This window comes from Pseudomonas sp. HMSC066A08, from assembly GCF_001813025.1.
Taxonomy (GTDB): Bacteria; Pseudomonadota; Gammaproteobacteria; order Pseudomonadales; family Pseudomonadaceae; genus Pseudomonas; species Pseudomonas aeruginosa.
Genome location: NZ_KV811269.1, coordinates 1 through 55359 on the forward strand (window position 1 = coordinate 1; position 55359 = coordinate 55359).

Sequence of the window (55359 nt, forward strand, 5' to 3'; positions counted from 1 at the left end):
CCTGGCGCAGGACTTCGCGGGGGTCGGCGAAGAAGGGATCACCTTCCAGCTCATGCATGGTCATCAGCAGCTGCGCGGTCGGGCGCTTCTGCCAGGGTTCCATGGAGAGGGTGCCGGGGATCGGGTAGCAGATCCGGTCGGCGTCGCCGATGTCGAGACCCAGGCCGGTACTCTCTACGGTGGAGCCGGTGATATCGAGGGCGAACAGGGAAGCGGGAAGGTTGATACCTTTTTCGAAGACTTTGGGCAGACTGTTGCGTTCGATTCGCTTGCCGCGAACCACGCCATTCATGTCTGAAATCAGAAGGTCGACGAACTGGACCTCGGGATGTTCCTGAAGGAACAGGCTCGGCTCAGTGAGCTGAACGGCACGCAGGGGTACCGACATGATGCAACACCTTTTTTGTTAAAAATTTCAATCATGCGGGGGCTGGAGCCAGAGTCAATCGGAAAGCCAATTTGTTGTCAATAGCCCTCTCGTCGCCCTCGCGGACGGCGGAATGGCCGTAGACAGGGCCTTCCAGCGCATCGCGAAATCGGCCAAAGCCAGGCCGGGCAAGGTGTTCAACCTGGTGCAGCGGATATTTTACAGGCTCCGTTGTACGAAAAATTGAACAAGGCTAAGCTGTGCCAACCCTACAACAGCAATAAACCGGGTGTTCCATGTCCTATCAGCCGTCTCTCGGCGCCAGGTTCCGCGGCCACAAGATCGGTCAGCATCCGCGTTAGCTCCGCTCCGGTTCTTCTCTCCCTCGATTCTTCACGGCGCCCTCGAGTAGCCCTCGCTCGTCCGCCGCCTGCCCTGCCCGTCATCCTTATATAAGGAAGGACACCGGCCGCTTTCGCCTGCGTAGATAACGGACACGAAGAGCAAGATCGTTCAAGCCAGCCCGATGCGCCTGCTGGCATGCTGGACCGACGTTCACCACCGCCATGCCCCCATGACTGCCAACGACCTGCCCCGCCAAGCCTTTCTCCGCGGCGCCGTCGCCATCCTCCCGTTGTCCCTGGCCGTCGCGCCCTAGGGGCTGCTGGCAGGATCGATGGCCATCGAAGCCAACCTCACCCCGGCCGAGGGCCAGGGCCTGTCCGCCATCGTCTTCGCCGGCGCCGCGCAACTGGTGGCGATCGGCATGCTCAAGGGCGGTGCCGGGTTCTTTTCGATCATCTTCACCACCCTCCTCCTGACCTCGCAGCACCTGCTCTACGGCATGAGCTTGCGGCCGGTCCTGTCGCCTCTGCCGGGGCGCTGGCGGATCGGCCTGGGCTTCCTGCTCACCGACGAGTTCTTCGCCCTCGCCAGCCAGCACGACCGGCGCAACTTCAACCGCTGGTACGCCCTCGGCGTCGGCCTGACCTTCTATATCGCCTGGAACCTGTTCACCCTCGCCGGCATCCTGCTTGGCCGCAGCATTCCCGGTCTCGAACACCTGGGCCTGGATTTCTCCATCGCCGCCACCTTCATCGCGCTGGTCGCGCCGCTGGTGCGCAACGTACCGACGCTGGTCTGCGTGGCCACCTCGCTGTTCTGCTCGGTGCTGTTCAGCCATTGGCAATGGAGTTCGGCGCTGGTCCTCGCCGGTCTCGCCGGGATGGCCGCCGGCTTCGTCTGCAACAAGCTGTATCGGGAGGCGCCATGGTCTGGGCAGTGATCTTCGGGATGGGCGCGATCGTCTTCCTCAACCGCTACCTGTTCCTCGAACCGCGCCTGCCGATCCGCCTCGGCAGTAACCTGCGGCAGTTCCTCGGTTTCGCCGTGCCCGGCATGCTCACCGCTATCTGCGGCCCTATCGTGTTCATGCCCGAGGGGCGCATCGACCTCGGCTACGACAATCCCTACCTGGTCAGCGGCGCAGTTACCGTGGCGCTGGTGCTCTATACCCGCAATACCCTGGCGAGCATGTTGCTGGGCATGGCGTTCTTCTTCCTGTTCAAGTGGTTGGTCTGAGTGAAGTCCATAGCAGCCACGACAGTCGGCAGGAATCCATATAGAAAAAAAAGCTCGCAGCGACGAGTGCGGCAGGCGAAAGCTCCCACAGCCTCGCCTGGCTGCCGAACTTCCTGCATGCTTTCGCAACCGGGGAACGCCAGGTTCATGCGCCACGGGAATGAACTCGCGAAGAAAGGTCGCTTGGCGCTGGCGCGCTTTGGGCCGAAGATCGGGGCAATCACAACGTGCGCAGCGAGGCCCTCATGACCGACTCCCTTCCCCAGCGCAACGGCGGGCAGATCCTGGTGGAGGCGCTGCGGCGCAATGCCGTCGATACCGTCTACTGCATCCCCGGGGAAAGCTACCTGCCGGTGCTCGACGCACTGCACGACGCCGATGGCATCCGCACCATCGTCACCCGCCACGAAGGTGCCGCCTCGAACATGGCCGATGCCTACGGCAAGCTGACCGGCCGACCAGGCATCTGCTTCGTCACCCGCGGCCCCGGTGCCACCCATGCGGCGAATGGCGTGCACACGGCGCAGCAGGACTCGACGCCGATGATCCTGTTCGTTGGCCAGGTGGAAAGTGCCTTCAAGGGCCGCGAGGCGTTCCAGGAAGTCGACTACGTGCAGATGTTCTCGGGACTGGCCAAGTGGGCCGTGGAAATCGACCGTATCGAACGCATCCCGGAGATCGTCGGCCGTGCCTTCAGCGTCGCCACCTCGGGCCGGCCGGGACCGGTCGTGGTCGCCCTGCCCGAGGAAATCCTCTTCGGTTCCGCGCAGGTCGCCGATGCGCCGGTACCAAGGGTGCTTCCGGGGCGGCCGGGCGCCTCGGCGATGGCGGAACTGCGCGAGCTGCTGGCGAACGCCAGGCGCCCCCTGCTGGTACTTGGCGGCAGCGGCTGGGATGGCGCCGCCAGGAAACGGCTGGGCGCCTTCGTCGAGGCCAATGGCTTGCCGGTGGCCACCTCGTTCCGTCGCCAGGACCTGTTCGACAACCGCGACCCGCACTACGCCGGGCAACTGGGCTTCGGCGCGGCGCCGGCGTTATTGGAGCGGCTGCGCCAGGCCGACCTGCTGCTGGTGGTCGGGGCGCGCCTGGGCGAAACGCCGAGCGCCGGCTACAGCCTGGTGCGTAGTCCGGCCCCCGCTCAGACGCTGGTCCACGTGCATCCGGACAGCGCGGAACTGAACCGCGTGTACCTGGCGCAACTGCCGATCCAGGCCACCCCGTGTGCCTTCGCCGAGGCCCTGGCCGACCTCGCGCCGTTGCCCTCGAGCACCTGGCAGGACTGGCGCGAAGCCGCCCATGCCGATTACCTGGCCTACTCGACCCCGGCCGCGAGCGACCCCGCCATCCAGGGCGTCGACCTGGCGTCCGTGGTCGCGTACCTCAGCGAAAACCTGCCGGACGACGCGGTGATCGCCAACGGTGCCGGCAACTATGCCGTCTGGGTGCATCGCTTCTACCGCTATCGCCAGGCCCGCACGCAGTTGGCGCCGACCAACGGCGCCATGGGCTACGGCCTGCCCGCCGCGATCGCCGCCAGCCTGCGCGATCCGCAGCGCAGCGTGGTGTGCTTCGCCGGCGACGGCTGTTTCATGATGTATCCGCAGGAGCTGGCGACCGCCGCGCAGTTCGGCGCGACGCCGGTGGTGATCGTGGTCAACAACGGCATGCTCGGCACCATCCGCATGCATCAGGAGCGCGAATATCCCGGGCGGGTATCCGCCACCCGCCTGGACAACCCCGACTTCGTCGCCCTGGCGCGGGCCTTCGGCGCCCACGCCGAACGAGTGGAATGCAGCGCCGACTTCCCCGCCGCGTTCCGGCGTGCCCGCGAAAGCGGACGCCCGGCGCTGCTGGAGCTGCTGACCGACCCGCGCCAGGTCACGCCGCAGGCGCGCCTCGCCTGAGGCATCCTCAGCCGGCGCGGAAGGCGATCCAGGCCTGGTAGCCCACGGCCTGGAAATAGCGGCTGGGCAGGACGAAGCCGGTGTCTTCCAGCAGTTCGCCGAGGCGCTGCTCGGACAACGGATCGAAATCCTCGCGCAAGCGTTGCAGCATGCCGTCGCTGTCCTCCGGGGAAAGCCCGGCCAAGCGGCAGGCCTCGGCCTGCACCGGGCGTTCGAAGGCGTCCCGGGCTTCCATCAGGCTAGCCAGCAGCAACGGTGCCGCTGGCGCCAGACGCTCGGCGACCGCCTCGAGGAAGCACCGCTTGGCCTGGTCGCCGCGCAGGAAATGCAGCACCAGCAGGACCAGCGCCGCATCGCAAGGCGGCGCAGGCGGTAGCCCGGCGACATCGCCGCAGTGCAGCTCGATCCGCTCCAGCAGGCCGAGCCTGGCGCAGCGCTGGCGGGCCAGGGCGAGCATATCGGCCGACAGGTCCGCCGCGACGAAACGCCAGCCCGGACGCAACCCGGCCAGCTCCGCCAGCTCGCCGCCGGCGCCGCAGCCGACGCTGAGCAGGCGCGCCCGTTCCGGCAGACGGGCCAGCAACTGCGCGCGACTGAGCAGGTGCAGCAACTCGTAGCCCGGCAACAGGCGGCCGATCCGCGTCTCGTAGCCGTCCGCCTGTTTCCCGACGAAGCGGCCCATCAGTCGAACACCTTGCCCAGGCGCCAATAGCCCATCAGGGTCAGATGACGCTTGTCGATACCGCGCTCCTGCACCAGGTAGCGCCGGATCGCCATCACCGCCGCCGACTCACCGGCGACCCAGGCGTAGAAACTGCCGCTCTCGGGGCTCGCCAGTTCCCAGAGGATCTCCTCGTCGATATCGATGTCCTCCAGTTCCTGGGCCGCACCACCCGCCACCTCGCGCTCCGGCAGCCGCGCCTGGCGCGCCGCCTCGATCATCCGCTCGCCGTTGCGCGAATGGATGCCGGCCTGGTGGCGCGGCAACCAGTGCAGGCGTGCACCGGGAATCGCCGGCAGGTCGAGGATGTCGGCTTCTCCCGGCACTTCGAGAAAGGCCTCGACCACCGGCGGCTCGGCTTCGCCGGCCAGCGCCTCGAGAATTCCCGCCACCGCGGGCAAGGCGGTTTCGTCGGCGATCAGCAGGATATGGCGGACGCCAGCCGGCGGCTTCCATTCGTAGCCGCCCGGGTCATCGCCGTATTGCCGATTGGGCGCGGCCAGTTGCAGGCGGTCGCCGATCCGCGCGTGGGTCGCCCAGGCCGAGGCCGGGCCGTTCTCGCCGTGGAGGACGAACTCCACGTCGACCTCTTCCTGCTCGGCGCGCAGCGCACGGATGGTGTAGGTACGCATCGGCGGCCGGCGGGCCGGCTCGACGCTGCGATAGGCCTGGTACCACTCGCTGCCGCCGGGCAGGCTGGGCGGCTGGCCACTGGCATCGGGGAAAAAGATCTTGATCCGCTGGTCGGCGGCCAGGGTCTTCATCTCGGCGACCTCCGGGCCGCCGAAGACGAAGCGGGTCAGCGCCGGGCTGAGCTGCTCGCGACGCTTGAGTTCGACATTGAACAGACGATAGGCGGGTTGCGACATGACGATGGTCTCCTGGTGACCGGCGTCCAGTGGCGCCGGCGGATGCATGCGTCAGGCAACTCTAGCAAAAAATGCGAATGATTAGCATTTGCCATTTGCGCAATCGTCGACTGCGTCGAAAGCACGACTGTCGCTCAGGCCTCGCAAGGCTCCAGCAGCTCGCAAGCGCTCTCCCCTACCCGCCTGACCGCCTGCTCGATGGCCGGGGTCGGCAATGCCGCGTAGTTCATCCGCAGGCAGTTCCGGTACTTGCCGGAAGCGGAGAAGATACAGCCCACCGCGACTTGTACGCCGCGGTTGCGCAAGGCCTTGTCCAGGCGCAGGGTGTCGAACGCCTCGTCCAGCTCGACCCAGAGCAGGAAACCGCCCTGGGGCCGGCTGGCGCGGGTGCCTTCCGGGAAGTAGCGCGCCACCCAGTCGATCATCAGGTCGCGTCCGCGCTGGTACTGGGCGCGCATGCGCCGCAAATGCGGCTCGTAGTGGCCGTTGCCGATGAATTCGGCGATCGCCAGTTGCGGTTGCAGGGCGCTGGCGCCGGTACTGATGTACTTCATGTGCAGCACGCGGTCGGCGTAGCGCCCGGGTACCATCCAGCCGATCCGCAGGCCCGGCGCCAGGACCTTGGAGAACGACCCGCAGAGCAGCACCCGGCCATCGTCGTCGTACGACTTGATGGTGCGCGGGCGCGGATAGGTGTAGGCCAGGTCGCCGTAGACATCGTCCTCGATGATCGCCACGTCGTAGCGCTGGGCCAGGGCCAGCAACGCCCGCTTGCGCGACTCGGGCATGATGTAGCCGAGCGGGTTGTTGCAGTTCGGGGTCACCTGGATGGCCTTGATCGGCCACTGTTCCAGCGCCAGTTCCAGGGCTTCCAGGCTGATGCCGTTGACCGGATCGGTGGGGATCTCCAGGGCCTTCATGCCGAGGCCTTTCAGCGATTGCATGGCGCCATGGAAGCTCGGCGACTCCACCGCGACGATATCGCCCGGCTCGCACACCGCGCGGATGCTCACCGACAGGGCCTCGTGGCAGCCGGTGGTGATCACCACGTCGCTGGCGGTGGCCCGACAGCCGGAGTCCACCAACAGGCGGGCGACTTCCTCGCGCAGCAACGGCGAGCCGTGGATCCCGTCGTAGGCCAGCGCACGGGCGTCGGCGTGACGGTTGAGCCGGGCCAGGCTGCGGGTCAGCGGTTTCAGCGAAGGGCTGGAGATGTCCGGCATGCCGCGGCCGAGCTGGACCACGTCCGGCCGCGGCACCGTGCTGACCAGGGCCAGCACCTGCTCCCATTGCGAGATTTCCACCGGCCGCTGGGCCAGGCGGGCGATCGCCGGCAGCGGCGGCATCTGTCGCGCGGCCGGTACGAAATAGCCGGACTTCGGCCGCGGTTCGGCCAGCCCGCGATCTTCCAGCAGCCTGTATGCCTGTTGCACGGTGCTCAGGCTGACGCCGTGCTCGATGCTCATGGCCCGCACCGAGGGCAGCCGGTCGCCCGGACGGTAGAGGCCCTGTTCGATGCGCGAACCGAGGGTCTCGGCGAGTTGCAGATAAAGGGTCATGAGCGGGACTCCAGGGTGAGCGAAAGCGGGACCGGTACAGATGGTGGCGAAATCCACCATTCAGGCCGGGGAGCGCTTGATCTGTATGCAGTCAACCCACCTTTTCTGGACCTGTACGGAACAGCGCGCGATGGCCATTCTATCTCCGTCGTCCAGCCGATCAATATGGAGTACGCAGCATGACGCGACTCAGTGCGAAATCCGAGCGCCGCCAACGCCTCGATGGCCCCTTCCCACTCGCCGCAATGGACAACCTGGCGCAGGCCCTGCGTCGTGGCTATCGCCTGGCCCGGCAACGCCAGCTGACCCGGCGCGCGCTGCTGGACCTGGAAGCGGCGGAACTGAAGGATATCGGCCTGAGCGCCGAGCAGGCCCGCGAGGAAGCCTCGCTGGCGTTCTGGCAGGCGGGAAAATCCGGCGGGAGGAAGGCATGATCCGCTGTCGCAACTGCGCTGAATACCCGGCCACCGAAGAGCAGATCTGTATGGTCTGCAAGCGTCGATCCGACATCGATCCATACAAGGCACTGATCGCCATGGCCCTGCTGGTGTATTGCGGCGTCAGCCTGGCGGCCTATCTGAAACCCCGACTGCCGCCCGCTCCCGCCGCCCAGATCGAACGCTACCAGGAGAGCAGCGCAGGGCGGACGGCCATCGGTCAGGGGGGCGGCTGAAGCACGGAACGCATGTTAGGGAGGGGAGGCAAGCTGAGCCCCTCCCGTTTTTGTCTCCCTGCCAACCTGGATTCGTCTGCCACAGCCCTGCCCATGCCTTTGTCGCGTTTTTGCGAACCACCGCGACCTTTGCCGATTTTCCCTTCGCCACCCGCTTCCACGGCCGCCCCGCTGCCTAGTATCCCGCCCACCGGCTGTTCGCAACCGGCGACAGGCCGAAGGCGCCGCATCGGGCGGCGCCTCGCATACGAGGATGGAACATGAGGCACTTCAGTTCGCTGTGGCTGGCAACAACCCTGGCGGCCATCTCAGGCTACGCCCAGGCAGATTACTTTTCCGATACGCTGACCAAGGCACTCCACTACCACGCAGTCAAGACCGACAACTCGATCGACTTCGACGAACAAACGTTGAAGAACACCTTCCTGGTCGAGCCTGAATCGATCTACTCCGACACCGTATCCAACCCGCCCATTCTCAACAGCATCGGCTGGGCGAGCGCTGTCGGCGATTTCAATCGCGACCAGGGCACGGCATTCGATCCCGAGGAGACGCTCGGCATCTTCCTTCGCGAGACCGGACTGACCAAGGCGCGCCCGCATAGCGACATCGCCGTCGACCGGGTGCCGGAGGGCTATGTCAGCTTCGAACGCGACGACCCGTTGATCCTCGCCAATGTGCTCAAGGCCGGGGTGGATGCCGACCTCTACTATCATGCCTACGAACTCTTCGGCTGGCGCTACGGCACCATTGCCGCCAAGTTCGCTCTTGCCGCGCAATACCTGCGTGACTCGATGAGCGCCATTCCGCTAGCGCAGCACCGGGCCAACGGCATAGACACCGGGGTCCTGACCCGCTTCAAGGCGGCCCAGAGCTATACGCAGCTCAGTCACGGCGACCAGAACTATCTGATGGGCATCCTCGACTACCAGTTGAGGAGCCCGGACTATCGCGACGGCCAGGGCGGCTTCCATTTGCCTCCACAGTACCGACTGGCTCGCCTGGCCGCAGCCTACCGCTATCGCAACGGTTTCATTTCCAGCACCCCGATCTGTACCGCGGACGGCCGCTACAGCGGCACCGACGGCGCCGAGCCATGCCTCAACGACATGACCGACAAGGCGCTGTTCGACTGGTACAAGGAAAAGTACCGCGACCAGATGAAGCCTCGCTCCCCCGAGGAGCCCCAGAGCAGTTTCCTCGCCAAGCTGCTGGAGGTGATCGTACCGATCGCCACGCTGTTCGATGGCCTGGCATTGTTCGAATCCTTCGAAGCCGCCGAGGCTAGCGAGCTGGGTGCCGAAGGCGCGTTCAGCGAAGAAGAGGCGGAAGGCATTTCCGCTGCATCCCTAGGCAAGATCTGTCGTATCTGAGGCTCGTCATGACTATCGTCAAAGGTATTTCCCGGTTTTTCCTCGCTTTCGGCCTCAGCCTTGCCAGTGGATTCTCCCAGGCCGGCCCGGTGGTCACGGTGGAAGCGGTCAGCTCCGTGAACGAACAGGTCTCCTCGCGGCTACTCAAATCCGTGCGCTACCACGTCGACATGGCGGGACGCGCTGTCGCCGAAGAGCAATTGAACCCGTCCAACGCGGCGAAAAAGGAACTGGTCTCGAAATGGCGCTCCAGTACCACCGCGCGCTTCGAATACAGCTACGTCCAGGAAGGCGTCGAACATCTGCGCGTCTATAACGCGATGTCCGGGCAAGACCTGCGCGACCTGCTCAAGGTGCCGCAGGACCATCCGCTCTATTCGGGGTTCGACGAACGCTTCGCCGCAAGAGGCGCCAATGCCGAGCGCTACGTGAAGAACATCGAGGTTCCCGATTCACGCTTCAGCGCATCGCTGGACATTCGCCAGGCCGACGCCGAGCTGAAAGCGCTGCGCAACCTGGAGAGCGATATCCGCAGTGGTCTCGTCCCCAGCGGTGGGCGCCTGACCGGTTTCATTTCCCAGGCTCCTTGCGAATCGTGCAAGCCCATGCTGGAAAACGTACTGCCGGAAACCGGCTACGTCAGCGAGGCCCACATTTCCTACCTGCCGAACGCCAGGGAAGCGGCCTCGGACCTGGAGCGGCAGATCGCCAACAAGTTCTATGGAGTCAAGAAGAACCTGGTGAGCAAGGATGTTCTGGAAAAAGCCGCGGCGGCCAACGCCTCGGCGGAAGGTGGTGCGCTGGAAGCCTGTCTATGACGATCCTGGCCGTCTCCAGCGAGACGGCCTTCCTTGTTCGCGCGGGCTCGGCTCAGGCGGGTAACGCCGGATATTCCAACGCCTCGGCGAGCTTCGCGTGATGTCGCGTCACCCATTCCCGCCGAACCGCGCCCCAGTCGCGGATCACATAGCTACCCTGGTGGTTACGCGCGCCTTCCTGCTGCTCGAACTCGCAGACGATATCCAGTTCCTCCAGCGCGGCGATGGTGTCCTGGGCGGTGCGCCGGGGCATGCCGGTGGCGGCCATGATCTCCGGCACGCTGGCAACGCCGCTGTCGATCAGGTGGGCGACATAGAGGCGGCGATAGAAGCTGGACTTGGTCTTGCTGATGGTCATGGGCAGGCGTTCTCCGGGAAGGCTCAGGGGGCGAGCAGGGGCAAGGTAGTGGTGGATTTGATTTCCGACAAGGCGACGATGGAGTTCACTTCCTGGATGCCCGGCACCGCCGACAGCTTCTCGAAGAAAAAGCGTTCGTAGGATTCGATATCGCGGGTGACGATACGCAGCATGAAGTCCACCGCGCCCATCAGTACGTGGCACTCCAGCACCTCGGGAAACTGGTGCATCGCCTCGGCGAAATCGGTGAGGTTCTTGCGCCCATGGGCGTTGAGCTTGATCTGGGCGAATACCTGGGTATTCAGGCCGATCTTCTTGCGGTCGAGCAGGGTCACCTGTTTGCGGATCACCCCCTCCTCCTTCAGGCGCTGGATGCGCCGCCAGCAGGGCGACTGGGAAAGTCCGATGCGCTCGGCGATCTCGGCGGTGGACAGCGAGGATTCCTCCTGCAGCAACGCAAGAATACGCTGATCGTACATATCCAATGGAATGGACATAAATATTCCCTACAAAGAAAAATACAGGAATCAAGTATGCACATATAGCGCAAAATCACGCAAAAACAGGAGAAAAAATCCGGCACGCCTCTGGGAGAATTTCTCTCGTCGAAACACTGCCTGGAGCGTCACATGTCAACCCTCGCCCCCCTTTTCCTGGCCAAACACCCTGACGGCGAAGAACGCCAGGTGATCCGCCCGAACGTCTGGGAAACCTCCTGTGCAGATGCCGAGACCCTGTCGATCTTCCATATCGAGGGCATGGCCGATCCGGACCTGCTGTGCCGGGTGCTGAACCTGTTCGCCGTGCAATCCTTCACCCCGGAGCGGGTTCGCGCCGACCGCGAGGACCACAAGATCCGCCTGCTGCTGACCTTCCCCGGCCTCAGCCAGCACCGCGCCAGCGTGATCGCGGAGAAGCTGCGCTCGCTGGTCACCGTGCTCGCCGTCCGCCTGGAGTTCTCTCCCCATGCCGGCAAGGTCCGTCCCAGCCTCAGCGAGCCGCTGCTGGCCAGCGTCGTCTGAGCCCCGGGGCGGCGCGGAGGCCGCCCTGTCCATTCGGCGTCATCGGCTGGCCTTCTGGCGTTAGCCGGTCGCCCAGCCCATGGCTACAGTGCAGGTTCGCCAGGCAGCCAGAAGACTGCCGTGTGTTCCCCCGATCCTGCAGAGCGTGCCCATGACCCGACCGCGTTTCCTTCCGGATAACTTCACCCTGGCGCTGATCGCCACCGTCCTTCTCGCCACTTTCCTGCCCTGCAGCGGCCAGACCGCCGTGGTCTTCGAATGGGTGACCAACGTCGGCATCGGCCTGCTGTTCTTCCTCCACGGCGCCAAGCTGTCGCGCCAGGCGATCATCGCCGGCATGACCCACTGGCGCCTGCACCTGCTGGTGTTCGCCTGCACCTTCGTGATGTTCCCGCTGCTCGGCCTGGCGCTGAAACCGGCGCTGTCGCCGATGGTCACCCCGGAGCTGTACCTCGGCATCCTGTTCCTCTGCGCCCTGCCGGCCACGGTGCAATCCTCCATCGCCTTCACCTCGCTGGCGCGCGGCAACGTGCCGGCCGCGGTATGCAGCGCTTCCGTGTCGAGCCTGCTCGGCGTGTTCCTTACCCCGCTGCTGGGCAAGCTGCTGCTCGGCGCCGAAGGCGAGACCGGCAACGCGCTGGACGCCATCGGCAAGATCACCCTGCAACTGCTGGTACCGTTCATCGCCGGCCAGGTCCTGCGGCGCTGGATCGGCGCCTGGGTGGAGCGCAACAAGCCGGTGCTGCGCTATGTCGACCAGGGCTCGATCCTGCTGGTGGTCTACACCGCCTTCAGCGCCGCGGTGATCCAGGGCCTGTGGCACGAAGTACCCTGGCTGGCGCTGCTCGGCCTGACCGTCGCCTGCTGCGTGATCCTCGCCCTGGCCCTGGTGCTGACCACGGTGCTGGCGCGGCGCCTGGGCTTCAGCAAGGAAGACGAGATCACCATCGTCTTCTGCGGTTCGAAGAAGAGCCTGGCCACCGGTGTACCCATGGCCAAGGTGCTGTTCGCCACCAGTGCGGTGGGACCGATGGTGTTGCCGCTGATGCTGTTCCACCAGATCCAGCTGATGGTCTGCGCGGTGCTCGCGCAGCGCTATGCCAGGCGCCGCGATGACGCAGCGGCGGCGCTGGCGGAGGCATCCTCGCGCTGAGCGCGAAAATGAAAGAAGCCGGCCCAGGGGCCGGCTTCTTCGTTCAGACGCGGCTCAGCGCGTCGGCGTGCGCAGGGTGACGAACTCTTCCGCCGCGGTCGGGTGGATGCCGATGGTCTCGTCGAACACCTGCTTGGTCGCCCCGGCCTTCATCGCCACCGCGATGCCCTGGAGGATCTCGCCGGCCTCGGCGCCGACCATGTGGCAGCCCAGTACCCTGTCGTCGTGGGCATCCACGACCAGCTTCATCAGGGTCCTTTCCTGGTCGTCGGTAAGGGTCAGCTTCATCGGCCGGAAGCGGCTCTCGAAGATCTTCACCTTGTGCCCGGCGCTCAGCGCCTCCTCCTCGGTCAGGCCGACGGTGCCGATGTTGGGCAGGCTGAACACCGCGGTGGGAATCAACTTGTAGTCCACCGGACGGTACTCCTCCGGCTTGAACAGCCGCCGCGCCACCGCCATGCCCTCGGCCAGCGCCACGGGGGTCAACTGGACGCGACCGATCACGTCGCCGAGGGCGAAGATCGACGGCTCGCTGGTCTGGTAGTGCTCGTCGACCGCGATGAAGCCCTTGTCGGTCAGCTTCACAGCTGTGTTTTCCAGGCCCAGGTCGTCCAGCATCGGCCGCCGCCCGGTGGCGTAGAACACGCAGTCCGCCTCCAGCACCCGGCCGTCCTTGAGGGTCGCGGCCAGGCTGCCATCGGCCTGTTTGTCGATACGGGCGATGTCGCTGTTGAACTGCAGGTCCAGGCCCTTCTTGCCCAATTCGTCGCGCAGGTGCTCGCGGACGCTGCGGTCGAAGCCGCGCAGGAACAGGTCGCGACGGTAGAGCAAGGTGGTCTCGGCGCCGAGCCCGTTGAAGATCGAGGCGAACTCGACGGCGATGTAGCCGCCGCCGACCACCAGCACGCGGCGCGGCAGGCGCTCGAGGAAGAACGCTTCGTTGGAGGTGATCGCGTGTTCCTTGCCGGGAATGTCCGGCACCTGCGGCCAGCCGCCGGTGGCGACGAGTATGTGCTTGGCGCTGAAGCGCTGGCCGTCCACCTCGACGCTGTGCGCATCGAGCAGACGGGCGTGACCTTCGAGCAAGGTCACCCCGCTGTTCACCAGCAGGTTGCGGTAGATCCCGTTGAGCCGCTGGATCTCGCGGTTCTTGTTGCCGATCAGGGTCGCCCAGTCGAACTGCGCCTCGCCGGCGCTCCAGCCATAGGCCCGGGCCTGCTCGAAGTCCTCGCTGAAATGCGCGCCATAGACCAGCAGCTTCTTCGGCACGCAGCCGACGTTGACGCAGGTGCCACCCAGGTAGCGGCTCTCCGCCACCGCGACACGGGCACCGAAGCCGGCGGCGAAGCGGGCGGCGCGAACGCCCCCGGAGCCGGCGCCGATGACGAACAGATCGAAATCGAAAGACATGTTCCTACTCCTGGATCAGATGCGTTCCAGCATAACCCATTCGCCAGCGACGGCTCCCGCCGGATCGACGCAAAAACCTGTCGCAACGGCTCAGCGCAGGGCCCGGCAGGCGATGGGCTATGCTTGTCCGTGGAGGTAAGCGCGATGTCCCCCACCCTCACTCACCTGGCGCTGCACGTCCCCGACCTCGACGCCTGCATCGCCTTCTACGAAACCTTCTGCGGCATGCGGGTGATCCACCGGCGCCCCGGCAAAGGCTCGCAGATCGTCTGGATGGCCGAACCCGGCCAGGAACAGCGCTTCATCTTCGTCATCATGCCCGGCGGCCAGCCGCGCAACCTGGCCAGCGACGACTACAGTCATTTCGGCTTCGCCCTCTCCAGCCGCGCAGCGGTGGACGATCTGGCGCGCCGCGCCGAGGCCGCCGGCTGCCTGGTCTGGGCGCCGCGCGACGAGCCCTATCCGGTCGGCTACTACTGCGGCCTGCGCGACCCCGCGGGCAACTACGTGGAGTTCAGCTACGGCCAGCCGCTGGGCCCGGGCTCCGAGGCACTGCCGATTCCTTGACCGGGCGCGGAGGCGCCGCGTGGCCAGGCCAGGCTGGCGGATAACCACCCATGGCCGTTCGCCCCATACGAAAAAACGCCGCGCCCCATCGGGGACGCGGCGTTTTCCTCGGGAACGGCGAGGCTCAGTGAGCCTTGCCGGTCTTGTAGAGGTTTTCGTAGCAGAAGTTGGTCGCCTCGATGTAGCCCTCGGCGCTGCCGCAGTCGAAACGCTTGCCCTTGAACTTGTAGGCCAGCACGCAGCCGTCCTGGGCCTGCTTCATCAGGGCATCGGTGATCTGGATCTCGCCGCCCTTGCCCGGTTCGGTCTGCTCGATCAGGTCGAAGATGTCCGGGGTCAGGATGTAGCGGCCGATGATCGCCAGGTTCGACGGAGCCTCTTCCGGCTTCGGCTTCTCGACCATGGTGTTCACCCGGAAGATATCGTCGCGGATCATCTCGCCGGCGATCACGCCGTACTTGTTGGTCTCTTCCGGCGGCACTTCCTGGATCGCCACGATGGAACAGCGGAACTGGTTGTACAGCTTGACCATCTGCTTCAGCACGCTGTCGCCTTCGAGGTTCAGGCACAGGTCGTCGGCCAGGACCACGGCGAACGGCTCGTCGCCGATCAGCGGACGACCGGTGAGGATGGCGTGGCCGAGGCCCTTCATCTCCACCTGGCGGGTGTAGGCGAAGGTGCACTCGTCGATCAGCCGACGGATGCCGACCAGGTACTTTTCCTTGTCGGTGTTGCGGATCTGGTGTTCCAGTTCGTAGCTGATGTCGAAGTGGTCTTCCAGCGAACGCTTGCCGCGGCCGGTGACGATGCCGATCTCGGAAAGGCCGGCTTCCAGCGCCTCCTCCACCGCGTACTGGATCAGCGGCTTGTTCACCACCGGCAGCATTTCCTTGGGCATGGCCTTGGTGGCCGGGAGGAAACGGGTGCCGTAACCGGCGGCCGGGAAAAGACATTTCTTGATCATGAGAATCCTTCGACATGGACGAAGTATGCGGATGGCGCGCAGTCTAATCAGGCTGCGCTCGCCTTACAATGCCCGGCCCTTGGACGTCCTATGCCCTGGTAGATGAAGCCCAGTTCCGCCATCCGCGCCGGCGCGTAGAGATTCCGACCGTCGACCAACAGGGGAGTTCGCATGGACCCACGGATTTTCTGGAAGTCCGGCTGGCGGAACTGCTTCCACTCGGTCACCAGCACCAGGGCGTCGGCACCCTCGACGGCGGCGTAGGGCGAGTCGTGGAGCGTCAATCGGGCGCAGGCCACGGCTTCCGGATAGCGTGCCGCGACCCCGGCGTTGGCCACCGGGTCATGGGCCCTGACCCGCACCCCGTGGTGCAGCAGCGCCTCCAGCAGGACCAGGCTCGGCGCCTCGCGCAGGTCGTCGGTACCCGGCTTGAAGGCCAGCCCCCAGAGCGCCACCGTACGCCCCTGCCAGCGGCCCTGGAACAGCTCGCCGAGGGTCTCGAAGAGCAGTTCCTTCTGCCGCGCGTTGCGCGCTTCCACCGCGCGCAGTATCTGGCTGTCGTAGCCCTGCTGCTCGGCGCTGCGGATCAGCGCGCGGACGTCCTTGGGAAAGCACGAGCCGCCGTAGCCGCAGCCGGCGTAGATGAAATGGGTGCCGATGCGCTTGTCGCTGCCCATGCCGCGGCGCACGTCCTCGACATCGACCCCGGTGAGGGCGCATAGCCCGGCCATCTCGTTCATGAAGGAAATCTTGGTGGCGAGGAAGGCATTGGCCGCGTACTTGCTGAACTCGGCCTCGCGACGCCCCATCAGCAGGACCCGCTCGTGATTGCGCAGGAACGGCGCGTAGAGCTGGCGCAGGGTTTCCCCGGCCTGCGCCTCGGCGCTGCCGATGATGACCCGGTCCGGGCGCCTGAAATCGTCCACCGCCGAGCCTTCCTTGAGGAACTCCGGATTGCTCGCCACCGCCACCCGGAAGCGCTTGCGCCGGCGCGCCAGGCCCAGGCGGATGATCTCTTCGACGCGTTCGGCGGTGCCTACCGGCACGGTCGACTTGTTGACCACGATGCACGCCTGGCGCAGTTGCGCGCCAAGTTGTTCGGCGACCGCCATCACGTGGCTGAGGTCGGCCGAGCCGTCCTCGCCGCACGGCGTGCCGACGGCGATGAACACCACCTCGGCGTCGGCCAGGCCTTCCGCCAGGCTGGCGGTGAAGGTCAGGCGGGTGGCGTCCAGCTGATCGCGCAGGATGCTTTCCAGGCCCGGTTCGTAGATCGGCATCTCGCCGCGTCTCAGCCGCGCGACCCGCTCGCGGTCGCGCTCCACGCAACGCACCTGGTTGCCCATCTCGGCGAAACAGGCCGCCGTCACCAGTCCCACATAGCCCGCACCAATCACGCATAGCCGCATGGCGTCGTCCTCCGCTGGCCTCGCCCTCTCTCTGCGGACGATTGCAGCCAAGCGCGGTGGCAGGCGCATGACGCTGGCGTGAAGCTACCGTGACAGAACCCGCGCGGATGCCCGGGGTCCACCCAAGGTAGGCGAAAAAACAGGAGGCTCCCATGGCCATCGAAATCGATTCGGAACAAGGCGTCTGCAGCGTGGAAATCGAAGGCAGCCGGCATCGCGCGCCGGTCGACAGCCTGCGTATCGGTACCGACGCCGAGGCGCGCCTGTCAGTGCTCTACATCGACGGCAAGCGCCTGCACATCAGCGAGGAGGACGCCCAGCGGCTGGTGGTCGCCGGCGCCGAGGACCAGCGCAGGCACCTGATGGCGGACGGTTGACGCCCTCAGGCGTCCGCCAGCAAGAGGTAGGGAGAGCTGCGCAGGCTGTCGATACCGGCGCGGAACATGCGTTCGGCGCGGTTCCAGGGATCGTCGCGCAGGCGCTCGGTCCAGGCCAGGGTGCCGCAGATACCGTCCCAGAGCGATTGCAGATAGATGCTGGCCAACTCGACGTCCAGCCGCGCCGGCAGTTCGCCGCGCTCCACCGCCCGGCGGATCTGCCGTCGGCCGAAGCGTTGCCCCTGCTTCTCGAGCAGCTCGCGGCGGCGCAGCAGCGGCTCGTTCTCGTCGCTGCGTTCGCACTTGAGGTAGAGGATCTCCAGCACCCGCTGCACCGAACCGGGCTCGCAGCACTGGCGGAGAAAGCCCATGCCGGCGCGCAGGAGGATGTCCAGCGCCGGCACCCTGGCGTTTTCGTCGGGTACCTCGATCTGGCCGAAGGCGCGGTCGCACATCGCCAGGCAGACCTCGATCTTGTTCTTGTAGTGGCCGTAGACCGCACCGCGAGAAACCCCGGCGGCGTCCGCCAGGTCGGCCATGGCAGTGGTGCCCACGCCCTTTTCCAGGAAAACCCGTTCGGCGGCATCGAGTATGCCGTCGCGGGTTTTCTGGGATTCCTCTTTGGTTTTCCTGGCCACTGAACGTCCTCACAAGGGAAAGGCGCCGCAGATCATAAGGATATGTTACAGAAACGCCAATTAATTAATCACTCATGACTGATTATATGCTACTGTCGCGCCGCTCGTGAGTTGCGCCGCCCTTTCCCGGGCAAGCTCGCGAGTTCACGAATCGAGGGACACCCATGCACATCCAATGGACCGGCTCGCTGCGCGGGCCGCTGGCGGCCCTGGTCGCCCTATTCCTGCTGGGCTGCGAAGAAGCAGCGGACACCGGGAAGACTGCGGAGGCCCCCGCCGAGGTCGGCGTGATCGTCGCCAGACCGGCGCCTATCGGCATCACCAGCGAGCTGCCCGGACGCCTGGAAGCGTACCGCCAGGCTGAAGTGCGGGCGCGCGTCGCCGGCATCGTCACCCGTCGCCTGTACGAGGAAGGCCAGGACGTCCGCGCCGGCACCGTGCTGTTCCAGATCGACCCTGCGCCCTTGAAGGCGGCCCTGGACATCAGCCGCGGCGCCCTGGCCCGGGCCGAGGCCAGCCACGCGGCGGCGGCCGACAAGCTCAAGCGCTACGCCGACCTGATCAAGGACCGCGCCATCAGCGAACGCGAGTACACCGAAGCGCAGACCGACGCGCGCCAGGCCCTGGCGCAGATCGCCTCGGCCAAGGCCGAACTGGAGCAGGCCCGCCTGCGTCTGGGCTACGCCACGGTCACCGCGCCGATCGACGGCCGCGCGCGGCGCGCGCTGGTCACCGAAGGCGCGCTGGTCGGCGAGGACTCACCGACACCGCTGACCCGCGTCGAGCAGATCGATCCGATCTACGTGAACTTCTCGCAGCCGGCCGGCGAAGTCGCCGCCATGCAGCGGGCGATCCGCGAAGGCCAGGTGAAGGGTGTCGCCGACAAGGACATCGCCGTGCGCCTGGTCCTGGCCGACGGCAGCGAGTACCCGCTGGCCGGCGAGCTGCTGTTCTCCGACCTGGCGGTCGACCCCGGCACCGACACCATCGCCATGCGTGCCCTGTTCCGCAATCCGCATCGCGAATTGCTCCCCGGCGGCTACGTGCAGGTGCGCTTGCAACGCGCGGTGAACCCGCAGGCGATCACCGTCCCGCGCGACGCGCTGATCCGTACCGCCCAGTCCGCGCTGGTCAAGGTGGTCAACCCACAGGGCGTGGTGGAAGACGTGGAGGTCCGCGCCGACACCCTGCAGGGCCGCGACTGGATCATCAGCCGCGGGCTCAAGGGCGGCGAGCGGGTGATCGTCGAGAACGCCGCCCAGCATGCCGCCGGCTCCAGCGTCCAGGCGGTGGTCCGCCAGCCGGCCAGCGCCGACGCCCCCTCACCGCTGGCCGCCTCGCCGGCGGGCCAGTGACGGAGAACGCTACGAATGGCTCGTTTCTTCATTGACCGGCCGGTCTTCGCCTGGGTGATCTCCCTGCTGATCGTGCTCGCCGGGGTCCTGGCGATCCGCTTCCTGCCGGTGGCCCAGTACCCGGACATCGCGCCGCCGGTGGTCAACGTCAGCGCCAGCTATCCCGGCGCCTCGGCCAAGGTGGTCGAGGAAGCGGTGACCGCGATCATCGAGCGCGAGATGAACGGCGCGCCCGGCCTGCTCTACACCAAGGCCACCAGCAGCACCGGCCAGGCTTCGCTGACCCTGACCTTCCGCCAGGGCGTGAACGCCGACCTCGCCGCGGTGGAAGTGCAGAACCGCCTGAAGATCGTCGAGTCGCGCCTGCCCGAGTCGGTGCGGCGCGACGGTATCTACGTGGAGAAGGCGGCGGACAGCATCCAGCTGATCGTTACCCTCACCTCCTCCAGCGGCCGCTACGACGCCATGGAGCTGGGCGAGATCGCCTCGTCCAACGTGTTGCAGGCGCTGCGCCGGGTGGAGGGCGTGGGCAAGGTCGAGACCTGGGGCGCCGAGTACGCCATGCGCATCTGGCCCGACCCGGCCAAGCTGACCTCGATGAACCTCAGCGCCAGCGACCTGGTCAACGCCGTGCGCCGGCACAACGCCCGCCTCACCGTGGGCGACATCGGCAACCTCGGGGTCCCCGACTCGGCGCCGATCAGTGCCACGGTGAAGGTCGACGACACCCTGGTGACGCCCGAGCAGTTCGGCGAGATTCCGCTGCGCATCCGCGCCGATGGCGGCGCGATCCGCCTGCGCGACGTGGCCCGCGTCGAATTCGGCCAGAGCGAGTACGGCTTCGTCTCGCGGGTCAACCAGATGACCGCCACCGGCCTGGCGGTGAAGATGGCGCCCGGCTCCAACGCGGTGGCCACCGCCAAGCGCATCCGCGCCACCCTCGACGAGCTGTCGCGCTACTTCCCGGAGGGCGTGAGCTACAACATCCCCTACGACACCTCGGCGTTCGTCGAGATCTCGATCAGGAAGGTGGTCAGCACCCTGCTCGAGGCGATGCTGCTGGTGTTCGCCGTGATGTACCTGTTCATGCAGAACTTCCGCGCCACCCTGATCCCGACGCTGGTGGTGCCGGTGGCCCTGCTCGGCACCTTCACGGTTATGCTCGGCCTGGGCTTCTCGATCAACGTGCTGACCATGTTCGGCATGGTCCTGGCGATCGGCATCCTGGTGGACGACGCGATCATCGTGGTGGAGAACGTCGAGCGGCTGATGGCCGAGGAAGGCCTGTCGCCGCACGACGCCACGGTCAAGGCGATGCGCCAGATCAGCGGGGCCATCGTCGGCATCACCGTGGTGCTGGTCTCGGTGTTCGTGCCGATGGCGTTCTTCAGCGGCGCGGTGGGCAACATCTACCGCCAGTTCGCGGTGACCCTGGCGGTGTCCATCGGCTTCTCGGCGTTCCTCGCGCTGTCGCTGACCCCGGCCCTGTGCGCCACCCTGCTGCGCCCGATCGACGCCGACCATCATGAGAAGCGCGGCTTCTTCGGCTGGTTCAACCGCGCCTTCCTGCGCCTGACCGGACGCTACCGCAACGCGGTAGCCGGCATTCTCGCCCGGCCGATCCGCTGGATGCTGGTCTACGCCCTGGTCATCGGCGTGGTCGCCCTGCTCTTCGTGCGCCTGCCGCAGGCGTTCCTGCCGGAAGAGGACCAGGGCGACTTCATGATCATGGTGATGCAGCCCGAAGGTACGCCGATGGCGGAGACCATGGCCAATGTCGGCGACGTCGAGCGCTACCTGGCGGAGCACGAACCGGTGGCCTACGCCTATGCGGTCGGCGGCTTCAGCCTGTACGGCGACGGCACCAGCTCGGCGATGATCTTCGCCACCCTGAAGGACTGGTCGGAACGCCGGGAGGCCAGCCAGCACGTTGGCGCCATCGTCGAGCGCATCAACCAGCGCTTCGCCGACCTGCCCAACCGTACGGTGTATGCGATGAACTCGCCGCCACTGCCGGACCTGGGTTCCACCAGCGGCTTCGACTTCCGCCTGCAGGACCGTGGCGGGGTCGGCTACGAGGCCCTGGTCAAGGCCCGCGACCAGTTGCTGGCGCGCGCCGCCGAGGACCCACGCCTGGCCAACGTGATGTTCGCCGGCCAGGGCGAGGCGCCGCAGATCCGCCTGGACATCGACCGGCGCAAGGCGGAGACCCTCGGCGTGAGCATGGACGAGATCAACACCACCCTGGCGGTGATGTTCGGCTCGGACTACATCGGCGACTTCATGCACGGCAGCCAGGTGCGCAAGGTGGTGGTCCAGGCCGACGGCGCCAAGCGCCTGGGCATCGACGACATCGGCCGGCTTCACGTGCGCAACGAGCAGGGCGAGATGGTCCCGCTGGCGACGTTCGCCAAGGCCGCCTGGACCCTCGGCCCGCCGCAACTGACCCGTTACAACGGCTATCCCTCGTTCAATCTCGAGGGCCAGGCCGCGCCGGGCTACAGCAGCGGCGAAGCCATGCAGGCGATGGAGGAATTGATGCAGGGCCTGCCCGAGGGCATCGCCCACGAGTGGTCCGGCCAGTCCTTCGAAGAACGCCTGTCCGGCGCCCAGGCGCCGGCGCTGTTCGCCCTCTCGGTGCTGATCGTGTTCCTCGCCCTGGCCGCCCTCTACGAAAGCTGGTCGATCCCGCTGGCGGTGATCCTCGTGGTGCCGCTGGGCGTGCTCGGCGCACTGCTCGGGGTGAGCCTGCGCGGCCTGCCCAACGACATCTACTTCAAGGTCGGCCTGATCACCATCATCGGCCTCTCGGCGAAGAACGCCATCCTCATCATCGAGGTGGCCAAGGACCATTACCAGGAGGGCATGAGCCTGCTGCAGGCGACCCTGGAAGCCGCGCGCCTGCGCCTGCGACCGATCGTCATGACCTCGCTGGCGTTCGGTTTCGGCGTGGTCCCGCTGGCGCTCTCCAGCGGCGCCGGTTCCGGCGCCCAGGTCGCCATCGGCACCGGGGTGCTCGGCGGGATCGTCACCGCCACGGTACTCGCGGTGTTCCTGGTACCGCTGTTCTTCCTGGTGGTCGGGCGCCTGTTCCGGTTGCGCAAGGCGCCGCGCACCGACACCTCGCCCCGGACCCCGACGGAGCAAGCCTGATGCCCCTAGCGAAACTCTCGCTCCCCACCCTGGCACTGTGCGTCGGGCTGCTCGGCGCCTGCCCGACGACGCCTCGCCAGCCGCGCGCGGCCCCCATCGTTCCGGCCAACGGCCCCGACCTTCGGGGCAAGCTGGACGACTGGCAACAGCAGTTCACCGACCCGCTGCTGCGACAGATGATCGGCTACGCGCCGGCGCTATCCGGCGCGCAAGCCTGAGTTCCGCCGTCCTTTTCCCACCCTAGTCGGCCGCTGGCAGCTGCCGGCTGAAGCGGTAGAACAGGTTCGGCTCGCTGACCACGTACAGGCTGCCCCGGTCGTCCATCGCCAACCCTTCGGCCTGCGGCACGTCGTCCGTCAGGCCATGGTTGCCGCCACGCAGGGTCAGGCTGCCGAGCGGATCCCCGGCGCGATCCAGTTCGATGACCACCCGCGACTCGTCGGAAAGCACCAGCAGGTGATCGCTGGCCTTGTCGTAGTAGAGGCTCGACAGGTCGGTGAGGAACAACCCGCGATCGCGCTGCGGGTCGCCGCCGACGCTCAGGTCGAGCGCCTCGCCGCGGTCGTTGAAGAAGCCGTTTACCTCGATGATGCCCACCGGCGCCTTTTCCCGCGCCACGAACAGGCGCTCGCGCAGCGGGTCGTAGGCCAACCCCTCGAAGCCCTTGTTGCGCTTGCTTGCACTGCCCAGGGAGAACTTCCGGGCATTGCGCGGATCGTCGATGTCGATCACCCGGGTGTCGGCGTCGACATGGATCTCCACCAGGCGTTGGCGACGCTCCTCGGCGACCACGTAGACGCCGGGCCGGATGTACTCGATAGCCTCCGGGTCCTGGAAACCGCGCAGGGGGATGCGTCGCAGCAATTCGCCGTCCAGCGACAGCTCGAGGAAATGCGGATCCTGGTTGGTCACGCTGACCAGGCTGCGCCGGCTGGGGTCGAAGGACAGCGCCGAGACGTTGGACTCCGCGCCCAGCACGCGGGCTTCGATGTCGACCCGATAGTCGGCCAGGCGCAGGGCGTTCTCGCGCGCGACATCGCCGCCGTAGCGCTGCTCCAGCTTGAACCAGATGCGCTCGAACGCGCGCTGCTGCTGGCCCGCCACCAGCAGCGCAAGCAACGCGGCGAGCAGGCAAGCCAGCAGCGTCCTGTAGGTCATCAGCCGACTCATCGTTACGACTCCTCCGAGAAACACAGTGTTCGGCGAAGCAGAACAGAGCCATCCGCGCTCTTTCATGAGGCGCCGATTAAATCTTTCTGACAAGCATCTTTCACGGCTGTCATTTTTCCCCCATTCCAGGCGTTGACAGGATTTCGGTGCAGCTTTACGTTAACGTAAAGGTAAACAAGCAGGTGCCTGCGCATGTCCACCACCTACACCATCTCCGATCTCGCCCGCGAACTGGACATCACCACCCGCGCCATCCGCTTCTACGAGGAGCAAGGCATGCTCTCCCCTGAGCGACGCGGCCAGGAACGCATCTATTCGCCGCGCGACAAGGTCAGCCTGAAGCTGATCCTGCGCGGCAAGCGCATCGGTTTTTCCCTCGCCGAATGCCGCGAACTGATCGAGCTCTACGACCCGGACCCGAGCAGCGGCAACCAGAAGCAGTTGAATACCATGCTGGAGAAGATCGCCGAGCGCCGCGCCCAGCTGGAACAACAGTTGCTGGACATCGAACAGATGCAGCTGGAACTGGATACTGCCGAGGAGCGCTGTCGAGCGGCGCTGATCAAAAGCTATAACAAACAATCAGTTGCGACATAAACCTCATTAGAAGCTTTAAACCGGACAAGCACAATTACAGGTGAAAGCATGACCTATCCCAGCCTCAACTTCGCCCTCGGCGAAACCATCGACATGCTCCGCGACCAGGTCCGCGGCTTCGTCGCCGCCGAACTGCAGCCGCGCGCCGCGCAGATCGACCAGGACAACCAGTTCCCCATGGACATGTGGCGCAAGTTCGGCGAGATGGGCCTGCTCGGCATCACCGTCGACGAGGAGTACGGCGGTTCGGCGCTGGGCTACCTGGCCCACGCCGTGGTCATGGAAGAGATCAGCCGGGCCTCGGCCTCGGTGGCGCTCTCCTATGGCGCGCATTCCAACCTCTGCGTCAACCAGATCAAGCGCAACGGCAACGCCGAACAGAAGGCCCGCTACCTGCCGGCCCTGGTGTCCGGCGAACACATCGGCGCGCTGGCGATGAGCGAACCCAACGCCGGTTCCGACGTGGTCTCGATGAAGCTGCGCGCGGACCGGGTCGGCGACCGCTTCGTTCTCAACGGCAGCAAGATGTGGATCACCAACGGTCCCGACGCCCATACCTATGTGATCTACGCCAAGACCGACATGGACAAGGGCGCACACGGGATCACCGCGTTCATCGTCGAGCGCGACTGGAAAGGTTTCAGTCGCGGACCGAAGCTGGACAAGCTGGGCATGCGCGGCTCGAACACCTGCGAACTGATCTTCCAGGACGTCGAGGTACCCGAGGAGAACGTCCTCGGCGCGGTCAACGGCGGGGTCAAGGTACTGATGAGCGGCCTCGACTACGAGCGCGTGGTGCTTTCCGGCGGCCCGGTGGGAATCATGCAGGCATGCATGGACGTGGTGGTGCCGTACATCCATGACCGCCGCCAGTTCGGCCAGAGCATCGGCGAATTCCAGTTGGTCCAGGGCAAGGTGGCCGACATGTACACCGCCCTCAACGCCAGCCGCGCCTACCTGTACGCCGTGGCCGCCGCCTGCGACCGCGGCGAGACGACCCGCAAGGACGCCGCCGGGGTGATCCTCTACAGCGCCGAGCGCGCCACCCAGATGGCCCTGGACGCGATCCAGATCCTCGGCGGCAACGGCTACATCAACGAGTTTCCCACCGGCCGCCTGTTGCGCGACGCCAAGCTCTACGAGATCGGCGCCGGCACCAGCGAGATCCGCCGCATGCTGATCGGCCGCGAGCTGTTCAACGAAACCCGCTGAAGCCTCGCTCTTCCCGGCCCTTTTCCGCCAGGGAGAGGGCATTCCATTGCATCGACAGGCGCATCGCCAGGTCGGGAGCGGGCGCCAACCGCTTCCGCCCACCTCGACACGGAGCCACCGCCATGGCCATCCTGCACACCCAGATCAATCCACGCTCCGCCGAGTTCGCGGCCAACGCCGCGACCATGCTGGAACAGGTCAACGCCCTGCGCACCCTCCTCGGCCGCATCCACGAAGGCGGCGGTAGCGCCGCCCAGGCCCGGCACAGCGCGCGCGGCAAGCTGCTGGTGCGCGAACGCATCAACCGCCTGCTCGACCCCGGCTCGCCGTTCCTCGAGCTTGCCGCCCTCGCCGCCCACGAAGTCTACGGCGAAGAGGTCGCCGCCGCCGGCATCGTCGCCGGGATCGGCCGGGTCGAAGGGGTGGAATGCATGATCGTCGGCAACGATGCCACGGTGAAGGGCGGCACCTACTATCCGCTGACCGTGAAGAAGCACCTGCGGGCCCAGGCCATCGCCCTGGAGAACCGCCTGCCATGCATCTACCTGGTGGACTCCGGCGGCGCCAACCTGCCGCGCCAGGACGAGGTGTTCCCCGACCGCGAGCACTTCGGCCGGATCTTCTTCAACCAGGCCAACATGAGTGCCCGCGGCATCCCGCAGATCGCCGTGGTGATGGGCTCCTGCACCGCCGGCGGGGCCTACGTGCCGGCGATGTCCGACGAAACCGTGATGGTGCGCGAACAGGCCACCATCTTCCTCGCCGGGCCGCCGCTGGTGAAGGCCGCCACCGGCGAGGTGGTCAGCGCCGAGGAGCTTGGCGGCGCCGACGTGCACTGCAAGGTCTCCGGGGTCGCCGACCACTATGCCGAGGACGATGACCATGCCCTGGCCATCGCCCGCCGCTGCGTCGCCAACCTCAACTGGCGCAAGCAGGGCCAGCTGCAATGCCGTGCGCCGCGCGCACCGCTGTACCCCGCCGAGGAGCTGTACGGGGTGATTCCCGCCGACAGCAAGCAGCCCTACGACGTGCGCGAAGTGATCGCACGGCTGGTGGACGGCTCCGAGTTCGACGAGTTCAAGGCGCTGTTCGGCACCACCCTGGTCTGCGGCTTCGCCCACCTGCACGGCTATCCGATCGCCATCCTGGCCAACAACGGGATCCTCTTCGCCGAGGCCGCGCAGAAAGGCGCGCACTTCATCGAACTGGCCTGCCAGCGCGGCATCCCGCTGCTGTTCCTGCAGAACATCACCGGTTTCATGGTCGGCCAGAAGTACGAGGCTGGCGGCATCGCCAAGCACGGCGCCAAGCTGGTGACCGCGGTGGCCTGCGCGCGGGTGCCGAAGTTCACCGTGCTGATCGGCGGCAGCTTCGGCGCCGGCAACTACGGCATGTGCGGGCGCGCCTACGACCCGCGCTTCCTGTGGATGTGGCCGAACGCAAGGATCGGCGTGATGGGCGGCGAACAGGCCGCCGGGGTGCTCGCCCAGGTCAAGCGCGAGCAGGCCGAGCGCGCCGGCCAGCAGCTCGGCGTCGAAGAGGAGGCGAAGATCAAGGCGCCGATCCTCGAGCAGTACGAGCACCAGGGCCATCCCTACTACTCCAGCGCGCGACTGTGGGACGACGGCGTGATCGATCCGGCGCAGACCCGCGAGGTGCTCGCGCTGGCGCTTTCCGCCGCCCTCAACGCCCCCATCGAGCCGACCGCCTTCGGCGTGTTCCGCATGTGACGAGCAGACCAGCATGAGCGAATTCCAGACCATCCAGCTTGAGATCGACCCGCGCGGCGTAGCCACCCTGTGGCTGGACCGGGCGGAAAAGAACAACGCCTTCAATGCCGTCGTGATCGACGAACTGTTGCAGGCCATCGATCGCGTCGGCAGCGACCCGCAGGTCCGCCTGCTGGTGCTGCGCGGCCGTGGCCGGCACTTCTGCGGCGGTGCCGACCTGGCCTGGATGCAGCAGTCGGTGGACCTCGACTACCAGGGCAACCTGGCGGACGCCCAGCGCATCGCCGAACTCATGACCCATCTCTACAACCTGCCCAAGCCGACCCTGGCGGTGGTCCAGGGCGCGGTGTTCGGCGGCGGGGTCGGCCTGGTCAGTTGCTGCGACATGGCCATCGGCAGCGACGACGCGACCTTCTGCCTGTCCGAGGTACGCATCGGCCTGATCCCGGCGACCATCGCCCCGTTCGTGGTCAAGGCCATCGGCCAGCGCGCCGCGCGACGCTATTCGCTGACCGCCGAGCGCTTCGACGGACGCCGCGCCAGCGAACTTGGCCTGCTCAGCGAAAGCTGTCCCGCCGCCGAACTGGAAAGCCAGGCCGAGGCCTGGATCGCCAACCTGCTGCAAAACAGCCCGCGCGCCCTGGTGGCCTGCAAGGCGCTCTACCATGAGGTCGAGGCCGCCGAACTGAGTCCGGCGCTACGCCGCTACACCGAGGCGGCCATCGCCCGCATCCGCATCAGCCCGGAAGGCCAGGAAGGCCTGCGCGCCTTCCTGGAGAAACGTACGCCCGCCTGGAGAAACGACGCATGAGCCCGGACTACCGCAGCATCCAGCGCATCCTGGTCGCCAACCGCGGCGAGATCGCCTGCCGGGTGATGCGCAGCGCGCGCGCCCTCGGCATCGGCAGCGTCGCCGTGCACAGCGACATCGACCGCCACGCCCGCCACGTCGCCGAAGCCGACATCGCCGTCGACCTGGGCGGCGCCAAGCCCGCCGACAGCTACCTGCGCGGCGACAGGATCATCGCCGCCGCCCTCGCCAGCGGGGCCCAGGCGATCCACCCCGGCTACGGCTTCCTCTCGGAGAACGCCGACTTCGCCCGCGCCTGCGAGGAAGCCGGCCTGCTCTTCCTCGGACCGCCGGCGGCGGCCATCGACGCCATGGGCAGCAAGTCGGCGGCCAAGGCGCTGATGGAAGAAGCCGGCGTGCCGCTGGTGCCCGGCTACCACGGCGAAGCCCAGGACCTCGAGACCTTCCGCCGGGAAGCCGGGCGCATCGGCTACCCGGTGCTGCTCAAGGCCGCCGCTGGCGGCGGCGGCAAGGGCATGAAGGTGGTGGAGCGCGAGGCCGAGCTGGCCGAGGCCCTTTCCTCCGCCCAGCGCGAGGCCAAGGCCGCCTTCGGCGACGCGCGGATGCTGGTGGAGAAATACCTGCTGAAGCCGCGCCACGTGGAGATCCAGGTATTCGCCGACCGCCATGGCCACTGCCTGTACCTGAACGAACGCGACTGTTCGATCCAGCGCCGCCACCAGAAGGTCGTCGAGGAAGCCCCCGCCCCCGGTCTCGGCGCGGAACTGCGCCGGGCCATGGGCGAGGCCGCGGTACGCGCGGCGCAGGCGATCGGCTACGTCGGCGCCGGTACCGTCGAATTCCTCCTTGACGAACGCGGCCAGTTCTTCTTCATGGAAATGAACACCCGCCTGCAGGTCGAACACCCGGTCACCGAGGCCATCACCGGCCTCGACCTGGTCGCCTGGCAGATCCGCGTCGCTCGCGGCGAGGCGCTACCGCTGACGCAGGAACAGGTACCGCTGAACGGCCACGCCATCGAAGTACGGCTCTATGCGGAAGACCCCGAGGGCGACTTCCTCCCCGCCAGCGGCCGCCTGACGCTGTACCGCGAAGCGCCCGCCGGCCCCGGCCGGCGGGTCGACAGCGGGGTACGCGAAGGCGACGAGGTCTCGCCATTCTACGACCCGATGCTGGCCAAGCTGATCGCCTGGGGCGAAACCCGCGAGGAAGCCCGCCAGCGCCTGCTGGCGATGCTGGCGGAAACCTCGGTCGGCGGCTTGCGCACCAACCTGGCGTTCCTCCGCCGCATCCTCGGCCATCCGGCGTTCGCCGCCGCCGAGCTGGACACCGGCTTCATCGCGCGTCACCAAGGCGACCTGCTGCCGGCACCGCAAGCGCTGCCGGAACACTTCTGGCAAGCCGCCGCCGAAGCCTGGCTGCAGAGCGAACCGGGCCACCGTCGCGACGACGACCCGCATTCGCCGTGGAGCCGCAACGACGGCTGGCGCGGCGCCCTGGCGCGGGAGTCGGACCTGGTGCTGCGCTGCCGCGACGAACGCCGCTGCGTCCGCCTGCGCCATGCCAGCCCCGGCCAGTACCGCCTCGACGGCGATGACCTGGTCAGCCGGGTGGACGGCGTCACCCGTCGCTCGGCGGCGTTGCGCCGCGCAGGCCAGCTGTTCCTCGAATGGGAAGGCGAACTGCTGGCCATCGAAGCCGTCGACCCGATCGCCGAGGCCGAAGCCGCCCATGCCCACCAGGGCGGTTTGAGCGCGCCGATGAACGGCAGTATCGTGCGGGTCCTGGTCGAGCCCGGCCAGACGGTCGAAGCCGGCGCCGCCCTGGTGGTGCTGGAGGCGATGAAAATGGAACACAGCATCCGCGCGCCCCACGCCGGGGTGGTGAAGGCGCTGTATTGCAGCGAGGGCGAACTGGTCGAGGAAGGCACGCCGCTGGTGGAGCTGGACGAGAACCAGGCCTGACAGCCAAGACGAGGAACAGCATGAACCTGCCGAAGAAGGTCCGCCTGGTGGAAGTCGGTCCGCGCGACGGACTGCAGAACGAGAAACAGCCGATCGAGGTGGCCGACAAGATCCGCCTGGTCGATGACCTGAGCGCCGCCGGCCTGGACTACATCGAAGTGGGCAGCTTCGTCTCGCCCAAGTGGGTGCCGCAGATGGCCGGCTCGGCCGAGGTGTTCGCCGGCATCCGCCAGCGTCCCGGCGTGACCTACGCGGCGCTGGCGCCGAACCTGAAGGGCTTCGAGGCGGCCCTGGAGTCGGGGGTGAAGGAAGTGGCGGTGTTCGCCGCCGCGTCGGAAGCCTTCTCCCAGCGCAACATCAACTGCTCGATCAAGGACAGCCTGGAGCGCTTCGTACCGGTGCTGGAGGCGGCGCACCAGCACCAGGTGCGGGTGCGCGGCTACATTTCCTGCGTGCTCGGCTGTCCCTACGACGGCGATGTCGATCCGCGCCAGGTCGCCTGGGTCGCCCGCGAGCTCCGGCAGATGGGCTGCTACGAGGTGTCCCTGGGCGATACCATCGGCGTCGGCACCGCCGGCGCCACCCGCCGGCTGATCGAAGCGGTGGCCAACGAGGTTCCCCGCGAGCGCCTCGCCGGACACTTCCACGACACCTACGGGCAGGCCCTGGCGAACATCTACGCCAGCCTGCTGGAAGGCGTCGCGGTATTCGACAGCTCGGTGGCCGGCCTCGGCGGCTGTCCCTACGCCAAGGGCGCCACCGGCAACGTCGCCAGCGAAGACGTCCTCTACCTGCTGAACGGCCTGGGGATCCATACCGGGGTCGACATGCACGCCCTGGTCGACGCCGGCCAGCGCATCTGCGCGGTGCTCGGCAAGAACAACGGGTCGCGAGCGGCGAAGGCGTTGCTGGCCAAGGCCTGAGAAGCGGCGGATAACCGCGGGCGGTTATCCGCCCTACCCGACGTCACGCCCTGGCTCGGAGACTGCGTCATCCACCCTGGGTGCCGTCATACCCCATCCGCCAACTGATAGCCCGAGTCGTCGCAAGCAGCCGTTCCGCCGCCGGCCCCTGTTCCTCAGCCTGGAAGATGCTCGCCGGGCCGACCACCGTGAGCACTGCCGCCACCCGTCCGCGGGCATCGAACACCGGCGCCGAGAGCGCTTCCACGCCGGGCATCAACAGCCCATGGATGGCGTGCAGACCGCGCACGCGGATTCCTTCGAGCAACGCCGCATAATCTGCCGGCGCCGCCAGCGGGTGGTCGGCACGTCCGGCCAGTTCCTCGTCGCGCAGTTCGGCCACTTCGCGTTCCGGCAGGAAAGCGGCGAACACCAGGCCGGTGGACGAACCGAGCAGCGGCAGCACCGAGCCGACCTGGGTGACCACCGTCACCGCGCGCACCGCCTGTTCCACCTGAACCACGGTGGCACCACGGTTGCCCCAGACGGCGAGGAAGCAGGTCTCGTTGAGCACGTCGCGCAGTTCGGCCAGCGGCGCGGCGGCGCTCTTCAGCACGTCCATGCTGTCCAGCGCCGCCAGGCCCACGCGCAGCGCCTCGCGCCCCAGCGAGTAATGGTTGGTGGAGGCGTCCTGGACCGCAAAGCCGCTGGCGATCAACGCCTGCAGGTAGCGATGGACCTTGCTCGCCGGCATACCCACATGCTCCGCCAGGCGCGACAGCGAGGTCGCCGGCGACAGTTCGGCGAGGGCCTTGAGGATATCGGTGCCGACTTCGGCGGAGCGGACCTTCTGCTTGCCGGAGGTTTCGGCGGGACTGCTGTTCTTTTCCATGGACGCGGATTCCTGCGGGCGGGGCCGACGTTATAGCTTGACGCTGCTTTCCGCTCAAATTACGTTATGCGTAATTGAATTACGATAAAAATAACGCAGCCAGCGTGCCAGGTCCCCGGCGGATCGGCGGCAAGCTGCCCCCACTCCCCGGAGGCCTCAGATGAACCTCGACTCCACTGCCCTCGCCTATCAATCGGGCTTCGGCAACGAATTCAGCAGCGAAGCGCTCCCCGGCGCCCTGCCGGTCGGCCAGAACTCCCCGCAGAAAGCGCCCTACGGCCTGTACGCCGAACTGCTCTCCGGCACCGCCTTCACCATGGCTCGCAGCGAGGCCCGGCGCACCTGGCTGTACCGCATCACGCCGTCGGCCAAGCATCCGCCGTTCCGCCGCCTGGAACGACAGATCGCTGGCGCCGAACTGGATGCGCCGACTCCCAACCGCCTGCGCTGGGACCCGCTGGCATTGCCCGAGCAGCCCACCGACTTCCTCGACGGCCTGCTGCGCATGGCCGCCAACGCGCCCGGCGACAAGCCCGCCGGCGTGAGCATCTACCAGTACCTGGCCAACCGCTCCATGGAGCGTTGCTTCTACGACGCCGACGGCGAACTGCTGCTGGTCCCGCAGTTGGGCCGCCTGCGCCTGTGCACCGAACTCGGCGCGCTGCAGGTCGAACCGCTGGAAATCGCGGTAATCCCGCGCGGGATGAAGTTCCGCGTCGAGCTGCTCGACGGCGAGGCACGCGGCTATATCGCCGAGAACCACGGCGCGCCGCTGCGCCTGCCCGACCTCGGCCCGATCGGCAGCAACGGCCTGGCCAATCCGCGCGACTTCCTGGCCCCGGTGGCGCGCTACGAAGACAGCCGCCAGCCGCTGCAACTGGTGCAGAAATACCTCGGCGAGCTGTGGGCCTGCGAACTCGACCACTCGCCGCTGGACGTGGTCGCCTGGCACGGCAACAACGTGCCCTACAAGTACGACCTGCGCCGCTTCAACACCATCGGCACGGTCAGCTTCGACCACCCGGACCCGTCGATCTTCACCGTGCTGACCTCCCCCACCAGCGTCCACGGCCTGGCCAACATCGACTTCGTGATCTTCCCGCCGCGCTGGATGGTGGCCGAGAACACCTTCCGTCCGCCATGGTTCCACCGCAACCTGATGAACGAATTCATGGGCCTGATCCAGGGCGCCTATGACGCCAAGGCCGGCGGCTTCGTGCCCGGCGGCGCCTCGCTGCACAGTTGCATGAGTGCCCATGGCCCCGACGCGGAAAGCTGCGACAAGGCCATCGCCGCCGATCTCAAGCCGCACAGGATCGACCAGACCATGGCCTTCATGTTCGAGACCAGCCAGGTCCTCCGGCCGAGCCGTGCGGCCCTGGAGACGCCGGCCCTGCAGAATGACTACGATGCCTGCTGGGCGTCGCTCGTATCCACCTTCAACCCGCAACGGAGATAATCCCCATGAACCAGCCAACCCCCACTCGTAGCTGGGTCGCCTCCGCCAATGGGCATGCCGACTTTCCCCTGCAGAACCTGCCGCTGGGCATCTTCAGCCGGGCCGACCTGAGCCCGCGTTGCGGCGTGGCCATCGGCGACTCGATCCTAGACCTGGACGCGGCGCTGGCCGCCGGCCTGTTCGAGGGTGCCGCCGGCGAAGCCGCCGAAGCCACCCGTGGCGGTGCGCTGAACGCTTTCTTCGCCCTCGGCAAGCCGGCCCGCATGGCGCTGCGCCAGCGCCTGCTGGAGCTGCTCGGCGAAGGCGCCGCGGAGCGCCCGGAACTGCTCCATCCGGCCGCCGAGTGCCGAATGCACCTACCGGCCAGGATCGGCGACTACACCGACTTCTACGTCGGCATCCGCCATGCCGAGAACGTCGGCAAGCTGTTCCGCCCGGACAACCCGCTGCTGCCCAACTACAAGCACGTGCCCATCGGCTACCACGGCCGCGCCTCGACCGTGCGCGTCTCCGGCAGCGAAGTGCGCCGGCCCAACGGCCAGACCCTGCCGGCCGGCGCCAGCGAGCCGGTGTTCGGCCCCTGCGCGCGTCTGGACTACGAACTGGAGCTGGGCATCTGGATCGGCCAGGGCAACACCCTGGGCGAAGCCATCCCGGTTTCCCGCGCCGCCGAGCACATCGCCGGCTTCTGCCTGCTCAACGACTGGTCGGCGCGCGACATCCAGGCCTGGGAATACCAGCCGCTCGGCCCGTTCCTGTCGAAGAGCTTCATCACCAGCGTCTCGCCCTGGGTGGTCACCGCCGAAGCCCTGGAGCCGTTCCGCCGCGCCCAGCCGGCGCGCCCCGAAGGCGACCCGCGGCCGCTGCCGTATCTCTACGACGACAACGACCAGGCCCACGGCGCCTTCGACATCGAACTGGAGGTCCTGCTGCTCACCGAGGGCCTGCGCGAGAAAGGCCTGCCGCCGCAGCGCCTGACCCTGAGCAACAGCCTGAGCATGTACTGGACGGTGGCGCAGATGGTCGCCCACCACAGCGTCAATGGCTGCCAGTTGCAGCCCGGCGACCTGTTCGGCTCCGGCACCCTGTCCGGCGCCGAGCCCGGCCAGTTCGGCTCGCTGCTGGAAATCACCGCTGGCGGCAAGCAGCCGGTGCAACTGGCCTCCGGCGAGACCCGGCGCTTCCTCGAGGACGGCGACGAGGTCATCCTCCGCGCCCGCTGCAAGCGCGAGGGACACGTCTCGATCGGTTTCGGCGAATGTCGCGGCAAGGTGCTCGCGGCCCTTCCGGGGGCGCGCGGATGAAGCTCTATACCTACTACCGTTCCACCTCCTCCTACCGGGTGCGCATCGCCCTGGCGCTGAAGGGGCTGGACTACCAGTCGCTGCCGGTCAATCTGGTCCGCGACGGCGGCGAACACCGCCAACCCGCCTACCTGGCGCTCAACCCGCAGGGCCGCGTACCGGCCCTGCGGGTCGACGAGGGCGAGCTGCTGATCCAGTCGCCGGCGATCATCGAGTACCTCGAGGAGCGCTACCCGCAACCCGCCCTGCTCTCCAGCGATCCGCTGCGCCGCGCCCGCGAGCGCGGAGTCGCGGCGCTGGTCGGCTGCGACATCCACCCGTTGCACAACGCCAGCGTGCTCAACCTGCTGCGCCAGTGGGGCCACGACGAAGAGCAGGTCCGGCAGTGGATCGGCCACTGGGTCGGCCAGGGTCTCGCCGCCGTCGAGCAACTGATCGGCGACCAGGGCTGGTGCTTCGGCGACCGGCCGGGCCTGGCCGACGTCTACCTGATCCCGCAGCTCTACGCCGCCGAACGCTTCGGCGTAGCGCTGGACGCCTGGCCACGGATCCGCCGGGTCGCCGCCCTGGCCGCCGCCCATCCGGCGTTCCGCCAGGCCCATCCGGCCAACCAGCCGGACACCCCGGCCGCCTGAGGGACCGCAGAGTCCCGCTCCTGAAGATAAAGGGGGGCGTCCGCCGGACGCCCCATCACCAATAAGAACCTCAGGTACCTTGCGATGCACAACCAGATCGCCAGCTTTCGCGCGGCGCTCGACGCGCGCCCCGTGTCCCGCTACCAGTGGCTGTTGCTGCTGCTCCTCGCCCTGTTGCTGGTCACCGATGGCTACGATGCCCAGGTGCTCGGCTACGTGGTGCCGACCCTGGCCCAGGAATGGGGCCTGGACAAGGCCGCATTCGGCCCGGTGTTCAGCGCCAACCTGTTCGGCCTGACCGTCGGTTCGCTGCTGGTGACGCCGCTGGCGGACCGCTTCGGCATCCGCCGGGTGCTGCTCTGCTGCGTGCTGATCTACGCCAGCCTGACCGTCCTGATGGTCTTTGCCGGCTCCCTGGAAAGCCTGATGCTGGCGCGCTTCGTCTGCGGCATCGGAATGGGCGGGGCGATGCCCAGCGCCATGGCGCTGATGGCCGAGTATTCGCCACCGCGCCTGCGTACCCTGATGGTCACCCTGGCGGCCTGCGGTTTCTCCTTCGGCGGCGCCGCCGGCGGTTTCGTCGCCGCCGCCTTCATGGACGGCTTCGGCTGGCAGGCGGTGTTCCTCGCCGGCGGCGTCACCCCGTTGCTGCTGTTCCCCTTCCTCCTCCTGTTCCTCCCGGAGTCGCTGCCACGCCTGCTCCGCGACGCACCGCCCTATGCCCGCCTGCGCCAGCTCAGCGAGCGCATGGCACCGGGCTGGCAGCCACCGCCGGCACAGGCCGACGCCGAGCCGGCAGCGCGCCTGACCGTGCTGGAACTGTTCCGCCACGGCTATGCGCGGCCGACCCTGCTGCTCTGGGCGACCTTCTTCGTCAGCCTGATCCTGCTCTACTTCATGGTCAGCTGGCTGCCCTCGCTGCTCCAGGAAAGCGGCCTGACGCGCAATGCGGCGAACCTGGCGACCTCGATGTTCCTCTTCGCCGGCACCCTCGGCGCGATGCTCCTGGCCTGGCTCGCCGACCGCCTGCGCAGCAAGGTCCGCCTGCTGGCGGCGATTCTCGCCGGCGCCGCGCTGTTCACCCTGTTCCTCGGCCTCAACCACGACCAGCCGCGCTGGCTGCTGGCGTTCGTCTTCGCCGCCGGCTTCTGCATCATCGGCGGGCAGCTGACCCTGAACGCCTTCGCCAGCAACTTCTACCCGGCCCAGGTACGCGCCACCGGCACCGGCTGGGCGCTGGGCGTGGGCCGCTTCGGTTCGATCCTCGGCCCGCTGTTCGGCAGCCTGCTGCTGGGCATGCACATATCCGTGGAGAACATCTTCATGCTTGCGGCGATTCCCGCCGGCCTCGCCGCGCTACTGATCCTCCAGGTCCGCTCGCCCGCCGCCCAGGCGCAACGGGAAAGCGCCGCCGCGCTGGCCATCGAGGAATCCTGAGCCTTCACCGCGAGCGGCTTCCCGGCTACAGTGGCGGGCCGTTTCGCCGTCCGCCGCAGGAGCCGCCGATGAACGACGCCGACAGCCTCCAGGATTACCAACGTGTGCGCCAGCAGGCGATCCGTTCGCTGTTCGAGATCGTCGAAGGCTCCAGCGAAGGCACGGTGATCGTCGACCGCGAGGCCCGCATCGTCTGGATCAACCAGCGCTACGCCCAGCGTTTCGGCCTCGCCGACCCGGCGCAGGCCATCGGCCGGCCCTGCGAAAGCGTGATCCCCGGTAGCCTGCTGCGCGAGGTGGTAGGCAGCGGCAAGCCGATCCTGCTGGACATGATGGATAGCGCGAAGGACCCACTGGTGGTGATGCGCCTGCCGATCCACGACGACGCCGGCGAGGTGATCGGCGCTATCGGCTTCGCCCTGCTCGACGAACTGCGTTCGCTGTCGCCGCTGGTGACCCGCTACCTGAGCATGCAGCGCGAGCTGGCCTCGACCCGCTCGCAATTGCAGGCGCGCCAGGCCAAGTACAGCTTCAGCCACTTCGTCGGCACCAGTCCGGCCAGCCTGGAAGTCAAGCGCCGCGCCCGCCGCGGCGCGGCCAGCGAAGCGCCGGTGCTGTTGCTCGGCGAGACCGGCACCGGCAAGGAACTGCTCGCCCACGCCATCCACAGCGCTTCGCCGCGCTCGCACAAGGCCTTCGTCAGCGTGAACGCCGCGGCGATCCCGGAAAGCCTGCTGGAGGCCGAATTCTTCGGTACCGCACCGGGGGCCTTCACCGGTGCCGAGCGCAAGGGCCGGCCTGGCAAGTTGCAGGTGGCCCAGGGCGGTACGCTGTTCCTCGACGAGATCGGCGACATGCCGCTTGCCTTGCAAGGCAAGCTGTTGCGCGTGCTGCAGGAGAAAGAGTTCGAAGCGGTGGGTTCCAACGAAGTGATCCGCAGCGACATCCGCCTGGTCGCCGCCACTTCCATCGACCTGCAGCAGGCGATACGCGAAGGCCGTTTCCGCGCCGACCTCTACTACCGGCTGAACGTCCTGCCGATCGAGATCCCGCCGTTGCGCCAGCGCCTGGACGATCTCCCGGCGCTCTGCGAGTCGATCCTCGACGGCCTCGACCACGGCCGTCTCCACGAACTCGGCGGCGACGCCCTGGCGCTGCTCGCCCGGCATGCCTGGCCGGGCAACGTCCGCGAACTGCGCAACGTGCTGGAACGCGCGCTGCTGCTGGCCGACCAACCGTTGCTGGACGCCGCCGCCCTCGGCGCGGCGCTGGGCCCCCTGCAACCGCTGCCGGAGCTGCCTCGAGCGGCGGACGACAGGCCGGTCGGGGATTTCCAACAGGCCCGCGAAGCCTTCGAGCGCGACCTGATCGGACGGGCCCTGGCGCAGAGTGCCGGCAATGTGGTGGAAGCGGCGAAACGCCTGGGCCTGGGTCGCTCGACCCTGTACAAGAAGATCGTGGCGCTGGGCATGCGTCTCGATAGTGGGACTCGTCTTGAAATAGAGACGAACTGAGATCTGCATAGCCACGGCACTTTCGCTCGATTACGTCTCCATTTTGAGACAGCGCTATTCCCCAAGGCTCCCCTTCGTCTCGCCGCAGCCCGCGAAAACCGCGATTTTGGGGCCTGGCACGGTTATCGCAATGCGCCTTTCCGACGGCCCTGCCCCGTTCCAGGCCGTCACGCCGGTGCCCGCACCGTTCGACAACAAGAAACAGGCCCGGAGCGTCCTTCCCCATGCGGAGCGCGCTCCGCAGCGCCGTGGAGATATGCCCGATGAGCGTGATCATCGCCCTTGCCGCCCTGGGCCTGCTGATGCTGGCCGCCTACCGGGGCTACAGCGTCATCCTGTTCGCTCCCCTCGCCGCCCTCGGCGCCGTCCTGCTCACCGATCCCGGCGCGGTCGCGCCGACCTTCACCGGGGTGTTCATGGAGAAGATGGTCGGTTTCATCAAGCTCTACTTCCCGGTATTCCTGCTTGGCGCGGTGTTCGGCAAGCTGATCGAGCTGGCCGGCTTCTCCCGCTCCATCGTCGCGGCGGCGATCCGTCTGCTCGGCACGCGCCAGGCGATGCTGGTGATCGTACTGGTCTGCGCGCTGCTCACCTACGGCGGCGTCTCGCTGTTCGTGGTGGTGTTCGCGGTCTACCCGTTCGCCGCGGAGATGTTCCGCCAGAGCGATATCCCCAAGCGGTTGATTCCGGCGACCATCGCCCTCGGCGCGTTTTCCTTCACCATGGACGCGCTGCCCGGCACCCCGCAGATCCAGAACATCATCCCCTCGACCTTCTTCGGCACCCACGCCTGGGCCGCGCCCTGGCTCGGCACCCTCGGCGCGCTGTTCGTCTTCGCCGTGGGCATGCTCTACCTGCGACGCCAGGCGGACAAGGCGCGGCGCAACGGCGAAGGCTACGGCAGCGACCTGCGCAACGAGCCGGAGACCGCCGATGACCTGCGCCTGCCGAATCCCTGGCTGGCGCTCTCGCCGCTGGTGCTGGTGGGGGTCGCCAACCTGCTGTTCACCCACTGGATCCCGCAATGGTACGGCCAGGTCCATACCCTGCAACTGGCCGGCATGGCCACGCCGCTGCAGACCGAGGTCGGCAAGCTCACCGCGATCTGGGCAGTGCAGGCGGCCCTGCTGCTGGGCATCCTGCTGGTGCTGGCGAGCGGCTTCGCGGCGATCCGCAGCCGCCTCGCCGAAGGCACCCGCAGCGCGGTGGCCGGCTCGCTGCTGGCGGCGATGAACACCGCCTCGGAATACGGCTTCGGTGCGGTGATCGCCTCGCTGCCGGGCTTCCTGGTGCTGGCCGACGCGCTCAGGAGCATCCCCAATCCGCTGGTCAACGAAGCGATCACCGTCACCCTGCTGGCCGGCATCACCGGTTCCGCGTCGGGCGGCATGAGCATCGCCCTGGCGGCGATGTCCGATACCTTCATCGCCGCCGCCAACGCCGCGCAGATCCCCCTGGAAGTCCTCCATAGGGTCGCCGCCATGGCCAGCGGCGGTATGGATACCCTGCCGCACAACGGCGCGGTGATCACCCTCCTGGCGGTGACCGGCCTGACCCATCGGGAGGCGTACAAGGACATTTTCGGTATTACCCTGATCAAGACCCTGGCGGTGTTCTTCGTCATCGGACTGTTCTACGCCACCGGCCTGGTCTGATCCGCCCTTTTTTCATCCAGCGGGAGAAACAGCATGACCCTGAAAGGCAAGACCGCCCTGGTCACCGGTTCCACCAGCGGCATCGGCCTGGGCATCGCCCTGAGCCTGGCCGAGGCCGGCGCCGACCTGCTCCTCAACGGCTTCGGCGAGGTCGACGCGGCGCTGGCGCAGGTCCGCGCCCGCGGCGTGCGCGCAGAGCACCACCCGGCCGACCTCTCCAGCCCGGAGCAGATCGGCGAACTGATGGCCTTCGCCGAGCGGACCTTCGGCGGCGTCGACATCCTCGTCAACAACGCCGGCATCCAGTACGTGGCGCCGGTGCAGGAATTCCCCACGGAACGCTGGGACGCGATCATCGCGATCAACCTGTCCTCGGTGTTCCATACCACTCGCCTGGCCCTGCCGGGCATGCTCGCGCGCGGCTGGGGGCGGATCGTCAACATCGCCTCGACCCACGGCCTGGTCGCCTCGGCCGGAAAGAGCGCCTACGTCGCCGCCAAGCACGGCGTGCTCGGCCTGACCAAGAGCGTGGCGCTGGAAACGGCGCGCACGCCGGTGACCTGCAACGCCATTTGCCCCGGCTGGGTACTGACCCCGCTGGTGCAGAAGCAGATCGACGCGCGCATCGCCGAGGGCGTCTCGCCCGAACAGGCGGAACACGACCTGCTGGCGGAAAAGCAACCCTCGCTGGCCTTCGTCACCCCCGAGCAACTCGGCGGACTGACGCTGTTCCTTTGCAGCGAAGCCGCCGACCAGGTGCGCGGCGCGGCCTGGAACATGGATGGCGGCTGGGTGGCACAGTAGGTCTCGCCGGCGCCGCGCCCACCGACTGCAACAGGGACAGGCCCGGAACATGAAACTCCGGGCCGATCGCGATGCCGGAGATGCCTTTCTCCAAATGAAATTCATCTCCATGACTCGGAATGAATTCCAAATAATAGCAAAACGCTATATTCCATATGAGGAACTAGCGTTTGACTATTTTCTGGCGCCAAATTAAAAAAGCCCTCACATCGAGTTCCCCCTGAAGAAGGGGAATCTGCAACACGGACGAAACTTTCCTGAAGGAGCATCGATGTGAGCCATGAACTTTTCATTGAAATAAGACAGCAGCCAATCAGCACTTCGACTTTCGCCGACCTCCTGGATGCTTATGGTGCCGGCGAAGTTCTCTGTCGAAATATCGTTTCAAGAAACACGCAACGACATTATTTCATAGGGCATGCCTATACGGTGGAATGGGAGCGGGTCAGGAAGACCGGCGACATCACCCGTGCGCAACCTTCCACCTGGGAACAGGTGAAGGACTTCCTCGTCCCGGACCTGAGTTCGGCCAGGGACCTGGTCTACGTCGCCGGAGCCGGCGCGCTGACGACCGACGCCGCGCTGGCGGGAGGCCTGAGTTGCACCTATTTCGCCAAGCTGGGTTTCGAAGGCATCGTCCTCGGTGGCTCCGTCCGCGATGCGGCGGAAGTAAGGGCCCTGACGACCCCCGTCCTGGCCAGCAACTTCACCCCGGTCGATACCCAGGGCGCCTACCGCGTCAGGAGCACGGGGAAAAGCTGCATGATCGAAGGCAGCCGCGTGACGAGCGGCGACGTGGTGGTCTCGGACGACAACGGCACCGTGGTGTTCCCTGCCCCGCTACTCGGCGAACTCTACGAAAAGGCCCTCGAAATCGAGCGGATCGAGGGAGAAATCCTCGCCACCCTGCGTAACGGGCATGACCACAGGAGCCTGGCCAGCCTCGTGGAGGAACGCAACCGCATCTGACCCGGTAAACACCACAGGGAAGAACCAAGGATGAATATCTATACGCTGGGTCCCAGCGGGACCAACTGTGAAAAAGCCGCCCGGCAATATATGGCCAAGAGTGGCTGGAATGGCCAGATCGAACTTCGCGCCACCCTCGAAGAAGCCCTGGATGATTTGCTCTGTTCACAAGAACCGGGAGTCCTGATGGGCTGTATCGTCTATCCCAGGCTGCATGAAATCGTATTTCGTCACCTCGATCGTTTGAAACTTGTCGACCACCATCTCATGGATACCTATGACATGGTCTTCGCGCGAAACGGAAATACCACGGTAAAACGAATCGGCTCCCATCCAGCGCCCACCAGTCTACTGGCAAAGTTAGGGGAGCCTGCAACTTCCGCCGAACTTGTCCTGTGCACTTCGAACAGTGAGGCCGCTCGCCAATGTGCCCTGGGGAATATAGATGGCTGCATCACCACCATCGAGGCGGCGCAGAATAACGAACTGCATATCGTGGAGAACTTCGGTCCGGTACCGATGGGTTTCAGTATCCACCTGAAAACCGCGACGCCGGTAGCCTGACGATTCCGGACTCATGGAGCCAATGATTCCCATGGAAAAGATCATCATCGAAAACCTGAAGAAGCATGCGATCAATGCCGACGGCAGCGCCCGTGCCAGCTTCATCCACACCGCGCACTGCACCGTAGCTTTCTGGAACCTGGAAAAGGGAGCGGTGATTCCCTGCCACCAGCATGTGCACGAAGCCTGCCCCATCATCATCAAGGGCCGGCTGAAACTGCGGGTCGGCGACGTGACCCATGTGCTCGGCGACGGTCAATGCGCGGTGATCGCCTCGAATGTCGAGCATGAAGCCCTGGCGCTCGAAGCCTGCGAGATACTCGAGATCTACTCGCCGGTGCGGGAGGACTATCAGCAACTGGACTTTCGCAAGGTCGCCTGGGACGTGGTCGCCGAAACCTGATCCGGCGCCTGCGGCGATAGCTGTCCGCCACGCCAGTCATCCCTCCATGGGCGTTTACCGTCCCAGGCGTTATCCGCCATTGCCCCGCTGGTTCGGCGGATAGCCGCGTTGCGGTCATTCGCCCTACGGCCCCGGCTCCGTGCCCCGGTGTAGGGCGCATAACGCCGCAGGCGTTATCCGCCAGTGCCCCGCAGGTTCGGCGGATAACCGCGTTGCGGTCATTCGCCCTACGGCCCCGATTCCGTGCCCCGATGTAGGGCGCATAACGCCGCAGGCGTTATCCGCCATTGCCCCGCTGGTTCGGCGGATAGCCGCGTTGCGGTCATTCGCCCTACGGCCCCGGCTCCGTGCCCCGGTGTAGGGCGCATAACGCCGCAGGCGTTATCCGCCGTTGCTCCGCCGATACGCTACGGCATCACCGGCGGGATGTACGCCAGGGTGCTGCCCAGGGCCCAGAGCAACACCAGCACCAGCGGGATATGCACCAGCAACTGGACGAACGAGAAGCCGATCAGGTCGCGCGCCTTCAGCCCCAGCACGCCGAGCAACGGCAGCATGTAGAACGGGTTGATCAGGTTCGGCAGCGCCTCGGCGGCGTTGTAGATCTGCACCGCCCAGCCGAGGTGGTATTGCAGCTCGTTGGCCACCTGCATCACGTACGGTGCCTCGATGATCCACTTGCCGCCGCCGGAGGGAATGAAGAAGCCCAGCACCGCCGAGTACACGCCCATCAGCAGCGCGTAGGTGTCGTGGGAGGCGATCTGTACGAAGAAGGTCGAGATATGGTGGGCCAGGGTCTCGCCGTCGCTGCCGTTGACCGTGGTCATGATCGCCGCGATCGAGCCATACAGCGGGAACTGGATCAGCACCCCGGTGGTGGTCGGCACCGCGCGCGCCACCGCGTCGAGGAAGCTGCGCGGGCGCCAGTGCAGCAACGCGCCGAGCATCAGGAACAGCAGGTTATAGGTGTTCAACCCGGAGATCGCCAGGATCGCCGGCTTGGTCGAGAACTCGTGGACCAGCCAGCCGCCGGCCAGCAGCACCAGCAGGATGATCAGCAAGGGGCTGTGCTCCAGCCACTCGCCGGGCCGGGTCGGCGCCAGCCTGGCCGGAGCGGTGAAGCTCACGTCGACCCCGCAATCCTTGGCGTCGCGGGCGCTGGCGGCGCTCGGCGCGGTCATGTAGGCGATCACCAGCGAGACCAGGATCAGCGCCAGCAGCATGACCCCGGACTGCCAGAGGAAGATGGTCTCGGTGAACGGGATCACCCCGGTGATCGCCAGGATCGACGGTGGCAGGCTGGCCGGGTTGGCCTGCAACTGCGCGGCCGACGACGACAGGCCCAGCGCCCACACCGCGCCCAGCCCGAGGTAGGCCGCGGCGCCGGCGGCGCGGTAGTCCATGCGCAGGTCGCTGCGGCGCGCCAGGGCGCGTACCAGCAGGCCGCCGAAGACCAGGCTGAGGCCCCAGTTGAGCAGCGAGGCGAGCATCGACACCAGCGCCACCCAGCAGACCGCCGAGCGGCCATTCTTCGGCACCCGCGCGAGCAGGTCGATGAGACGCGAGGCGGGGCCTGAACTGGCCACCACATAGCCGCCGATGACCACGAAGGCCATCTGCATGGTGAACGGGATCAGGCTCCAGAAACCGTCACCGAAGGCTTTCGCCGTGGCGGTCGGTCCGGCGCCCATGGCCAGCGCGGCCAGGCTGACGATGAGGATGGCCAGGGCGGCGAACACCCAGGAGTCGGGAAACCAGCGCTCGGCCCAGTTCGAGCAACGCATGGCGAAGCGCGCGGAGCGGCTTTCTTGGATGGGAAGGATAGCGGTCATCGCGGATTCTCTCGGTTTTATTGTTATTCGGCGACCACGGGGCCGCCTGTGTGTGTGCTACGGCTCCCTGGGCGCCCGGCCGTCCCGAGGGGCGGAACGGTACGGGGCCGGTCGGACGGTCAAGGCCGTCCGCCGCTCGTTCCCTGGACACGAGCGCGCCATGCCCCCGCGAAAGGACATGGCGCGATCACGCCGCGAGCGGCAGGTCGATGGATCAGTCGCGGGCCAGGGTCAGGGCGACGCCCTGCCCGCCGCCGATGCACAGGGTGGCGAGGCCCTTCTTCGCGTCGCGACGGATCATCTCGTGCAGCAGGGTCACCAGCACCCGGCAGCCGGACGCGCCGATCGGGTGGCCAAGGGCGATGGCGCCGCCGTTGACGTTGACCCTGGCGGCATCCCAGCCCAGTTCCCGACCCACCGCCAGGGACTGCGCGGCGAAGGCCTCGTTGGCCTCGATCAGGTCCAGCTGTTCCAGGCTCCAGCCAGCCTTGTCGAGCGCGCGACGGGTGGCGGAGACCGGGCCGATGCCCATGATCGCCGGGTCGACCCCGGCGCTGGCGTAGCTGGCGATCCGCGCCAGCACCGGCAGGCCCAGGGCCTTGGCCTTGGCCGCGCTCATCAGCAATACCGCGGCGGCGCCGTCGTTGAGGCTGGAGGCGTTGCCGGCGGTGACGCTGCCGTCCTTCCTGAAGGCCGGCTTGAGCTTGGCCAGGGCCTCGACGGTGGTGCCGGCGCGCGGCTGCTCGTCGGTGTCGAAGCTCAACGGCTCGCCCTTGCGCTGCGGGACCTGGATCGACGTGATCTCGTCGCGGAAGCGACCGCCCTCGATGGCGGCGATGGCCTTCTGCTGCGAAGCGGCGGCGAAGGCGTCCTGCTCCTCGCGGGTCAGGCCGTACTTCTCGGCCAGGTTCTCGGCGGTGATGCCCATGTGGTAGTCGTTGAAGGCGTCCCACAGGCCGTCCTCGATCATGCTGTCGACCAGCTTCGCATGGCCCATGCGCAGGCCGGTGCGGGCGCCGGGCATGACGTAGGGCGCCAGGCTCATGTTCTCCTGGCCGCCGGCGACGATCACCTCGGCGTCGCCGCAGCGGATCGCCTGGGCGCCCAGGTGCAGGGCCTTGAGGCCGGAGCCGCAGACCTTGTTCAGGGTCATGGCCGGCACGCCGACCGGCAGGCCGGCCTTGATCGCCGCCTGGCGCGCCGGGTTCTGCCCGGAGCCGGCGGTGAGCACCTGGCCGAGGATCACTTCGTCGACCTGGCCGGCATCGAGACCGGTCTGTTCGAGCAGGCGGCGGATCACCGCGGCGCCCAGCTCGGGGGCGGGAATGCCGGCCAGCGAGCCCTGGAAGCTGCCGACGGCGGTACGGGTAGCGGCGACGATGACGACGTCTTGCATGGATGGTTCTCCTGGATTCGCCCGTGGCCGGGCCGAATCGCTGCGGGTGGACGTAGGCGGTGCGACAGCCTCCTATCCTACGCCCTCTGGAAAGGACGGTCCGCGCGGCCGGCACCTTGCGTGGAGGCGCCGGCCGCGCGAGCCGCGATTCAGAAACTCATTTCCGGCACGTGCTCGGGGACGATCAGCTTGCCGGCGGTCTTCGCCACGATCTCCTCGACGCTGACCCCGGGGGCGCGCTCGCGGAGGATGAAGGCGCCGTCCTCGATCTCCAGGTAGGCCAGGTCGGTGAGCACCTTGCGAATGCAACCGCAACCGGTCAGCGGCAGGGTGCAGTACGGCAGCAGCTTGGACTCGCCGTCCTTGGAGGCGTGGGTCATGGTGACGATGATGTTCTCGGCGCCGGCCACCAGGTCCATGGCGCCGCCCATGCCCTTGACCAGCTTGCCGGGGATCATCCAGGAGGCGATGTTGCCGCGCACGTCCACCTCGAAGGCACCGAGCACGGTGAGGTCGACGTGGCCGCCACGGATCATGGCGAAGGACTGCGCCGAGTCGAAGATCGATGCGCCGACGCGGGCGGTCACGGTCTGCTTGCCGGCGTTGATCATGTCGGCGTCGACTTCCGCCTCGCTGGGAAACGCGCCCATGCCGAGCAGGCCGTTCTCCGACTGGAGCATGACGTCGATGCCCTCCGGCACGTAGTTGGCCACCAGGGTCGGGATGCCGATGCCGAGGTTGACGTAGTAGCCGTCCTTCAATTCGCGCGCCACGCGCTGCGCCATCTGTTCGCGGGTAAGTGCCATCTGGGGAAACCTCTTGTCGTTGTAGCGGCCGCCGTCAGGCGCGCAGCGTGCGTTTCTCGATGCGTTTCTCGAAGCGACCCTGGATGATCCGGTCGACGTAGATGCCGGGGGTGTGGATCTGCGTCGGGTCCAGCTCGCCGGGTTCGACGATCTCCTCCACCTCGACCACCGTGATGCGCCCGGCGGTGGCGACCAGCGGGTTGAAGTTCTGCGCGGTGTGGCGATAGACGACGTTGCCGAAATGGTCGGCCTTCCAGCCCTTGACGATGGCGAAGTCGCCGGTGATGGCCGGTTCGAGGATGTAGTGGCGGCCATTGAACTCGCGCGCCTCCTTGCCCTCGGCGACCGGGGTGCCGTAGCCGGTGGCGGTGAAGAAGGCCGGGATGCCGGCGCCGCCGGCGCGGATCTTCTCGGCCAGCGAGCCTTGCGGGGTCAGTTCGACTTCCAGCTCGCCACTGAGCAGTTGTTGCTCGAACAGGGCGTTCTCGCCGACGTAGGAAGCGATCATCTTGCGGATCTGCCGGTCCTCCAGCAGCACGCCGAGGCCGAAACCGTCGACGCCGCAGTTGTTCGAGACCACCGTGAGGTCCCTGACCCCGCGCCGGCGGATTTCCGCGATCAGGTTCTCGGGAATCCCGCAGAGGCCGAAGCCCCCGGCGAGGACGGTCATGCCGTCGGTCAGGCCTTCGAGGGCCTCTTCGTAACTGCCTACTCGCTTGTCGAGTCCGCTCATGCTGCTGTGCCTCTTCCGGCTCTTGTGATTGTGCGTGCGGCAGTCTGACTGCCGGGTCGCACAGAGCTTCTCCGCTGCGGACTGATTTGTTAAGTTTGTTTTTCCAATCCATTGATGAGAAAAACAAATAAATGACCGTCAAGCAGTTGCGCGCCTTCCTCGCCGTGGCGCAGAGCCTCAGCTTCGCCCAGGCCGGCGAACGCCTGCACCTCTCCCAGCCGGCCCTGAGCCTGGCGATCAAGAGCCTGGAGGAAAGCCTCGGCGGTCCGCTGCTGGAACGTACCACGCGCAGCGTCAGCCTCACCCCCGAAGGCGAGACCCTGTTGCCGCTGGCGCTGCGCCTGCTGGCCGACTGGGACAATACCGAGGAATTGCTGCGCCAGCACTTCACCCTGCAACTGGGCAAGGTCTCCATCGCCGCCATGCCCTCCTTCGCCGGCAACCTGCTGCCGCTGGTCTTGAAGACCTTTCGCGAACGCCACCCGCGGGTCAACGTGGCGGTGCACGACGTGATCAACGAGCAGGTGCTGGAGATGGTCCGCAACCGACGCGTCGAGCTGGGCATCGCCTTCGAGCCGGAGTCCCTGGAAAACCTCGAGTTCACCCCGTTCTACAGCGACCGCTTCGTCGCCGTGGTGCCGACCGGCTCGCCGCTGTCCGGGCAGGAGCGGATCAGTTGGCGCGAACTGCTCGGCGAGCCCTTCATCACCCTGCAACGTCCCTCGGCGGTGCGCCTGCTCCTGGAAGAAAGCGTGGCCGCCGAGCACGGTCGCTTGCCGGTGGCGTTCGAGAGCCACCAACTGGTCACGGTCGGGCGGATGGTCGCCCAGGGGCTGGGTGTCAGCGCCGTGCCGACCCTGTGTATCCAGCAGATGCAGGAACTCGGCGCGCGCTGCCTGCCGCTCTACGCGCCGCAGGTGCAGCGACGGGTCGGCCTGCTGCGGCTGAGCGAGCACAAGCTGTCCACCGCCGCCCAGGCCCTCAGCGACGTGCTGCTGCATGGCACCGACTGGCGCTCGCTGGCGCTGCCGCAGGACCAGTCCACGGAGTGAGGCAGGCAGCGGCGGGGCCGGTTATGCTTCCTGCATGTCCCGGAACAACAACAAGGACGGACACGCCATGCCCGCACCACTCTGGAGCCCTTCCGCCGAACGCATCGCCGCCAGTCGCATGGAGGCCTTCCGACGCTTCGTCAACCAGCGGCACGCCCTCGGCCTGGCCGACTACCCGGCGCTGCATGCCTGGAGCGTGGAGCGGCGCGAGGCGTTCTGGCAGGCCATCGTCGACTTCTTCGAGGTGCGCTTCCAGCAACCGCCGCGGGCGATCCTCGAGGAAGGCGCGCAGATGCCCTCGGCGCGCTGGTTTCCCGGCGCCACGCTGAATTTCGCCGAACACCTGCTGCGCCGCCGCGATGATGCCCCGGCGCTGATCGCGGTGAGCGAAGACGGTCGCCGCGAGGTGCTCAGCCACGCCGAACTGGCCCGTCACGTGGCGGGGCTGCAGAAGCGCCTCGCCGCCCTGGGCATAGGCCCCGGCGATCGGGTCGCAGCGCTGATGCCGAACACCTGGCAGACCGTGGTCGGCATGCTCGCCACCGCCAGCCTCGGCGCCACCTGGTCGAGCTGCTCGCCGGACTTCGGTACCCAGGGCGTGATCGACCGCCTCGGCCAGATCGAACCGCGCGTGCTGATCGCCTGCGCCGGCTACCGCTACGCCGGCAAGTCGCTGGACCTGACCGCCAAGCTCAACGAGGTGCTCGCCGGCCTGCCCGGCCTGGAGCAACTGCTGGTGGTGCCCTACGACCGTCCGCAGGCGCAGCCGCAGGACTACCGCTGCCAGGCGCAGGTCGCGCTGTGGGACGGGTTCTACCAGGCCGAGGGCGAGCCGGTCTTCACCCCGGTGCCCTTCGGGCAGCCGCTGTACATCCTCTATTCGTCGGGCACCACCGGAGTCCCCAAGTGCATCGTCCATGCCACCGGCGGCGTGCTCCTGCAACATCTCAAGGAGCACGGCCTGCACACCGACCTGGGCGACGGCGACCGGCTGTTCTACTACACCACCTGCGGCTGGATGATGTGGAACTGGCTGGCCTCCGGCCTGGCGGTGGGCGCCAGCCTGGTGCTCTACGACGGCTCGCCGTTCCACCCCGGCCCCGAGCGCCTGCTGGACCTCATCGACGCCGAGGACATCGCCGTGTTCGGCGCCAGCGCCAAGTACCTGGCGGCGCTCGAGAAGGCCGGCGTGCGCCCGCGCCACAGCCACCGCCTGGACAGCCTGAGGACACTGCTCTCCACCGGTTCGCCGCTGGCCCACGAAAGCTTCGACTACGTCTACCGCGAGCTGAAGAGCGACCTCTGCCTGTCGTCGATCTCCGGCGGCACCGACATCGTTTCCTGCTTCGCCATCGGCAACCCGGTGCTGCCGGTGTGGCGCGGCGAACTGCAATGCAAGGCGCTGGGCATGGCCGTGGAAATCCGGGACGACGACGGTCGCCGCCTCGCCAGCGGCAAGGGCGAGCTGGTCTGCACCCGGCATTTCCCGTCGATCCCGCTGGGCTTCTGGAACGACCCGGATGGCACCAGGTTCCACGACGCCTACTTCGCCAGCTTCCCCGGCGTCTGGGCCCATGGCGACTACGCCGAGGAAACCGCCCACGGCGGGCTGGTCATCCACGGCCGCTCCGACGCGGTGCTCAATCCCGGCGGCGTGCGCATCGGCACCGCGGAAATCTACCGCCAGGTGGAAAAGGTCGAGGAAGTCCTCGAGTCCATCGCCATCGGCCAGGACTGGCAGGGTGACGTGCGTGTGCTGCTGTTCGTCCGCCTGCGCGACGGCGTGCGCCTCGACGAGCCGCTGCGCGAACGCATCCGCCAGACCATCCGCGCCAACGCCACGCCGCGCCACGTACCGGCGAAGATCATCCAGGTGGCCGATATCCCGCGCACCCTGAGCGGCAAGATCGTCGAGCTTGCAGTGCGCAACGTGATCCACGGCCGCCCGGTGAAGAACACCGACGCCCTGGCCAACCCGCAGGCGCTGGAGCTCTATCGCGACCTCGCCGAACTGCGCGACTGAAGCCGCGGCGAGCCTGGGCTAGAATGCGCGTTCCGTCCTACCGCAAAAGGTAATCCCATGCCTGTCGCCATGGCCCGCCATATCCTGGTCAAGACCGAAGCCGAGGCCACGCAGCTGAAGCAGCGCCTGGCCAGGGGCGAGGACTTCGCCACGCTGGCGAAGAAGCACTCGACCTGCCCGTCCGGCAAGCGCGGCGGCGACCTCGGCGAGGTGCGCCCGGGGCAGATGGTCAGGTCCATCGACAATGCCATCTTCAGGAAGCCCGTGGGCGTGCTCCAGGGTCCGCTGAAGAGCCAGTTCGGCTACCATCTCCTGGAAGTGTATTTCCGCGACTGAACCGCCACCGGAGCGTCCATGACCGCCGACCAGATCGCCGCCTTCTGCCTGCAACTGCCCGGCGCCCGGGAAGACCTCAAGTGGGGTTCGAACCGGGTGTTCTCGGTGGCCGGCAACAAGATGTTCGCCATCCTCGACTTCGTCGACAAGGACGGCGGCCTGGCCTTCAAGGTCGGCAGCGAGCTGTTCCTCGGCTATGTCGACCGCCCCGGCATCCGTCCGGCGCCCTACCTGGCGCGCGCGCACTGGATCGTCATGGCCCGCCCCTACCCGATGAAGGCGGCGGAGCTGCGCGAGGCCCTGGTCCGTTCCCATCAACTGGTGATGGCACGCCTGCCCAAGCGCCAACGCCTCGGTCTGGTACTCGACGCATGAGTCGCGACCGCCTGTACACCTGGGCCGGCCTGTGGCGCTCGCCGTCGTCCAGCTGGGAGGCCCTGCGCCTGGAGGACGACCAGGCGGAAAGCCAGTTGCGCGCGCCGGACGAACGTAGCGGCCTGCCCTACCAGCTGGACTACCGGTTGCGCTGGGACGCCGACTGGCAACTGCGTGAAGCGGTGTTCCACGTCGAAAGCGAAACCGGGGTGCGCAAACTGCACCTGCTCGCCGATGGCCGCGGCCACTGGCAGGACGGCGACGGCGAAGCGCTGCCGGCATTCGACGGTTGCCTGGACATCGATATCTGGCCAAGCCCCTTCACCAACACCTTCCCGATCCGCCGCCTGGGCCTGGCCGATGGCCAGCGCGCGGAAATCCGCGCGCTCTACATCGAGGCCCCGGCCCTGGAGCCGTGTAGCATGCGCCAGGCCTACACCCGCCTGGACGCCAGCCACTACCTTTACGAGAACCTCGAAGGCAGCGCGTTCAAGGCGGTACTGCTGGTGGACGAACAGGGCCTGGTGATCGATTACCCGGGTCTCTTCCAGCGTCTCTGAACGCGCTAGCGCCGGGCACCGCGCGTCGCCGATAGCCCGGCGAATCCGTTAGCCCGCTTTCATTCGTCATCCGCAGCGGTCATCATGGCGGACCGCGACAACCCACTGCGACCGCGTTTCCCACATGTCCGTCGATATCCGCCCCACCCCGCCGGCGCAGGACAGCGCCCGGCAGAACGTCACCCTGCAGATCGTCTCGGTGGTGATGTTCACCTTCATCGGCTACCTGACCATCGGCATCCCGCTGGCGGTGCTGCCCGGCTACGTGCACGACGTCCTCGGCTACGGCTCGGTGCTGGCCGGCCTGGTGATCAGCGTGCAGTACCTCGCCACCCTGCTCGCCCGGCCCTACGCCGGGCGCGTCATCGACGGCCTCGGGCCGAAGCGCGCGGTGCTCTACGGCATGGCCGGCAGCGCCGCGAGCGGGCTGTTCATGCTGCTCTCGGTGGCGATCCAGGACTGGCCGGCGCTGAGCCTGGCCAGCCTGCTGGTCGGCCGTCTGGTACTCGGCGCGGCGGAAAGCCTGGTCGGCTCGGCGGCGATCGGCTGGGGCATCGGCCGGGTCGGCGCGCCGCACACCGCCAAGGTGATTTCCTGGAACGGCATCGCCAGCTACGGCGCCATCGCCCTCGGGGCGCCGCTAGGGGTGCTGCTGGTGCAGTGGCTGGGGCTGTGGAGCATGGGCGCGTCCATCGTCCTGCTCGGGGCGCTCGGCTTCGCCCTGGCCTGGCCGAAGTTGCCGGCGCCGCTGGTGCACGGCGAGCGACTGCCGTTCCACCATGTGCTCGGCCGGGTCACCCCGCACGGTATGGGCCTGGCGCTGGGAGCGATCGGCTTCGGCACCATCGCCACCTTCATCACCCTTTACTACGCCAGCCGTGGCTGGGCCAACGCAGTGCTCTGCCTGAGCGCCTTCGGCGGTTGCTTCATCGGCGCCCGGCTGTTGTTCGCCAATAGCATCAACCGGCTCGGCGGCTTCCGCGTGGCGATCATCTGCCTCGGCGTCGAAAGCCTCGGCCTGCTGTTGCTGTGGAGCGCGCCGAATCCCTGGGTCGGCCTGGCCGGCGCGGCGCTCACCGGCTTCGGCTTCTCCCTGGTGTTCCCGGCGTTCGGCGTGGAAGCGGTGAACCTGGTACCGGCTTCCAACCGTGGCGCGGCGCTGGGCGCCTACTCGCTGTTCGTCGACCTGTCGCTGGGCATCACCGGGCCGCTGGTGGGCTTCGTCGCCAACCTGTTCGGCTTCCGCTCGATGTTCCTCTTCGCCTGCCTGGCCTCGCTCGGCGGCCTGGCCCTGGCCATCGCGCTGCAGCGGCGCAGCCGGGGCCCGCTCGGCTGAGGCGCGGCCTGCCTAGGGGCGGCGCAGGCCCGACAGGGTCACGCTGGGAAGCTCGCCGAACAGCTTGTGGTACTCGCCGGCAAAACGTCCCAGATGCACGAACCCCCAACCCATGGCGATAGCGGAAATACTTCGCGGCCCCGCTCCAGCCAGGATTTCCTCGCGCACGCCCTGGAGCCGATAGTGCTTCAGGTAGGTCATGGGCGCGCAGCCGAAATACCGGCGGAAACCTTCGAACAACTTCAGCCGCGAGACTCCGGCGACTCGCTGGAGGTCCTCCAGGCACAGCACTTCGCGCGCATGCACATGAATGAAGTCGCGGGCCCGCAGCAGGTAGTGCGGTATCCGCCGGCCCGGCTGGCGACGCAGGGCTTCGCTGTAGTTGTTCGGCTGGGCGAGGATCAGCCCCTTGAGCAAGGCCCGCTCCAGATCGCGGTTGAACAGCCCCTGGGCATACAGCCCGCTCAGCTCCATTTCCCGGTCCAGGTAGTCGATCATCCTCCACCAGGCAGCCGTGGCGCCGTCGTTGGCGTCCATCGACGCATCGAAAGCCAGTGGCCGCTCCAGCGGTCCCTGCAGCAGGTCCTCCAGGACCCGCTGCATGGACCACCGCGGAACGATCACCTGCAGCTTGCGACAATCGCCCGACATGCGCAGCCGCTGGCTGCGGTTCGGCTCGACGATAACCCCCCGCCCTGGCATCGAATGCACCCGACGCCCATCCACGACGAGTTCCTGCTCGCCCGCCAGCGGCAGGCTCAGGCTATAGCTGTCGAAGCGTTCGGCATCGGAAATGTCGATGCTCACCTCGGTGCCGTATTCGATACGCCCAAGGATGGTCGACAGCCCCTTGAGCACGCTGCCGCGATAGCGGAAGCGCACCGCGTCCGCTTGGGCGGCCTGCAGGCGATGCGGACCGCAGATGGCCGACATCCATTCGCGGGCGGCGGGCAGGTCGAACGCATCGACCTGGATATCGCGCCGGTAGGCGGGCTTCCTGGCGTTCATGAAAGGCACTCGCGGCGAGTTGGCGGGCATCGGCCAGCAGCCTGCGCCGTACCCCGGGAGCGCAACATGCGACCAGCGAACGACGCCGATGCGGATCGGCGCGCATCGTAACGGGCAGCAACCGTCCATCCTGCGACTGGCGTCACCACGGCAGCGGCGACAAGGGTCGACGCCCGCCCATCAGCAGCAGCGCCAGCGCGGAGCACAGGACCGGCAGCGCGATGCACTGGAACAGCGCTTGCAACCCTCCCGCCGCCGCGAGCAGCCAGGCACCCGACAGCGAGCCGATGATCGAGCCAACCCGCCCCGCTCCCAGCGCCCAGCTGACGCCGGTTGCCCGGGCCTGGCTCGGATAGAGCGTCGCCGCCAGGATACCGAGGTTGTTCAACGTGCCGGTCAGGGTAAAGCCGACCAGGAAGACCAGCGCCATGGCCGGCAACGCCCTTCCCTGCTCCAGCGTCGCGCCGGCCAGCGCCAGTGCGACGGCGGCCAGCAGGCACAGGGGCGGAAGTACCTTTGCCGCGCCCATGCGGTCTATCAGCAGAGCCATGGAGACTCCACCGAGCACTCCGCCGAACGGCACCATCGCGGCGATGTTCGCGATCTGCGCCCGCTCGTAGCCATGCTCGTGCAGCAGCGTCGGCAACCAGTTGGCCAGGAGGTAGAAGACCAGCAGGCAGCAAAAGAAGCTCAGCCAGAGCATCAGAGTGCGCAGCCCGTGTCCATCGCGGAACAGGATCGAAGCCGGCGAAGACGCCCCCCGCGTTGCACCGTCGCCGACCAGGCGTACCGCATGCCAGGCGCGGCGTCCGCCGATCTGCCCGAGCACCGCGCGCAGCCTGTCGGCATAGGCCGCTCGGTCCGCCATGAAGGATATGGATTCCGGCAGTCCCAGGGCCAGAACCGGCAACAACAGCAACGGCGCCAAGCCGCCCAGCAACAGCAAACCCTGCCAGCCGATCGACGGCAGCAACGCGGCGGCGAGCCAGCCGCCCATGGCCAGGCCGAGGGTGAAACCGGAATTGCTCAGCATGACCAACAGCGTCCGCCGACGCGCCGGCGAGTACTCCGAACACAACGTGATGCTGTTCGGCAGAACCCCTCCGATGCCGATGCCAGTAAGGAAACGCAACATCGCCAGCCAGGTCGGCGAACCGGCGAAGGCGCAAGCCAGAGTGCCAATGGCGTTGATCGTCAGACTGAGCAGCAATACCCTCTTGCGCCCGTGGCGATCGGCGAGCGGCCCGAGGGCGAGGTTGCCCAGCAACATGCCGAACAGGCCAGCGGCGAACACCGGGACCAGTTGGCCGCGCTCGATATTCCAGTCGCGAAGCAGTTCCGGCGCCACGTAGCCGATGACGGCCATGTCGAAACCGTCGAGCAGCACGACCAGGAAGCACAACAGCAGAACGCGCACCTGCAGGGCGGATAACGGACTGGCGTCGATGACATCGGTGACGCGCAGGGTCTGGCGAGTCATACGTCTTTCTCCCGGAGAGGAAGCGCCGACGCCAGGCCTGGACGACCACGCGCGTCGCGCCTCCCTGACAGCCGGCGCCACTCCGCCGGAGCGGATTGCGCGTGAAGTCGGCGATCGACCTTGCGCGGC

The 55359-nt window shown here is 67.2% G+C and carries 53 protein-coding genes and 2 pseudogenes (1 of these 55 only partly in view); 37 read left to right on the forward strand and 18 right to left on the reverse strand.

All coding sequences use genetic code 11. The annotated features are described in order from the left end of the window. Positions 1-388 (reverse strand): annotated as a pseudogene (locus HMPREF2886_RS04560) (glutamine synthetase); the annotation flags it as partial. A gap of 553 nt (positions 389-941) precedes the next feature. Between HMPREF2886_RS04560 and HMPREF2886_RS04565 the strand changes: the two are divergent. The 3 genes and pseudogenes from HMPREF2886_RS04565 to HMPREF2886_RS04575 all read left to right on the forward strand — a co-directional run bounded on the left by HMPREF2886_RS04565 (position 942) and on the right by HMPREF2886_RS04575 (position 3852). Then, positions 942-1652 (forward strand): annotated as a pseudogene (locus HMPREF2886_RS04565) (AzlC family ABC transporter permease). Beyond that, positions 1637-1948, forward strand: coding sequence for an AzlD domain-containing protein (locus HMPREF2886_RS04570; protein WP_003121706.1), 312 nt, complete (start codon positions 1637-1639; stop codon positions 1946-1948). The pseudogene HMPREF2886_RS04565 and the gene HMPREF2886_RS04570 overlap by 16 nt, the downstream one beginning before the upstream one ends. A gap of 245 nt (positions 1949-2193) precedes the next feature. Next, complete coding sequence (locus tag HMPREF2886_RS04575; protein ID WP_070746877.1) at positions 2194-3852, forward strand: thiamine pyrophosphate-binding protein; 1659 nt, start codon at positions 2194-2196, stop codon at positions 3850-3852. 7 nt (positions 3853-3859) lie between these two features. On the opposite strand, the gene HMPREF2886_RS04580 is transcribed toward HMPREF2886_RS04575, so the two are convergent. The 3 genes from HMPREF2886_RS04580 to HMPREF2886_RS04590 form a co-directional block, all read right to left on the reverse strand. After that, positions 3860-4534, reverse strand: coding sequence for a class I SAM-dependent methyltransferase (locus HMPREF2886_RS04580; protein ID WP_039027863.1), 675 nt, complete (start codon positions 4532-4534; stop codon positions 3860-3862). Continuing rightward, entirely contained in the window at positions 4534-5442 is a 909-nt protein-coding gene (locus HMPREF2886_RS04585; RefSeq protein WP_073649442.1) for a siderophore-interacting protein, read from the reverse strand. The genes HMPREF2886_RS04580 and HMPREF2886_RS04585 overlap by 1 nt, the downstream gene beginning before the upstream one ends. 134 nt (positions 5443-5576) lie before the next feature. Continuing rightward, positions 5577-7001 carry an aminotransferase-like domain-containing protein gene (locus HMPREF2886_RS04590; RefSeq protein WP_003088661.1) on the reverse strand — a complete coding sequence of 475 codons (1425 nt, stop codon included), beginning with the start codon at positions 6999-7001 and terminating at the stop codon, positions 5577-5579. 179 nt (positions 7002-7180) lie between these two features. Here HMPREF2886_RS04590 and HMPREF2886_RS04595 point away from each other — a divergent pair, with 179 nt between their 5' ends. The 4 genes from HMPREF2886_RS04595 to HMPREF2886_RS04610 all read left to right on the forward strand — a co-directional run bounded on the left by HMPREF2886_RS04595 (position 7181) and on the right by HMPREF2886_RS04610 (position 9865). Further along, positions 7181-7435 (forward strand): DUF1127 domain-containing protein, encoded by a 255-nt coding sequence (locus HMPREF2886_RS04595; RefSeq protein ID WP_003100355.1) that lies wholly within the window; start codon positions 7181-7183, stop codon positions 7433-7435. Next, positions 7432-7674 carry a hypothetical protein gene (locus HMPREF2886_RS04600; protein ID WP_033972463.1) on the forward strand — a complete coding sequence of 81 codons (243 nt, stop codon included), beginning with the start codon at positions 7432-7434 and terminating at the stop codon, positions 7672-7674. Before HMPREF2886_RS04595 ends, HMPREF2886_RS04600 begins: the two co-directional genes overlap by 4 nt. Positions 7675-7934: 260 nt before the next feature. Beyond that, a complete protein-coding gene (locus HMPREF2886_RS04605; RefSeq protein ID WP_039027865.1) occupies positions 7935-9047 on the forward strand; it encodes a hypothetical protein in 1113 nt (370 codons plus the stop codon). An 8-nt stretch (positions 9048-9055) separates the two neighbouring features. Continuing rightward, positions 9056-9865: a hypothetical protein gene (locus HMPREF2886_RS04610; protein ID WP_033978561.1), complete on the forward strand. Its 810-nt coding sequence runs from the start codon at positions 9056-9058 to the stop codon at positions 9863-9865. Positions 9866-9917: 52 nt separating this feature from the next. Here the strand turns inward: HMPREF2886_RS04610 and HMPREF2886_RS04615 are convergent, their stop codons facing one another. After that, complete coding sequence (locus HMPREF2886_RS04615) at positions 9918-10223, reverse strand: winged helix-turn-helix domain-containing protein (protein WP_039027866.1); 306 nt, start codon at positions 10221-10223, stop codon at positions 9918-9920. A 23-nt stretch (positions 10224-10246) separates the two neighbouring features. Further along, positions 10247-10720 carry an Lrp/AsnC family transcriptional regulator gene (locus tag HMPREF2886_RS04620; RefSeq protein WP_003088649.1) on the reverse strand — a complete coding sequence of 158 codons (474 nt, stop codon included), beginning with the start codon at positions 10718-10720 and terminating at the stop codon, positions 10247-10249. 132 nt (positions 10721-10852) lie between these two features. Here HMPREF2886_RS04620 and HMPREF2886_RS04625 point away from each other — a divergent pair, with 132 nt between their 5' ends. Next, entirely contained in the window at positions 10853-11245 is a 393-nt protein-coding gene (locus HMPREF2886_RS04625; protein WP_033972457.1) for a hypothetical protein, read from the forward strand. A 151-nt stretch (positions 11246-11396) separates the two neighbouring features. Then, on the forward strand, positions 11397-12398 hold the full coding sequence (locus tag HMPREF2886_RS04630; RefSeq protein WP_039027867.1) for a bile acid:sodium symporter family protein: 1002 nt from the start codon (positions 11397-11399) through the stop codon (positions 12396-12398). Between the two features lie 54 nt (positions 12399-12452). Here the strand turns inward: HMPREF2886_RS04630 and gorA are convergent, their stop codons facing one another. Then, positions 12453-13808 (reverse strand): glutathione-disulfide reductase, encoded by a 1356-nt coding sequence (gene gorA / locus HMPREF2886_RS04635; RefSeq protein ID WP_033972455.1) that lies wholly within the window; start codon positions 13806-13808, stop codon positions 12453-12455. 144 nt (positions 13809-13952) lie between these two features. On the opposite strand from gorA, the gene HMPREF2886_RS04640 reads away from it, so the two are divergent. Beyond that, positions 13953-14375 (forward strand): VOC family protein, encoded by a 423-nt coding sequence (locus tag HMPREF2886_RS04640; protein WP_003100368.1) that lies wholly within the window; start codon positions 13953-13955, stop codon positions 14373-14375. A 124-nt stretch (positions 14376-14499) separates the two neighbouring features. Here HMPREF2886_RS04640 and galU read toward each other — a convergent pair whose 3' ends face one another. Both galU and HMPREF2886_RS04650 read right to left on the reverse strand, forming a co-directional pair. After that, complete coding sequence (galU, locus tag HMPREF2886_RS04645) at positions 14500-15339, reverse strand: UTP--glucose-1-phosphate uridylyltransferase GalU (RefSeq protein ID WP_003088639.1); 840 nt, start codon at positions 15337-15339, stop codon at positions 14500-14502. A 47-nt stretch (positions 15340-15386) separates the two neighbouring features. Then, a complete protein-coding gene (locus tag HMPREF2886_RS04650; RefSeq protein WP_033972452.1) occupies positions 15387-16748 on the reverse strand; it encodes a UDP-glucose 6-dehydrogenase in 1362 nt (453 codons plus the stop codon). 152 nt (positions 16749-16900) lie between these two features. Here HMPREF2886_RS04650 and HMPREF2886_RS04655 point away from each other — a divergent pair, with 152 nt between their 5' ends. Beyond that, positions 16901-17125, forward strand: coding sequence for a DUF3203 family protein (locus HMPREF2886_RS04655; RefSeq protein WP_033972451.1), 225 nt, complete (start codon positions 16901-16903; stop codon positions 17123-17125). Positions 17126-17130: 5 nt separating this feature from the next. Here the strand turns inward: HMPREF2886_RS04655 and amrR are convergent, their stop codons facing one another. Further along, complete coding sequence (gene amrR / locus HMPREF2886_RS04660) at positions 17131-17763, reverse strand: efflux pump transcriptional repressor MexZ (protein ID WP_033972449.1); 633 nt, start codon at positions 17761-17763, stop codon at positions 17131-17133. A 164-nt stretch (positions 17764-17927) separates the two neighbouring features. Here amrR and mexX point away from each other — a divergent pair, with 164 nt between their 5' ends. From mexX to HMPREF2886_RS04675, 3 genes are read left to right on the forward strand one after another with little or no spacing between them, the layout of a single operon-like run. After that, positions 17928-19118, forward strand: coding sequence for a multidrug efflux RND transporter periplasmic adaptor subunit MexX (gene mexX / locus HMPREF2886_RS04665; RefSeq protein WP_033972448.1), 1191 nt, complete (start codon positions 17928-17930; stop codon positions 19116-19118). Positions 19119-19133: 15 nt separating this feature from the next. Beyond that, positions 19134-22271 (forward strand): multidrug efflux RND transporter permease subunit MexY, encoded by a 3138-nt coding sequence (mexY, locus tag HMPREF2886_RS04670; RefSeq protein WP_070746878.1) that lies wholly within the window; start codon positions 19134-19136, stop codon positions 22269-22271. Beyond that, positions 22271-22489 carry a hypothetical protein gene (locus HMPREF2886_RS04675; protein ID WP_033972445.1) on the forward strand — a complete coding sequence of 73 codons (219 nt, stop codon included), beginning with the start codon at positions 22271-22273 and terminating at the stop codon, positions 22487-22489. Before mexY ends, HMPREF2886_RS04675 begins: the two co-directional genes overlap by 1 nt. A 22-nt stretch (positions 22490-22511) precedes the next feature. Here HMPREF2886_RS04675 and HMPREF2886_RS04680 read toward each other — a convergent pair whose 3' ends face one another. Next, positions 22512-23441 (reverse strand): SdiA-regulated domain-containing protein, encoded by a 930-nt coding sequence (locus HMPREF2886_RS04680; protein WP_070746880.1) that lies wholly within the window; start codon positions 23439-23441, stop codon positions 22512-22514. Between the two features lie 192 nt (positions 23442-23633). Between HMPREF2886_RS04680 and liuR the strand changes: the two genes are divergently transcribed. The 6 genes from liuR to liuE all read left to right on the forward strand — a co-directional run bounded on the left by liuR (position 23634) and on the right by liuE (position 30678). Beyond that, complete coding sequence (gene liuR, locus HMPREF2886_RS04685; protein WP_033972443.1) at positions 23634-24038, forward strand: liu genes transcriptional regulator LiuR; 405 nt, start codon at positions 23634-23636, stop codon at positions 24036-24038. A 48-nt stretch (positions 24039-24086) separates the two neighbouring features. Continuing rightward, positions 24087-25250, forward strand: coding sequence for an isovaleryl-CoA dehydrogenase (liuA, locus tag HMPREF2886_RS04690; protein WP_033972441.1), 1164 nt, complete (start codon positions 24087-24089; stop codon positions 25248-25250). 122 nt (positions 25251-25372) lie between these two features. Next, positions 25373-26980 carry a methylcrotonyl-CoA carboxylase subunit beta gene (gene liuB, locus HMPREF2886_RS04695; RefSeq protein WP_033972439.1) on the forward strand — a complete coding sequence of 536 codons (1608 nt, stop codon included), beginning with the start codon at positions 25373-25375 and terminating at the stop codon, positions 26978-26980. Between the two features lie 13 nt (positions 26981-26993). Then, a complete protein-coding gene (locus HMPREF2886_RS04700; protein WP_003088598.1) occupies positions 26994-27791 on the forward strand; it encodes a gamma-carboxygeranoyl-CoA hydratase in 798 nt (265 codons plus the stop codon). After that, positions 27788-29755, forward strand: coding sequence for a methylcrotonyl-CoA carboxylase subunit alpha (liuD, locus tag HMPREF2886_RS04705; RefSeq protein ID WP_070746882.1), 1968 nt, complete (start codon positions 27788-27790; stop codon positions 29753-29755). Before HMPREF2886_RS04700 ends, liuD begins: the two co-directional genes overlap by 4 nt. Before the next feature lie 20 nt (positions 29756-29775). Continuing rightward, on the forward strand, positions 29776-30678 hold the full coding sequence (gene liuE / locus HMPREF2886_RS04710; protein WP_058017554.1) for a bifunctional 3-hydroxy-3-isohexenylglutaryl-CoA lyase/hydroxymethylglutaryl-CoA lyase: 903 nt from the start codon (positions 29776-29778) through the stop codon (positions 30676-30678). Between the two features lie 67 nt (positions 30679-30745). Here liuE and HMPREF2886_RS04715 read toward each other — a convergent pair whose 3' ends face one another. Continuing rightward, positions 30746-31549 (reverse strand): IclR family transcriptional regulator, encoded by an 804-nt coding sequence (locus HMPREF2886_RS04715; RefSeq protein ID WP_033972436.1) that lies wholly within the window; start codon positions 31547-31549, stop codon positions 30746-30748. Between the two features lie 160 nt (positions 31550-31709). Between HMPREF2886_RS04715 and hmgA the strand changes: the two genes are divergently transcribed. The 10 genes from hmgA to HMPREF2886_RS04765 all read left to right on the forward strand — a co-directional run bounded on the left by hmgA (position 31710) and on the right by HMPREF2886_RS04765 (position 42293). Further along, entirely contained in the window at positions 31710-33008 is a 1299-nt protein-coding gene (gene hmgA / locus HMPREF2886_RS04720) for a homogentisate 1,2-dioxygenase (protein ID WP_003088587.1), read from the forward strand. Positions 33009-33013: 5 nt separating this feature from the next. Further along, positions 33014-34312 (forward strand): fumarylacetoacetase, encoded by a 1299-nt coding sequence (fahA, locus tag HMPREF2886_RS04725; RefSeq protein ID WP_033972434.1) that lies wholly within the window; start codon positions 33014-33016, stop codon positions 34310-34312. After that, positions 34309-34947 (forward strand): maleylacetoacetate isomerase, encoded by a 639-nt coding sequence (maiA, locus tag HMPREF2886_RS04730; protein WP_033978567.1) that lies wholly within the window; start codon positions 34309-34311, stop codon positions 34945-34947. The genes fahA and maiA overlap by 4 nt, the downstream gene beginning before the upstream one ends. Positions 34948-35031: 84 nt before the next feature. Beyond that, positions 35032-36384: an MFS transporter gene (locus HMPREF2886_RS04735; protein WP_058017552.1), complete on the forward strand. Its 1353-nt coding sequence runs from the start codon at positions 35032-35034 to the stop codon at positions 36382-36384. A 68-nt stretch (positions 36385-36452) separates the two neighbouring features. After that, positions 36453-37898: a sigma-54-dependent transcriptional regulator HbcR gene (gene hbcR, locus HMPREF2886_RS04740; RefSeq protein WP_042169188.1), complete on the forward strand. Its 1446-nt coding sequence runs from the start codon at positions 36453-36455 to the stop codon at positions 37896-37898. 263 nt (positions 37899-38161) lie between these two features. Then, positions 38162-39553 (forward strand): GntP family permease, encoded by a 1392-nt coding sequence (locus HMPREF2886_RS04745; RefSeq protein ID WP_039027121.1) that lies wholly within the window; start codon positions 38162-38164, stop codon positions 39551-39553. Positions 39554-39586: 33 nt separating this feature from the next. Next, positions 39587-40357: a 3-hydroxybutyrate dehydrogenase gene (bdhA, locus tag HMPREF2886_RS04750; RefSeq protein WP_003100413.1), complete on the forward strand. Its 771-nt coding sequence runs from the start codon at positions 39587-39589 to the stop codon at positions 40355-40357. Positions 40358-40630: 273 nt separating this feature from the next. Next, positions 40631-41326: an RraA family protein gene (locus HMPREF2886_RS04755; RefSeq protein WP_070746884.1), complete on the forward strand. Its 696-nt coding sequence runs from the start codon at positions 40631-40633 to the stop codon at positions 41324-41326. Positions 41327-41356: 30 nt separating this feature from the next. Next, positions 41357-41890, forward strand: coding sequence for a type 2 periplasmic-binding domain-containing protein (locus HMPREF2886_RS04760; RefSeq protein ID WP_070746886.1), 534 nt, complete (start codon positions 41357-41359; stop codon positions 41888-41890). A 31-nt stretch (positions 41891-41921) separates the two neighbouring features. Then, positions 41922-42293: a cupin domain-containing protein gene (locus HMPREF2886_RS04765; protein ID WP_057388573.1), complete on the forward strand. Its 372-nt coding sequence runs from the start codon at positions 41922-41924 to the stop codon at positions 42291-42293. 407 nt (positions 42294-42700) lie between these two features. Here the strand turns inward: HMPREF2886_RS04765 and HMPREF2886_RS04770 are convergent, their stop codons facing one another. The 4 genes from HMPREF2886_RS04770 to HMPREF2886_RS04785 form a co-directional block, all read right to left on the reverse strand. Further along, positions 42701-44125 (reverse strand): short-chain fatty acid transporter, encoded by a 1425-nt coding sequence (locus tag HMPREF2886_RS04770; protein ID WP_003088572.1) that lies wholly within the window; start codon positions 44123-44125, stop codon positions 42701-42703. A 214-nt stretch (positions 44126-44339) separates the two neighbouring features. Then, positions 44340-45521, reverse strand: a complete 1182-nt coding sequence (locus HMPREF2886_RS04775) for an acetyl-CoA C-acetyltransferase (protein WP_070746887.1) — start codon at positions 45519-45521, stop codon at positions 44340-44342. Positions 45522-45670: 149 nt separating this feature from the next. Then, the gene (locus HMPREF2886_RS04780) at positions 45671-46327 is read right to left on the reverse strand and encodes a CoA transferase subunit B (protein WP_003088567.1); all 657 of its coding nucleotides are present in this window, start codon (positions 46325-46327) and stop codon (positions 45671-45673) included. Between the two features lie 34 nt (positions 46328-46361). Then, a complete protein-coding gene (locus tag HMPREF2886_RS04785; RefSeq protein WP_003088566.1) occupies positions 46362-47060 on the reverse strand; it encodes a CoA transferase subunit A in 699 nt (232 codons plus the stop codon). Between the two features lie 131 nt (positions 47061-47191). Between HMPREF2886_RS04785 and HMPREF2886_RS04790 the strand changes: the two genes are divergently transcribed. From HMPREF2886_RS04790 to HMPREF2886_RS04815, 6 genes are all read left to right on the forward strand, one after another. Then, on the forward strand, positions 47192-48112 hold the full coding sequence (locus tag HMPREF2886_RS04790) for a LysR family transcriptional regulator (protein ID WP_003088564.1): 921 nt from the start codon (positions 47192-47194) through the stop codon (positions 48110-48112). Between the two features lie 67 nt (positions 48113-48179). Further along, complete coding sequence (locus HMPREF2886_RS04795) at positions 48180-50135, forward strand: acetoacetate--CoA ligase (protein ID WP_070746889.1); 1956 nt, start codon at positions 48180-48182, stop codon at positions 50133-50135. 57 nt (positions 50136-50192) lie between these two features. Then, the gene (locus HMPREF2886_RS04800; RefSeq protein WP_033972427.1) at positions 50193-50471 is read left to right on the forward strand and encodes a peptidylprolyl isomerase; all 279 of its coding nucleotides are present in this window, start codon (positions 50193-50195) and stop codon (positions 50469-50471) included. Between the two features lie 18 nt (positions 50472-50489). Beyond that, positions 50490-50846 carry an MmcQ/YjbR family DNA-binding protein gene (locus HMPREF2886_RS04805; protein ID WP_070746891.1) on the forward strand — a complete coding sequence of 119 codons (357 nt, stop codon included), beginning with the start codon at positions 50490-50492 and terminating at the stop codon, positions 50844-50846. Further along, entirely contained in the window at positions 50843-51406 is a 564-nt protein-coding gene (locus HMPREF2886_RS04810; protein ID WP_033972426.1) for a putative glycolipid-binding domain-containing protein, read from the forward strand. The genes HMPREF2886_RS04805 and HMPREF2886_RS04810 overlap by 4 nt, the downstream gene beginning before the upstream one ends. 124 nt (positions 51407-51530) lie before the next feature. Continuing rightward, positions 51531-52742 (forward strand): MFS transporter, encoded by a 1212-nt coding sequence (locus HMPREF2886_RS04815; RefSeq protein WP_070746894.1) that lies wholly within the window; start codon positions 51531-51533, stop codon positions 52740-52742. Positions 52743-52754: 12 nt separating this feature from the next. On the opposite strand, the gene HMPREF2886_RS04820 is transcribed toward HMPREF2886_RS04815, so the two are convergent. Together HMPREF2886_RS04820 and HMPREF2886_RS04825 are read right to left on the reverse strand one after the other, a co-directional pair. Continuing rightward, the gene (locus HMPREF2886_RS04820) at positions 52755-53750 is read right to left on the reverse strand and encodes an AraC family transcriptional regulator (protein WP_033972423.1); all 996 of its coding nucleotides are present in this window, start codon (positions 53748-53750) and stop codon (positions 52755-52757) included. Between the two features lie 142 nt (positions 53751-53892). Continuing rightward, positions 53893-55230, reverse strand: a complete 1338-nt coding sequence (locus tag HMPREF2886_RS04825) for an MFS transporter (RefSeq protein WP_070746896.1) — start codon at positions 55228-55230, stop codon at positions 53893-53895. A 101-nt stretch (positions 55231-55331) separates the two neighbouring features. Between HMPREF2886_RS04825 and HMPREF2886_RS34180 the strand changes: the two genes are divergently transcribed. Continuing rightward, a protein-coding gene (locus HMPREF2886_RS34180; RefSeq protein ID WP_124133307.1) for a hypothetical protein crosses the window boundary here: on the forward strand, positions 55332-55359 show its beginning. Its footprint extends 197 nt past the window's final position; 28 of the gene's 225 nt are visible here — the first part of the coding sequence; it begins with the start codon at positions 55332-55334; its stop codon lies off the right edge, out of view.

Bases quoted from the DNA above. Each gene is read 5' to 3' on its own strand.
- HMPREF2886_RS04570 (WP_003121706.1), top strand. From the start codon at position 1,637: ATGGTCTGGGCAGTGATCTTCGGGATGGGCGCGATCGTCTTCCTCAAC.
- HMPREF2886_RS04575 (WP_070746877.1), top strand. From the start codon at position 2,194: ATGACCGACTCCCTTCCCCAGCGCAACGGCGGGCAGATCCTGGTGGAG.
- HMPREF2886_RS04580 (WP_039027863.1), bottom strand. From the start codon at position 4,534: ATGGGCCGCTTCGTCGGGAAACAGGCGGACGGCTACGAGACGCGGATC.
- HMPREF2886_RS04585 (WP_073649442.1), bottom strand. From the start codon at position 5,442: ATGTCGCAACCCGCCTATCGTCTGTTCAATGTCGAACTCAAGCGTCGC.
- HMPREF2886_RS04590 (WP_003088661.1), bottom strand. From the start codon at position 7,001: ATGACCCTTTATCTGCAACTCGCCGAGACCCTCGGTTCGCGCATCGAA.
- HMPREF2886_RS04595 (WP_003100355.1), top strand. From the start codon at position 7,181: ATGACGCGACTCAGTGCGAAATCCGAGCGCCGCCAACGCCTCGATGGC.
- HMPREF2886_RS04600 (WP_033972463.1), top strand. From the start codon at position 7,432: ATGATCCGCTGTCGCAACTGCGCTGAATACCCGGCCACCGAAGAGCAG.
- HMPREF2886_RS04605 (WP_039027865.1), top strand. From the start codon at position 7,935: ATGAGGCACTTCAGTTCGCTGTGGCTGGCAACAACCCTGGCGGCCATC.
- HMPREF2886_RS04610 (WP_033978561.1), top strand. From the start codon at position 9,056: ATGACTATCGTCAAAGGTATTTCCCGGTTTTTCCTCGCTTTCGGCCTC.
- HMPREF2886_RS04615 (WP_039027866.1), bottom strand. From the start codon at position 10,223: ATGACCATCAGCAAGACCAAGTCCAGCTTCTATCGCCGCCTCTATGTC.
- HMPREF2886_RS04620 (WP_003088649.1), bottom strand. From the start codon at position 10,720: ATGTCCATTCCATTGGATATGTACGATCAGCGTATTCTTGCGTTGCTG.
- HMPREF2886_RS04625 (WP_033972457.1), top strand. From the start codon at position 10,853: ATGTCAACCCTCGCCCCCCTTTTCCTGGCCAAACACCCTGACGGCGAA.
- HMPREF2886_RS04630 (WP_039027867.1), top strand. From the start codon at position 11,397: ATGACCCGACCGCGTTTCCTTCCGGATAACTTCACCCTGGCGCTGATC.
- gorA (WP_033972455.1), bottom strand. From the start codon at position 13,808: ATGTCTTTCGATTTCGATCTGTTCGTCATCGGCGCCGGCTCCGGGGGC.
- HMPREF2886_RS04640 (WP_003100368.1), top strand. From the start codon at position 13,953: ATGTCCCCCACCCTCACTCACCTGGCGCTGCACGTCCCCGACCTCGAC.
- galU (WP_003088639.1), bottom strand. From the start codon at position 15,339: ATGATCAAGAAATGTCTTTTCCCGGCCGCCGGTTACGGCACCCGTTTC.
- HMPREF2886_RS04650 (WP_033972452.1), bottom strand. From the start codon at position 16,748: ATGCGGCTATGCGTGATTGGTGCGGGCTATGTGGGACTGGTGACGGCG.
- HMPREF2886_RS04655 (WP_033972451.1), top strand. From the start codon at position 16,901: ATGGCCATCGAAATCGATTCGGAACAAGGCGTCTGCAGCGTGGAAATC.
- mexX (WP_033972448.1), top strand. From the start codon at position 17,928: ATGCACATCCAATGGACCGGCTCGCTGCGCGGGCCGCTGGCGGCCCTG.
- mexY (WP_070746878.1), top strand. From the start codon at position 19,134: ATGGCTCGTTTCTTCATTGACCGGCCGGTCTTCGCCTGGGTGATCTCC.
- HMPREF2886_RS04675 (WP_033972445.1), top strand. From the start codon at position 22,271: ATGCCCCTAGCGAAACTCTCGCTCCCCACCCTGGCACTGTGCGTCGGG.
- HMPREF2886_RS04680 (WP_070746880.1), bottom strand. From the start codon at position 23,441: ATGAGTCGGCTGATGACCTACAGGACGCTGCTGGCTTGCCTGCTCGCC.
- liuR (WP_033972443.1), top strand. From the start codon at position 23,634: ATGTCCACCACCTACACCATCTCCGATCTCGCCCGCGAACTGGACATC.
- liuA (WP_033972441.1), top strand. From the start codon at position 24,087: ATGACCTATCCCAGCCTCAACTTCGCCCTCGGCGAAACCATCGACATG.
- liuB (WP_033972439.1), top strand. From the start codon at position 25,373: ATGGCCATCCTGCACACCCAGATCAATCCACGCTCCGCCGAGTTCGCG.
- HMPREF2886_RS04700 (WP_003088598.1), top strand. From the start codon at position 26,994: ATGAGCGAATTCCAGACCATCCAGCTTGAGATCGACCCGCGCGGCGTA.
- liuD (WP_070746882.1), top strand. From the start codon at position 27,788: ATGAGCCCGGACTACCGCAGCATCCAGCGCATCCTGGTCGCCAACCGC.
- liuE (WP_058017554.1), top strand. From the start codon at position 29,776: ATGAACCTGCCGAAGAAGGTCCGCCTGGTGGAAGTCGGTCCGCGCGAC.
- HMPREF2886_RS04715 (WP_033972436.1), bottom strand. From the start codon at position 31,549: ATGGAAAAGAACAGCAGTCCCGCCGAAACCTCCGGCAAGCAGAAGGTC.
- hmgA (WP_003088587.1), top strand. From the start codon at position 31,710: ATGAACCTCGACTCCACTGCCCTCGCCTATCAATCGGGCTTCGGCAAC.
- fahA (WP_033972434.1), top strand. From the start codon at position 33,014: ATGAACCAGCCAACCCCCACTCGTAGCTGGGTCGCCTCCGCCAATGGG.
- maiA (WP_033978567.1), top strand. From the start codon at position 34,309: ATGAAGCTCTATACCTACTACCGTTCCACCTCCTCCTACCGGGTGCGC.
- HMPREF2886_RS04735 (WP_058017552.1), top strand. From the start codon at position 35,032: ATGCACAACCAGATCGCCAGCTTTCGCGCGGCGCTCGACGCGCGCCCC.
- hbcR (WP_042169188.1), top strand. From the start codon at position 36,453: ATGAACGACGCCGACAGCCTCCAGGATTACCAACGTGTGCGCCAGCAG.
- HMPREF2886_RS04745 (WP_039027121.1), top strand. From the start codon at position 38,162: ATGAGCGTGATCATCGCCCTTGCCGCCCTGGGCCTGCTGATGCTGGCC.
- bdhA (WP_003100413.1), top strand. From the start codon at position 39,587: ATGACCCTGAAAGGCAAGACCGCCCTGGTCACCGGTTCCACCAGCGGC.
- HMPREF2886_RS04760 (WP_070746886.1), top strand. From the start codon at position 41,357: ATGAATATCTATACGCTGGGTCCCAGCGGGACCAACTGTGAAAAAGCC.
- HMPREF2886_RS04765 (WP_057388573.1), top strand. From the start codon at position 41,922: ATGGAAAAGATCATCATCGAAAACCTGAAGAAGCATGCGATCAATGCC.
- HMPREF2886_RS04770 (WP_003088572.1), bottom strand. From the start codon at position 44,125: ATGACCGCTATCCTTCCCATCCAAGAAAGCCGCTCCGCGCGCTTCGCC.
- HMPREF2886_RS04775 (WP_070746887.1), bottom strand. From the start codon at position 45,521: ATGCAAGACGTCGTCATCGTCGCCGCTACCCGTACCGCCGTCGGCAGC.
- HMPREF2886_RS04780 (WP_003088567.1), bottom strand. From the start codon at position 46,327: ATGGCACTTACCCGCGAACAGATGGCGCAGCGCGTGGCGCGCGAATTG.
- HMPREF2886_RS04785 (WP_003088566.1), bottom strand. From the start codon at position 47,060: ATGAGCGGACTCGACAAGCGAGTAGGCAGTTACGAAGAGGCCCTCGAA.
- HMPREF2886_RS04790 (WP_003088564.1), top strand. From the start codon at position 47,192: ATGACCGTCAAGCAGTTGCGCGCCTTCCTCGCCGTGGCGCAGAGCCTC.
- HMPREF2886_RS04795 (WP_070746889.1), top strand. From the start codon at position 48,180: ATGCCCGCACCACTCTGGAGCCCTTCCGCCGAACGCATCGCCGCCAGT.
- HMPREF2886_RS04800 (WP_033972427.1), top strand. From the start codon at position 50,193: ATGCCTGTCGCCATGGCCCGCCATATCCTGGTCAAGACCGAAGCCGAG.
- HMPREF2886_RS04805 (WP_070746891.1), top strand. From the start codon at position 50,490: ATGACCGCCGACCAGATCGCCGCCTTCTGCCTGCAACTGCCCGGCGCC.
- HMPREF2886_RS04810 (WP_033972426.1), top strand. From the start codon at position 50,843: ATGAGTCGCGACCGCCTGTACACCTGGGCCGGCCTGTGGCGCTCGCCG.
- HMPREF2886_RS04815 (WP_070746894.1), top strand. From the start codon at position 51,531: ATGTCCGTCGATATCCGCCCCACCCCGCCGGCGCAGGACAGCGCCCGG.
- HMPREF2886_RS04820 (WP_033972423.1), bottom strand. From the start codon at position 53,750: ATGAACGCCAGGAAGCCCGCCTACCGGCGCGATATCCAGGTCGATGCG.
- HMPREF2886_RS04825 (WP_070746896.1), bottom strand. From the start codon at position 55,230: ATGACTCGCCAGACCCTGCGCGTCACCGATGTCATCGACGCCAGTCCG.